Below are 57671 nucleotides of genomic sequence, written 5' to 3'. Positions count from 1 at the left end.
GGTTCTCTGTGCCGTCCTCGGCTATGCCGACGGGACCGGACTGTTCGCCCCGGAGAACTGGTTCGACGCGGGCTTCCTGCCCGGCGACGCCACCAGCCCCGCCTGGGCCACGGTCGTGTTCCTGCCCCTGCTGACCGGTGGCAGCGCGGTCGCCGTCCACCGGTTGGTGCGTGCCGCGGCCCCCGGAGCGAGGGCGCGATGGGTCTTCGGCGCCGTCTGGTCGAGTCTGATCCTGGTGGCGTTCCTGGCCAAACTGGCCTACAGCGTGCTGCTGCTGGCGATCGCCGGAACTGCCGGGCTGCACCTGCTGCCGACGGCCGGATCGCTTCTCGCGGAGTGCGGTCTGACCGGCGCGAAGTACGCCGTGTTCGGGCCGCTGGTCGCCGGACCGGCGGCGTCGGCGTACCGGATCGGCGTACGGCACCTGCGCGCCGAGCGCGTCGCACGGGACTCGGCTGCCGACCTCGACCGGGTCGCCGGGTTCGCGTGGCTGCCGGCCGGCGCCGCCGTGGCGCTCCAAGCCGGTACCGGCGTGTTCGCCTGGGCCGCCGGCCCCACGCCAGGCCTCGGCGTCGCGGCACTCGTCGCCGGAGGCGCGGCGGCGTTCGCGGGCGTCCTGCTCTGGCGCCGAGTGGTGTCGCCGGACCTGACCGGCGCGGGCGCCGGGGTGACGCTGTGGTCCCTCGCGGCCACGCTCACCTCGGCCGGAGCCCTCGGCTTCTCACTGCTGTGGGTGCTGGACGGATGCCTGGACGGCTTCGGCGGGGCTCTGTTCCCGGTCGCGTCCGTTCTGGCGCGGGCCGCGGAGGGCGTCACCGCGGGCGTGTGCACATGTCTCGTGGCCCTGCCCTGGACCGCGGTACGGGCGCGGACGCGCCGGACGCCCCCGGCCGAACGAGGAGGCGTCGCCCTCGCGGTCCGCTGGGCGCCCGTCGCGGTGGCCGCCGTGCTGGCGCTCGCCGCCGGCACCCTGGCACCGGGAACGACCGGAAGAGCCGCGGCCTCCGGCGGCGCGCCGCGGCAGGCCGCGGGCCGCGACCGGGCCGGACTGCTGCCGCTGACCGTGCTGCGCCGCAGCGGACAGTCTCCGGTGATCGGCGACAGCGCCGGGCGCCAGGTGCTGCTCCGCGGCGTGAACGTCAATCAGCTCGTCGACTACGGGCAGCCCGATCCGGCCAAGCCCACCGTGTGGCCGCTGGAGGACTCCGACTACGCCCTGATGGCCCGGTACGGGTTCGACGTCCAGCGGCTGGCCCTGTCGTGGTCGGCCCTGGAGCCGAAGCGCGGCGTCTTCGACGAGACGTATCTGGCGCGGATACGCACGGCGGTCGACCAGGCCGCCGCGCACGGGATCCACACCGTCCTCGACATGCACCAGGACACCTTCTCCAAATACGTCAGCGCGGCTGCCGGGACCCACTGCCGCCCCGGGGCGACACCCGAGTTCGGCAACGACGGCGCCCCGGACTGGGCGACGCTCACCGACGGCGCCCGGGCCTGCGGCTTCCTCGGCCGTGACCTCTCGCCCAACGTGCAGCAGGCGTTCACCAACCTCTACGACGACACCGACGGCATCGGCACCGAACTGGCCCACGCCTGGGGCCGCCTCGCCGCGGACTTCGCGGACGATCCCGCCGTCGCCGGCTACGACCTCCTCAACGAGCCCGGCCCGGGCGGCGCCCCCGGCCTCACCTCCTCCCTCCTGCTCGGACGCCTCTACCAGCAGGCGATCACCTCGATCCGGGCAGCGGAGTCACGGGATTCCGGCGGCTTCCACCACCTGGTGTTCTTCGAGCCCTCGATCCTGTGGTCGGGGCTCGGCTTCGACACCACCCCACCGGTCGGGTTCGCCGATGACCCACTGCTCGTCTTCTCGCCTCACCTGTACAGCGAGTCCATCAGCATGGACCAGGGCCTGGGCGTCACCCTGACCTCGATCGAACAGGGCTACACCACCGCCGAACGCACCGCCCGGGCGTACGGGGCACCACTGTGGTCGGGTGAGTGGGGATGGTTCGGCGACCCGGACGACTTCCACCCCCGTTTCGACCGCTTCCTGGAGCGGCAGAACACCGACCTGCTCGGCTCGGCGATCTGGGTGTGGAAGAAGGCCTGCGGTGATCCACAGAACGACCCCGCGGCCACCACCTCGGGCGGCGGCGTCGTCCTGTACACCTGCCCCGACGGCAAGCCCCTGCCGAGCCCGGCTTTCGAGACCACGGCGCTGTCCCAGGCGTACCCGCGCAGCGCCCCCGGTCGTCTGAGCGCCCTGCGGTCCTCCGTCACCACGCGGGACCTGCGGCTGTCGGGCACCGGGACGGGCACCCTGGACGTCTGGGTCCCCGGCCCGAACCGCCCGGAGGCCACGGGGAGCGGCCTGACCGACATCAAGTCGGCGGAACAGCCCGGCGGCTGGCGGCTCACCGCGCACACCTCCCACCGGTACACCCTCCACGTGGGGTAGTGGCCGCCGTCGGCCGGCCCGCCTCGGGGGCGGGCCGGCCGACGGCACAGGGCATCGCGGCCTCGTCGCACCGGCGTCCGGGACGGCGCGAAGGGGCGTTGAGGAGCGCGCCGAGGCGCGGCGCATCGGACCGGCATCCTCGTCCCGCGGGACGTCGGCCGTAGGTGTCGGCGAAGAAGGGTCCGTGTCCCGGGCGGACGGCGGCGGACGCGCGCCACCGGACGGTGAGTACACGTCGCAACGGCAACGGCAACGGCAACGGCAACGGCAACGGCAACGGCCGTCGAGCCGTAGTGCGCTGCGGCCGGACCGGCCTGGCGCCTGCCGAACCCGTCGCCGCCGGTTCAGGACCCGGCGGGCCAGAACCGCACGAGGTAGCGCTCCACACCATGGCCGGTGCCTTCGCCCTCCGACAGGGCCGCGGCCTCGGCCCGGCCTGCGCAGTGGACACGGACGTGCCACGAACCGCCGGAATCCGCCAGCGTGATCAGGTCGTCCGTCCGGCCCGTGTACATGGACCACACGGCTACCTGACCACTGGTCGACGTGAACTCGGCTTCGGCCGTCTCGTCCCAGCCGGCCCGGTTCTGCTCGGGCGGTGGCCCGTCCCACACCTCGACGCTGACCGCGGCGGTGTGGGTATGGCCACCGCTGGTGATGTCCAGGCGCCCCGGGTGAGCGCTGAGGAACACGTGCCGGTCGTGGTCGTCCGGGAAGGGAACAGGCAGGTCCGCGTCGTCGGACTCCTGCAACCCGAAGGCGTGAAAGCCGACGTCCGCATTCACGTTCTGCTGCCGCACAAGCTCTGCCATGAGTGCCCCCTTCGGCCTCACGCACGACCGGCCGTCACCGGGATCGTATGCGTATGCGCAGGCGCGGTCGGTGCCGGGTGCGGGTGCCGGTTGTTGCGTAACGGGCCGTGCGCGCCGATGTGCGCCGCCACTCGGCCGACTCGCGTCCGGCCGGTGTGCGGTGGGGCGGATGGACCTTGAAGCGCTCCCGGTGAGGTCCGTTCCGCCGTCGCCTGACGGCCTCTCCCGCACGGCTTCGGAATCGGGCATGATGGGCCATCTGTACCGGTCAAGCGACGCTACGGCGTCGTCAAACTGATCCATTCCCCTTCGGATGCATCGAGCGGACACCTCTTCGTCCCAACCGTCGTACGCTGCCCGATCTCGCCCGCGCAGCGGCCATGTCGTCGATCCCGGAAGGAAGTGCCGTGGCACCGGTGCTTGTTGGACACGAAGGACTGCTGGCCGGAGAGCGCATACCGGTGATAGGCACGAGGGTGACCTTCGGACGTAATCCGGAAAACACCATTGTCATCTCCAGCTTGAACGTTTCGCGCTTCCACGCGGAGATCGTCCTCGACGACACCCAGGGCTACGTGCTGCGCGACTGCGGCAGCAGCAACGGAACGCTGGTGAACGGCGAGGAGATCGATGTCCGGCTTCTCGAGCCCGGGGACGACATCACCATCGGTGACCAGGAGTTCCGCTTCGAGGTCGCCGATGCCATGGAGACCATCATGGCGCTCTCCCTGCCGAGGTCGCTGACCCACGGCGACGAGGAGGTCGAACGCGGGCCGGTGCTGCGGGTCACCATCGCGGGCGGGGGCCCCGTGGGCCTGTCGCTCGCCCTGCTGCTGGAGCGCTTCCTCGGTGCCCAGGTGAACATCACCGTCTACGACGGCCGTTGGCGCAAGCAGGGCCGCAAGGTCGTCTGGAAGGACGAGAGTCAGGGCAATGTGCGGCGCCAGCAGGTGGTTACCGTCCAGAGCCGCCAGTACCTCAGCCTGCCCGAGGAGGTGCAGACCCGGCTCTTCGATCCGGACAGCTACACCGAGATGTGGCCCTCCGGCCCCGACTCGATCGGCGATCACCACCCGCGCAACATGCGCATCGCCTATATCGAGGACCGGCTGTTGGAGGTGGCGAACGACAAACCGGGCCGGATCCGGCTCGTGCCCGCCCGGTTCAGCATCGATGAGCGCCGGGAGGACCTGGCGACCCAGCACGTGCTGGCGATCTGCGACGGCGGACGGTCGCACACCCGCGAGCACTTCGCCGCCAAGTTCGGCAGGGCGGACGAGTCCATCTACTCGCTGAACGGCCGTCATCTCCAGGACGTGGTGCTCGGCCTGCGCGTGAAATCGGGTCTGAGCGACCCCATGGCGGTACTGCTGACCGTCGGACAGAACCGGTTCCTGCTGAACTCCCTGCGTGGGGAGGGCTTCCTCAACATGCGCCTGACGGACGCGGAGGCCGCGGAGGTCGTCGGCATCGATCCGGTGCGGCGCGTCTTCGAGGAGTGCATCGCCTCACGCCCCTGTCTGATGGGGCGCGACGAGTACGGCGACTTCCAGTGCTCCACGCACAGCACCCTGTTCCTGCCGGCTCTCGTCAAGGGCTCGGCCCTGTGGAAGCGGGTGGGCGAGGGGCTGCGCCTGTTCGGCGTCGAGCCGGACGACCTGAGCGCGGTCACCTCCTTCCGTCTGGACATGGTCCAACGTCCCCGATTCACCGCCGAGTTGCTGCCGCCCACGGCCAACTCCACGGGTACGTACGGCTTTCTTCTGGGCGACGCAGCCAACGCCATCCACTTCTGGCCGGGCCGGGGGCTCAACAGCGGCCTGGCCTCCGCGATCTCGCTCGCGCGCTCGCTCAACGGGGCATGGAACGGCAAGCCCTTCCGGGACGCGGACTTCCTGCGCCACGAGGCAGCCATGTCCATGCTCCAGTACCGCCACAAGAGCCGCGCCTGGAAGGCGATGGTGACCACCGACGATCAGGGCGCCACCTGGGCCATCAAGGACATCATCGCGCACGGCATCGACGGAACGGCCGAGGAGCCGGATCGCGAGGCCGACACCGCGACGCTGCTGGAGCGGCTGCGCCAGATCCGTACCCGGCTGGCGACGCGCATGCCCGGACTGCCGGACGACGAGGCGATCCTGGAACGGCTGGGGACCCTGGAGGGCAGCACGCTGCGCATGCTCGTGCTCAGCGGCGCCTGGGACACACTCACCATGGGCGGCGAGGAGGTCGACATCGACATCTTCTACGGACGGGACTCCGCCGCCGCGGCGGCCGCAGTCGAGGCCCTGGAGCCGGCCGCTCCCCTCTGAGAAGGGCCGGCCCCCTCCGCCCGCGTGAGCCCGCGGCCGAGCGGGACCGGCGGCTCGCGCACCTGTGGTCGGGCCCTGGTGAGTTCGTCGCGCCGGTCGAACGCCTCGATGCGCCGGGGGAGTTGCGGCCGACGTGCCCGCGAGCCGGACCGCTGGGCGCCCTTGAACGCCGGGACCTGACACCGAGTGGGCGGCGTGGCCTGGACGATCTCGCGCCGCCGACGCTCCATCGGGCATGCGAAGTTGTCAGGGCCGAGGGCAGACGGCCGATGGTGGTGGGCGCAATGGGCGAGGGGGTCGGGCACGAGGAACAGGGGCGGGTTCCGCGGCCGTTCGGGAGCGCTCCGGCGGCTCCCCACCGGTCGTCCGATCCCCGATGCGCCCAACTGGGTTCGAACGCAAGAACGAAAGCCGCTATGATCTCCACGGCGAGGCTGTAGCGCAGAGGTCGTCGCGCCCAAGCATCGAGCTGGAGGACGTCGGTTCGAATCCGACCAGCCTTGCCACCCTTGTCGTGGAGGAAAGTCGATTGGCGTCGGTTCGTCCCGGACGGTCGAAGGGCGATGCCGCCCTCGGCGAGCCGGGCACCGGCATGGACCGGTGGAGTGGTGATGACGCAGCCGACACCCGTACGCTGCCCCGCGATCGAGCACCCGGACATCCCGCTCAGTGACCCCGCCGCTCTGCAACCTCTGCTGGACCGGTTGCGGTCCGCGCAGCCGGTCGCGGCCGACGAGGTCCTTCCGCTCGGCACCGTGCGGGCGGACGGGCGCATCGACCTGTGCAAGCAGGGACTCGGAGCGGTCGGCGCCGCGCGGCTGATGCCCGTCGCCGCCGCCTCCGCGCACGCCGCGCACGTCCTGCTCGGCACGAACGCCATCGGGAACGACGGAGCCCGTACAATCGCCGACGCGCTCCTCGACGGTCATGGCCTGCGCACGCTCTACCTCGGCTGCAACCGCATCGGCCCCGAGGGTGTCACCGCACTCGCCGACGCGCTGACGACCGACGGCACCGTCCGCGCCCTGTGGCTCAAGCGCAACCCGGTCGGTGACGACGGCGCCCGAGCGCTCGCCGCGATGCTGCGCCGCAACACCACGCTGCGCACGCTCGACCTGGTCAACACCGGTCTGAGCACCGACGGTCTGCGGGCCCTGTTCGACGCCCTCACCGTCCGGACCAGCCCGGTGGAACGTCTCTTCCTCGGCGGCAACGGCCTGACCGCCGACGCCGCCCCCCTGCTGGCCGCGCTGATCCGCGAGGCGGGTGTGCGCGAGCTGTATCTCCCCGCCAACCACCTCGGAGACGAAGGCGCCGCGATCCTCGCCGCCGCGGCCGACCCCGTACGGCCCGTGCGTCTGGGCCTGGGCGGCAACGGGATCGGTCCCGCCGGTGTCGTGGCCCTCGCCGACCACCTCGACGCGATCGAAGCACTCGACCTGGGCCGGCCGTTGTCGGCACGCAGCCTCGGCGCCCCCGAGAACACCACCGGTGACGAAGGCGCCCACGTGCTGGCCGCCGCCCTGCCGGGCAGCCCGCTGCGCCGGCTGGACCTGTGCCACACCGGCCTGACCGGGCGGGGCGCGAAGACACTGCTGGCGGCCGTGTCCGACAACTCGCCCCTGGAATACGTCGGTCTGGGACCGGGCCTGCCCCGCAAGGTGAAGCGGTCCTTCACCCGGCGTCTGCGGCCCGCCGCCGGGGCGCATCCCGACCTGCGCGCGATAGGGAGCGTCTACCGTTGAGTTCCCGTGGTGACCTGCGCTGCTTCCGCCCGGACGAGATGTCGAGCCGGCGCCGGATCCGCCGGTACGCGGTGCCCCGCTGGATGATCGAGCGCGCGAGGGAATACCGTCTGGCCGGAGACTGGCGAGGCGCCTGCGCGGCGGCCGACGTCGACGTCGCCTTCGACCTGTCCGATGTCGCCGGCCACTGGGGCGAGGACGTCGCGACCGGGCTGGAGGACGACCTGCGCCACTTCGTCCCGGACCTGCTGCGCTGGCACCTGCCACGGGTACTCGGCGGGCGGACCACACTCGCCAAGGACACGACCGTCGTCCTCGCGGGCTACCGCCCGAGGAAGCGTGACGCGGGCCGCCCGGTCACGCCGTACCTGCACGTCACCACTCCCGCGATGATCGACGGACCGCAGCGGATCACCCTGCGGTTCGCGGCCGTCAAGGACGTCGGGGCAGGGGGTGTCTTCGGACAGACCCTTCAGGACTGGCGCGACGCACGGCACCTGTGGGACGACCGGCACACCGCCGAACTGCGCGAACGGTGCGGTGGCGGCACGGACCGGCCGCCGTTCTTCCACGCCGACGCCACCGCGCGCGACACGGACGAACTGCCGACGGCCGATCCCGGCGACGGCGACCCGGCGGCGCGTGCCGAGTGGGCCACGCTGCTGCATCAGAGGGGCGAGACCCGGGCCGCGTTCGCCGCCGTCGGCATCGAGCTGGACCTTTCCTCCAAGCGGTCGCGGTACCGCGAGGAGCCGGAGCGGCTCCTGGACGGGATCGCACTCAACCACACCCGCCTGGAGCCGGAGATCCGCCGGCAGGCGGCCGCGGGCGTCTCCGATCGCTTCCTCGTTCCCACCCCGCACTGGCGGACCTTCATCCTGCTGCAGCCCGCGGACGCCGGCGGGCTGCTGGCGCGCCTGGTCGACTGGGAGGACGCCGCCAAGGGCGAACCCGCCCTCGCCGAGGCCCTGTGGCGCAGACTCCCCGACCTCGACCTGATGCGCGCCGGAGCCGTTGCACCGGAGCATCTGCATCCGCTCGTCCGGGAGGCCTTGTTTCCCTCTCTCCAGGTCCCGCAAGGCCCGGTCGGCCCGTCGGGGCCGTCGGCGCCCGCACCCGTAAGGGTCAGATGCGGCGGGCAATGGCACGAGGTGGGCTTCCGGCCGGGATCCCTGCTGCGCATGCCGCACAGCGACGAGGAGCAGCGGCGCGAGCGCGCCCTGCGCGCGTTCGGCGGTGCCGTCGCGGGATGCTTCGCGGTGGAGCAGACGTGGACATCCGGAGCCGGCCGCCTGCCGAAGGCGCTGCGGGCACAGCGCAACGAACTGTTCCAGCGCGCCCAGCACGGTGACACCCCAGGCGTGCTGGAGCTCCTGGACCTCGGTGTGGACCCCCGGGTGCGGGACGCCGGCGGCCGTACCCTGCTCCACGTGCTGAACCTGCTCGACCACGAGACGCTGCTGCCGCGGCTGCTCGCGGAGGGACTGGACCTCGAAGCCCGCGACAGGCGGGAGCGCACGCCGCTGTTCGTGGCCGTCAACGACCTCGGCACGACGGCGCTGGTGGAGGCGCTCGTCGCCGCCGGGGCCCGGCTCGACGTGACCGACGAGTCGGAGCTGTCGCTCGCCCAGCTCGTCCGCCGGTACAAGCGGCCCGACCTCGCCTTCCTCCACGACCGCGTACGTGAGGAGCATCCGGGCGCCGGTGCCGAGTGGTGGGACGAATGGATGGAGGAGCAGGCGGAGGACCTCGCGGACGAGTCCGACGAGACAGAAGAGTCCTTCTGGGGGGACGAGCCGACGGAGGAGCCGGAACCGGAGCCGCGACATGCGGACGATCCCGACGGGGCGGCAGAGCTCTTCTCCGGGGACGAGCCGATGACCGAGCCGCCACACGCGGATGAGCCCGATGACGAGGAGGAACCCGCGTGAGCACCGACCGCGCAGCCGCCCCCACCGCACCGTCCGGCCCGCTGGAGGCCGCGGACGACCTCAACGGCAGGCTGCGCACCCGACGGACCGAGCCCGCCGCGAACCCGCAGCTGGAGGCACTGGCCCTCGCCGTGACGGCCAATCAGCCCGTGCTGCTGTGGGGGGAGCCCGGTATCGGCAAGTCGGCCGCCCTGGAGCAGCTCGCCGCCGGGCTCGGCCTGCCGCTGGAGACCGTCATCGCCAGCGTGCACGAACCCTCCGACTTCGCCGGACTGCCGATCGTCGGTGACGACCCGGCCGTGACCGGAGTCCCGATGGCTCCGCCGGACTGGGCGGTGCGCCTCGCTCGCGCCGGACAGGGCCTGCTCTTCTTCGACGAACTGTCCTCCGCACCGCCGGCCGTGCAGGCGGCGCTGTTGAGGGTGGTGCTCGAACGACGGGTCGGCAGCCTGGTCCTGCCGGAGGCGGTGCGGATCGTCGCGGCCGCCAACCCGCCGTCCAGCGCGGCGGACGGCTGGCATCTCAGCCCGCCGCTCGCCAACCGGTTCGTCCATCTGCAATGGACCCACGACCCGCGCACGGTCGCCCGCGGCATGGCCGGCACCTGGCCCGAGGTGACCGTGCCCGTCGTCGGTGCAGCCAGGGTGCCCGGCGCGGTCGCACGGGCCCGCGGCGCGATCTCCGGCTTCCTCACGGCCCGGCCCGGCCTGGTCCACCACCTCCCCGCCGATGCCGAGAGCCGAGGCCGGTCCTGGCCGTCCCCCCGGACCTGGGAGATGGCCCTCAAGCTGCTCGCCACCGGGTACGCGGCCGGGACCGGCCGCGAGGCACTGGCCGCCGCGCTCACCGGCGCCGTCGGCGACGGCGCCGGCCTGGAGCTCCTGTCCTACCTCGAACACCTCGACCTGCCCGACCCCGACCGGGTCCTCGCCGACCCGGACGCCTTCGCCCTGCCCGACCGCGGCGACCGGCAACTGGCGTTCCTCATCGCGGTCGTCGCCGCCATCCAGAGCGACCTCACCCGGCCCCGCTGGGAGGCCGGCTGGACGGTGCTGGCCAAGGCGGTCGACGCGGGCGTACCGGACGTGGCCGCCCGCGCCGCCACCGACCTCGCCGCGATGCGGCACCTCGACTGGCCCGTACCGCCCGGCATCGACGGGTTCCTGGACCTGCTGCAGATGTCGGGGGCGCTGCCCGGCGGCAGCCGGTGAGCCGCGCGGGGAGTACGGGAGACGCCCGCAACGCCCTGGACATGACCAAACTGCTCGCCGCCCGCTACCGGGCGGCCGGCGACCGGCCCTATCTGGCGTCGGCGTTGTACTCCCTGACCGTCGTGCCGAGTACCGAGGTGCCGACGATGGGCGTGGACCGGCACTGGCGCTGCTATGTGTCTCCTGCCTTCGTCGAGGCGACGGCGGTGCCCGAGCTCGCGGGCGTGTGGGTGCACGAGGTGGCGCATCTGCTGCGCGACCACCACGGCCGGGCCGAACGGCTGCCGGCCGCCGCCCAGCGTGACTGGCACCGCGTCAACGTCGCCCAGGACTGCGAGATCAACGACGATCTGCTCGCCGACGGCCTGCGGCTGCCCGAGGGGCGCGTGGAACCCCGTCGGTTCGGCCTTCCCGAGGGGCAGTTGTTCGAGGTGTACGTCGACCTGCTGCCGCCGCAGGTGCGTACGCCGGACTGTGGATCGGGTGCCCACGGCCGGCCCTCGCCCTGGGACCTGCCGGGGTCTGCCGGGACCGCACGGATCGGCGAGGTCGAGGCTCAGGCGCTGCGACGGCAGACCGCCGAGGCGATGCGCGCCCATCAGCGCAGCCGCGGCTCCCTGCCCGGTGGCTGGCAACGCTGGGCCCAGGAGATCCTGGAACCCACCGTGGACTGGCGGCAGGCGCTGTCGGGCGCGGTCCGGGAAGCCGCCGCATGGGCGGGCGGAGCCGTCGACTACACCTACCGCCGCCCCTCGCGCCGCACCCCGGCGCTGCGCGGCGTCGTCCTGCCGAGCCTGCGCCGGCCGCTGCCGCGGGTGGCCGTGGTCATCGACACCTCCGGCTCGATGGGCGACGGCGAACTGGCCGCCGCCCTCGCGGAGGTGACCGGAGTTCTGCGCGAGGTGGGTGTCCGGGGCAATCGCGTGACCGTGCTCGCGTGCGACGCCGATGTGCAGGCGGTGTCCCGGGTGACGGCCACCGAGCAGATCACCCTGGGCGGCGGGGGCGGCACGGACATGCGCGTCGGTATCGAGGCGGCGCTCGCGGCCCCGGACCGCCCGAACATCGTCGTGGTGCTCACCGACGGGATCACCCCCTGGCCCGACGAGAACCCGCCCTGCCGCGTCGTCGCTGCTCTGATCGGCTCCACCGCGCCGCAGCCCCCGAGCTGGGTGGAGACGGTGCGCATCCCGCACCCCGACCCGACGCCGTGAGTCCGGTGCCCTGACGTATCCGCGCCTGCGTCACCGGCCGCGGAGTCCCCTCGGCCGGTGCGGAGGACTGCCCGGACAGCCTCGCCGGTGGCCGTATCCGATCGGTGCTCGTTCGGGACGGCCGACCCTTCCGGAGGCATATTCGCGCAGGGTGCCCTGCTACCGGCCTTGCGCGGGCCATGCCATGCCCCCTATAACCATCCGTGCAGGCATCGGTGGGGATGGCCGGAAATGGCAGTTGCCGCCGGTCAGGGGGGATCCTCAGCTCCGCCGGGATCAGACAGCAGCGCACGCAGACCCACGGAGACCCGAGGACATGACCGACAACGCCTTTCGCGATGCCATGACCCGCCTTGCCGTCGACCCGGCCTTCAGGGCCGAACTCGACGGTGACACCGGGGAGGTGGCCCGAAGACTCGGCCTGACACCCGCGCAGGTCGGCGAGCTCCGCGCCCTGCGCGTCGAGTCCGGCACCGCCGGGGGACCGGCAGCACTCGACCCGCGGCTCTCCAAGTCGTCCCTGTTCTTCGGGAGCGCGGCACACGCGCTGGCGCACCATGACGCTCCGGACGTCCTGGCCGACCACGTGTCCGGTGACCACGCCTCCGTCGACCACGCGCCGGACCTGCCCTCTCCCGCTGAGGGCCATGAGGGCGTCGGCGGTCTGGACGTCTCGGACACCGGCGCTCAGAGCCTGCTCGGCGGGGGGCTGGTCCAGGAGTCGCCCGTCGACGCGAGCGGCGGACTCGGTGACTTCGGAGGGTTCGGAGGGTTCGGGAACGAGGACGGGACGGACCTCGGCGGGCTCGGGGAGCATGTCGGTGGAGGTGCCGAGGGCGGCTCCGACAGCGGCCTGGGTGGCTTCGGCGGATTCGGCGGCGGCGGTGCAGACGGCGGGTTCGGCGGGTTCGGTGCCGGCGGTGCCGACGGCGGTCCGGGCGGCGGGTTCGGTGACGGCGGGTTCGGTGAAGGCGGTGCCGATGGGGGACCGGGCGGGTTCGGTGACGGCGGCGGTTCCGGGTTCGGTGGCGGCGGTGCCGGATCCGATGGCGGCCTCGGCGGGTTCGGCGACCTCGGGGGTCACGGCGGTGGCTTCGGTGGCGAGGGCGGCGACGCCGGTCACTTCGGGCACGGTGGCATCTACGACCGCGGCGAGGACGGTGACGGCGGCGGGGACAGCGGTGGCGGTGACGGCGGCGGGGACAGCGGCGGCGGAGACAGTGGCAGCGGCGGTGGCGACCAGGAGAACACCGGACGCCGACCCGGCGGCGGTGAGGGCGGCGGTGGCGGCGGCGAAGGTGGTGGTGGCGGTGAGGACGGCGGCGGAACCGGTGGCGGTGGTTCCTCCGGCGGCGAGGGCGGTGGCCACGGCGGTTCCGGCGGCGGTGATGGTGGCGGCGACGGCGGTGGCGGCGAAGAGGGCGGCGGCCACGGTCACGACGGCGGCTCCGGGGGCGGCGGGGGCGAAGGCGGCAGCGGCGGTGGCGACCAGGAGAACACCGGCCGACGCCCCGGAGGCGGCGGTGAACCCGGTGGCGGCGACGACGGCGGCGGTGGCGGCAGCCAGGAGAACACGGGACGCCGGCCCGGCGGCGGCGGAGAACCCGGCGGTGGCGACGGCGGCGGTGGCGAGGGCGGCGGTGGTGGCCGCGCGGGCATCCTCGGTGGCGCCGAGAGCGTGCGCGGCGGCGTGAGCACCCCCGGCCTCGGCGGCGCGGCCACCCACCTCTCGCCCTCCGCGCCCGGCACCGACACCGACGGGGGCTTCTCCGGCGGAACGTCTCTCAGCGGCTCCGGCGCGGGCTGAGCCGACACATGCTCTGCCACGCCTGCCGCGTCCACGTGCGGCGCGACTTCCCGTACTGCCTGTACTGCGGCACGCTCCGCCGCGGCGCGGCACCGACGTCGTACGCCGCGCCGCACCTGCGCGGCCTCGACGACCCCACCCTGCTCGTCCCGCTCACCGGCCCGGTCACCACACTGGGCCGGGGCTCGGACAGCGACGTCGTCCTGCCCGACGCCAGTGTGTCGCGCCGCCACGCCCGGATCGTCCGCACGGAGTCGGGCTTCCGAATGGAGGACCTGGACTCGTTCAACGGCACGACCGTCGCGGGCGTCGACCTGCACGGCGGCGCCGCCCACCTCGCGGACGGCACCGAGCTGTCCGTCGGCGACGTACGCCTGGTGTTCGAACAGCCCCGCGACGCCCACATCGGCCAGCGCACCCAGGTCGTCGGCACCCAGCTCACCCAACTCCCCACCGCGGTGCGGGAGGCGGCACCGGAGGCGAACGGCCCGCTCACCGCACGTCCCCGCCGCCGCTCCGGCTGGGCGCTCAAGCAGATGCCCACCGACCTCGGCGAACCCCGTTGGGTGCTGAACAACACCCGCACCGGCGTGTATCTGGAGCTGGACGAGCGCGAGGTCTTCCTCTGGCACGCCGTCGACGGCGAGAACACCGTACGGGACCTGCTGTTCGCGTACGCCGACCGCTTCGGCGAGCTCGCCCTCCCGCGCATCGAGGCGGCGCTCGCCGCGTTCGCGAACGCGGGACTCCTGCGCGGCCTGCCCGGCCGCACCGAGGAGACGGAACGAAAGGGCTGGCGCCGCGCGGGACGGGCCGTGTACCGGGCGCTGCTGAAACTGGAGATATCGGTCCCCGGCCTCGACCGGACCGTCAGCCGCCTCTACGAGGCCTTCGGCTGGCGCTTCTTCACCCGGACCGGTGTGACCCTGGTCTGGCTGTCGCTGATCGGCGGCCTCGCCGCCTTCTTCGTCGCGCAGGACCGGCAGCACCTGCTGGACTTCGGCGGGGCGGGCGTCCGGGGTCCGGTGCTCCTGGCCGCCGGATACGTGTCCGCCCTGGTCGTCCACGAGCTGACGCACGCGCTGGCCGTGAAGTCGTACGGCCGCAAGGTCAGGCGCGGCGGGTTCCTGCTCATGATGGGCATGCCGTTCGCGTTCGTGGACACCAGCGACATGTGGTTCGGCACCCGTTGGTCGCGGGTCGTCGTGGCGCTGTCCGGGCCGCTGTCGACGGCGGCGCTGGCCGGCTGGTGCGCGGCCGGCGCGGCCTTCCTGCCCGCCGGGCCGGCCTCGGCCGTTCTCTTCCAGCTGGCCTTCGGCCTCTACCTGAACACGCTCTACAACTTCAACCCCCTGATGCCGCTGGACGGTTACCAGGCCCTGACCGACGCGCTGCGCGTGCCGAGGCTGCGCGAGGAGGCGAGCGCGTACTTCCGGAAGGGGCTCTGGCAGGACCTGCGCGCGGGCAGCCGGCCCGGCCCACGGCAGGCGGGCATGGCCGCGTACGGCCTCGCGGTCGTCGTCGGCACGTACGGCTTCCTCGTCCTCGCCCTGCTGGCCTGGCGCTCCCGGATCGGCGACCTGCTGGACGGGTGGCTGTCCCCGCCGTGGACCACGGTGACCGAGGCGGTAGTGGTCGCCCTGGTCGCCTTCCCCGTGTGGTCCGCGCCGCTGCGGTGGCTGACGCGACGTGCGCGCCACCGCCGTGACGCGAAGGCTGCGGCGCCGGCGCTGGGCGTGGCCGTGGAGGGGGCGGCATGACGCAGGACCAGGGAAGGGCCGAGGGCTGCGACTGGGCTGTCCCCGGCTACGAACCCGTACGCATGCTCGGCGAGGGCGCCGGAGGACGGGTCGTACTGGCTCGGCACACCGCGACCGGCGTGCCTGTCGCGATCAAGTATCTGAGCGGGCGCCTGCGCGGTGACCGGGAGTTCCTCACCCGTTTCCGCGCGGAGGCCCGGCTGCTCGGCGGGCTGCGGCACCCGTGCGTGGTGCGGCTGTACGAGTACGTCGAGGCGCGCGGCGGTGCCGCCATCGTCATGGAGGCGGTGGACGGCGTCAGCCTCCGCCAACTGCTGCGCCGGCACGGGGCGACCGGCCCCGAGGCCGCCCTGGTCCTGCTCAAGGGCTCGCTGCTGGGCCTCGCCGCGGCCCACGCGGCCGGGGTGGTGCACCGCGACTACAAGCCGGAGAACGTGCTGGTCCGCGCCGACGGCACGAGCGCGCTCGCCGACTTCGGCATCGCCGTACGCACCGGACGCGAGACCGAGGCCGCCGGCACGCCCGCCTACATGGCGCCCGAGCAGTGGCAGGGCGAACCGGCGGGACCGGCCGGCGACGTGTACGCCGCGGCGGCCGTGTTCCACGAGTGCCTGACCGGGCGCCGCCCGTTCGCCGGCGACGACGTGACCGCGCTGCGTCTGCAGCACCTGCGGGCACCCGTCCCCCTGGACGACGTACCCGACCCGGTGCGCGGGCTGCTGCGCAGGGGACTGGCCAAGGACCCGGCGGACAGGCCGGGCATCGAGGCGTTCCTCGCCGACCTGGAACGGTCGGCCACCGAGGGGTACGGCGCCGGCTGGGAGGAGCGCGGCCGCCGCAGACTAGCCGAACTCGCCGCGCTGTTGGCCTTGTTGTTCCCGTTCACCGCGACGGTGACGCTCGATGCCCCGGCCCGCGCCCTGACCCTGCTGGGGCGGGTGAAGCGCAGCGGCTGGAAGGCCGCCGCCGGGGCGGCCGCGCTGGCGGTCGTGGCGGGCGGGGTGACGTCCGTGGCGGCCCGTCCGCGCGACACGGCGACGACGGTGGCCAGTTCGGTGCCGTCGGGGACCAGCTCGACGACCCCACCCGCCTCTTCGTCCTCCGATTCTCCCACTGCCGTTCCCACCACGGCCGACGTCACGCCCTCGGCCACCCCATCGGCCACCCCGGAGAGCCCGTCGGCCTCGCCCACGACCTCCGTGAGTACGGCCCCGTCGGCTGAACCGCCCGCGCCGACGACCGTGCCCCCGGCCTCGCCCACGCCCGGCACGGTCACGATCGCCATCGGTTCCTGGCGGCGGGGACAGACCCCGGGCACGCTGATCGCCGACGTCACCGTCGACACCACCGGGACCGGGCCCCTGACCGTCACGGCGGACTACTACGTCGACACGCCCGCCGATCCCTATGGAAACCGGACCAAGGTGCTGTCCGGCGGCACGCACTACGCCGTGACCTTCGAGGCGGACTTCTCCAACCACCCGTGCCGGGGCACCTGGACGGTCACGCTCACCAGCACTCCGGCCGCCGCGAACGGACCGCGGACAGCCTCCCTGGACGCTCCGCCGTGCTGAGCGACGACGAGCGACGGCGAGAACGGATCGACATGACGACAACCACCACGGTCGCCGGGCGCCCCCTGTCGGGCTGGACGCGGGACGCGCGCCACGGCACCTGGCACGCGCTGCTCCCGGGCCGGTCCGGCGAGTCCGAGCTCGGCGCGCTGCGCATCGACCGTGCCCTGCTCGCGCCGGAGGGCACGCGTGAGCGGCTCGCGGCGGTTGTGCTCGCCGTCGCGAAACTCCGGCTGCCCGGGGTGCTCGGCACGGTCGACCTCGTCGCGGAGGCCGGGGAGGTGTGGCTGATCACCGTCCGGCCACCGGCTCCAACCCTCACGGACCTGCTGGCCCGCGGGGGTTCGGGCCCCGACGCGGGCAGCGCGGCCAGTGTCCTGAACGAGACAGCGCAGAGCCTGCTCGCCCTGCACGCGGCCGGCCTCGCCCACGGGGCGCTGGACGCGGACACCGTCGTCCTCGCCCCGGACGGCGTCGCCCTGCTCGCCGAGGCCGCGCTGGGCACGGTGCTGGGCGACGCGCCGGACTCCGGGCGCCGCGAGGCCGACATCGCAGCCTGGGCCGGACTGTCCCGCACCCTCGGCGAGGCCTGGGCGGCCACCGGCGCCCCCGCGGCCGCTCTGTTCGCGCACTGCTCCGCCACCGCCCGTTCCGAGGGGCTCGCGGCCGCCCGAGCGGCACTGGTCGCCGGGCGCGCGGCACTCCCGGCGGGTTTCCTGCGGCGTACGGAGCTCCGCGCGGCGGTGGCCGGGGCGACCCCGGAGATCACCACGGGACCAACGGTGGAAGAGACGGGGGGCGGCGCCCAGAGCGCGCGCCACCCGGACGGGGCATGCGAAGCCGCCGGTTCCGACGCGGCCGGTTTTGAAGCCGCGGAGTCCGAGGGCGCCAAGTCCGATGCTGCGAAGTCCGATGCCGCGGAGTCCGAGGGCGCCAAGTCCGATGCCGCGGAGTCCGAGGGCGCGGAGTCCCAAGGCGCGGAGTCCGAGGGCGCAGGTCCCGGGGACATGGGCTTCGAGGGCGCGGGTGCCGGGGACATGGGTTCCGGAGGCGCAGGCCCCGGGGACGTGGTCCCGGACGTGGACAGGCCCAGGTACGCCGTGCGGGACGAGCAGCTCACCATGCCCAGCCGTACCCGCTCCGCCCCGCACCGGCCCCACCCCACCCCCTCCTACGACCAGGTCGCTGCCTCGGACGACCAGGCCACCCTCCTCGGCAACCGCAACCGCAATCGCAACCCCGCCGGACCCCCGACAGCGACACCCACCGAGGCAACGACGCCACCCCCGACCGATGAAGACGACGGCGAGATCCTCCTGCGCTTCGGCCCCGGCATCCCCGTCGAGGCCCAGGACGTCCTCCGCGCCCAGTGGCGCACCGCACCCGTACCACCTGACAGCCGCCCACACCGTCGAAGACGGCGGGCCTGGATCGCCACGACCGCCTTCCTGACCGCCGCGGCCGTCCTCGTCTGGCTGCTGCTGCGCCCGTCCCCCGCCCCGATGGTCACCGCCCTGGAAGTCCGGGCGCCCGACGGGCGGTTGCACTGCGGACAGACCGCCGATCTGGTCGGCGTCGTCACCACCGACGGCCGCGGCGGCCCGGTGACGTACCACTGGCTGCGCAGTGACGGCCAGGACTCCGGCGAGCTGGTGCACATGGCCCGCCGGGGCGAGCGCAGGGTCACCGTGCACCTCCGCTGGACGGTCCGCGGCCCCGGCCGCTTCCGGGGAACCGCCCGCCTGCGGATCGAGCACCAGGACAAGCCGCCCGAGGCGGAGGCGACCTTCGACTACGCCTGCTCCTGACGGACCCCTGCCGCGTGCGCGGGGAGCAGACACACGCGGCCGGACGGATCGCCGTCCGGCCGGAACCATCCCCGCGTGCGCGGAGAGCACGCTTGACCTGCTGATTCTTCAGTAGGGTCAGGGCGCGACCGACCCGAACAACCCCGGTTCGGCAGGCTCCAATTGGCCCCGCAACACTCGCTGGGGACGGCCGCGTCGGATGGGTCCTAGCCGGCCAGCAGTACGGCGATTGCCACAGCCGTCGCAGCGGCGAAGACCCGCGGTTTCCGCCAGCCCGGTCCAGAAGCCTGGCGGTCCATCTCCCACGCGGACACCAGAGCGCCTCCAAGGCCCAGCGTGCTCCGCAGCAGAAAGACGGTGGTGTGCAAGGGGGCCTCCAGAGACCTTCGAATGGACGGGAAGGCTACCCCCGGCGGCCGTCTGGTCTGCGTGTGGGGGCGCTCAGCCGGGGCGCGACTGGTACAGCGCGACTGCCTCCGCCTTGAACGCGCCGCTGCAGTGCTTCGTGACCACGAGAGCACTCGACGATCGCCCGGATCTCCAGGGCGTGAACGGGTCGGTGGTTGAGACGGCGAAGAAGGGTGTGTGGTCGGTTCGGGCGCGGGGTTGCGTACCTTCCGTCGACCGTTGGCGGGGCCCGGCGCCGTGGCGTCGGGCCCCGCACAAGGGTTGATGTCAGGCGTGGGCGTTGAGCATGGCGGCGGTCAGGACGTTGCCGGCGACGCCCCAGCCCCCGTCGGCCACCTCGTCGATCAGTACGACGGTGGTGGGGCGCGCCCGCTCGCCGTAGATCTCCGCGTACAGGTCGGTGGTGCGCTCGACGAGCTTCTTCTTGTCCTCGGCGGTGATGGTGCCCGCAGGGACCTTGAAGTTGGCGAAAGGCATGCGTGTGTCTCCTTGAGTGGGTTCTTCCATGGTGCGGAAGTCTGGTGCCGGCATGGGCGAAGTGGCTGGTGCCGCGCGTGCAGGCCCCAGGGAGGACGGAGGCGGTCTCGGTGCGCCCTCGCCGCCGAGAGCTACGCCGCCGAGCTGGTCGGGTTCGGCCTCACACCATGCCCCCATTGGCCCGCAGGACCTGGCCGTTCACCCAGTGTCCCGCCGGGCTCGTGAGGAAGGCGACCACCTGGGCGATGTCCTTCGGGGTGCCCAGCCGCTCCAGTGGCGGGGTCTTGGCGAGCTGGTCGATCTGCTCGGGAGTCTTGCCGTCCAGGAACAGGTCCGTGGCCGTGGGGCCGGGGGCGACGGTGTTCACGGTGATGTCCCGCCCGCGCAGCTCGCGGGCGAGGATCAGCGTGATCGTCTCGATGGCTGCCTTGCTCGCCGCGTACGCGCCGTAGGCGGGGAACCGGGTGCCGACCACGGAGGTCGAGAACCCCACGAACGAGCCGCCCGCGCGCAGTCGCCGGGCGGCCTGCTGGGCGACGACGAAGGCGCCGCGGATGTTGGTGCGGTGCATGGCGTCGAGCACCGCCAGGTCGAGGTCGGCGATGGGCGACAGAGCGAGTCGGCCGGCGCAGTTCACCACGACGTCCACGCCGCCGAACTCCTCCTCCGTCCGGTCGAACACGGCGGCGATCGCGTGCTCGTCCGCCACGTCCGCCTGCGCGGAGACGGCCCGCCCGCCGGTGGCGGTGATCGCCGCCACCGTCTCCTCGGCGGCAGCCGCGTCGCGGGCGTAGTTCACCACCACGGCGAGGCCGGCCTGGGCGAGTTCGAGGGAGACCGCCCGGCCGATGCCGCGTGATCCGCCGGTGACGACGGCTACCCGCGGGGCCACCGCAGGGGGAACGCTCGGGGGATGGTTCGTAGTCATGTCCTCCACCATGCGCCGCACGGGCCGGGGGAACCAGGGGATGTCATCCCCTGTGTCGGTGGCCCGGCCGGACGCAGAATGGCAGGTATGGGTTCTGTGAGATACACCGAGCTGGGAGCCTTCCTGCGCTCGCGGCGTGAACGCATCCGCCCGGCGGACGTGGGACTGCCCCACGGGCCCCGCCGCCGGGTGTCCGGGCTGCGCCGCGACGAGGTCGCCCAGCTCGCCGGCGCGTCGGTGGACTACTACAACGAACTCGAACGCGGCGCCGGATCCCAGCCCTCCGAGCAGATGATCGCCGCGCTGGCGAGAGCCCTGCGCCTGAGCGCTGACGAGCGCGACTACCTCTACCACCTGGCCGACCGACCGGTGCCCTCACAGGGCGGACCGGCCTCGCACGTCCACCCCGGCATGCTCGACCTGCTCACCCGTCTGACTTCGACACCCGCACAGGTCATCACCGACCTGCACGTCACGCTCGTACAGAACCCGCTGGCGGTGGCGCTGCTCGGGGACCAGTCCGGCCTTCGGGGCGCGCGGGCAAGCTTCGTCCACCGGTGGTTCACCGAGCCCGACGCCCGGCTGCTGTATCCCGAAGCCGACCATGCGGCACAGTCCCGGGCCTTCGTCGCAGACCTGCGGGCAGCCGCCGCCAGAAGAGATGGCAAGGACACCGAAGCCGGCTCGATGATCAGCTCGCTGCTCGACACCTCCCCCGAATTCGCCGCTCTGTGGGCCGACCACGACGTGGCGTTCCGGCGCGACGACCGCAAACGGCTCAACCACCCGACACTCGGCCTGATCGAGGTCAACTGCCTCAACCTGTTCAGCGAGGACGGCCGACAGCGGCTGCTCTGGTTCACCCCCGCGGTCGGCACCGACAACGCCGACCGCCTGGACCTGCTCGCTGTCCTCGGCACCCAGGAAGTCATGGGCCCGACGCGCTGACAGCCTCCCCGCCACGGCGTCGGCCCCAGCGCTCCGGGTTCCGACGTCTGTGTCGACGGGGCGACGAGCCCGGAAAGCGCACGGCCCACCGGCCGCCCGCCTGTCACGCGAAGGGAGCGCGTGGCAGGCGGGCGGTGGGCCATGTCGGGAGCCGGGAACGGAGCCGGCGATGCGGCCGTGTGTCAAGCGGAGGCAGACTGCCCGGGGACGTGGGTCCTAGCGGGCGAGGGCGGCCTCGCTCGGTGCCTGGGCGCGGGGGTCGGAGGTGAGGGCGCGAAGGATCTCCTCGACGCTCTGCTTCGCGTCGCCGAAGAGCATGCCGCTGTTCTCGCGGAAGAACAGCGGGTTCTGCACGCCCGCGTAGCCGGAGGCCATCGAGCGCTTGAAGACGACGACCTGCTCCGCCTCCCACACCCGCAGCACCGGCATGCCCGCGATCGGGCTGGTGGGATCGTCCGTCGCGGCCGGGTTCACGGTGTCGTTGGCGCCGATGACCAGGACGACGGAGGTGTCGGCGAGGTCGTCGTTGATCTCGTCCATCTCCAGCACGATGTCGTACGGCACCTTGGCCTCGGCCAGCAGCACGTTCATGTGCCCGGGCAGACGGCCCGCCACGGGATGGACGCCGAAGCGGACCTCCACGCCGCGCTCCCGCAGGTGACGCGTGAGCTCGGCGACCGGGTGCTGCGCCTGTGCCACGGCCATGCCGTAGCCGGGGGTGATGACGACCGACCGGGCCTGTGCCAGAAGCTCGGCCACCTCCTGGGCGTGGATCTCGCGGTGCTCGCCCTGTTCCTCGTCCCCGGTCGTGGGGGCCTCGATGCCGAATCCGCCCGCGATGACGGAGAGGAAGGACCGGTTCATCGCCTTGCACATGATGAAGGACAGGTAGGCACCCGAGGATCCGACCAGCGCGCCCGTGACGATCAGCAGGTTGTTGTCGAGCAGGAATCCCGCCGCCGCCGCGGCCCAGCCGGAGTAGCTGTTGAGCATGGAGACGACGACGGGCATGTCGCCGCCGCCGATCGAGGCGACGAGATGCCAGCCGAGGACGAGCGCGAGCACTGTCACGGCGATCATCAGGCCGAGGCTCGGGCTGATCGTGAACCAGACCGTCAGCGCCGCGAACGCCACCAGCGCCGCGACGTTGAGCGCGTTCTTGCCCGGCAGAACCAGCGGACGGGACTTGACGCGCGCCGACAGCTTGAGGAACGCGACGATCGAGCCGGTGAAGGTGACCGCGCCGATGAAGATGCCGATGAACACCTCCGCGTGATGGATCTCCAGCAGGTCGGCCGTGACGTGTGTCTGCGCGGCTCCGTGCGCCTCGACCTCCAGGTAGCTGTTCCAGCCGACCAGCACCGCGGCGAGACCGACGAAGCTGTGCAGTACGGCGATGAGCTCGGGCATCTGGGTCATCTCGACCTGCCGCGCCCGCCAGATGCCGATCGCGGCGCCGAGCACCATCGCGACGACGATCAGCGCGACCGCGCCCGCAGTGATGCTCTGTGCCGCGAGCACGACGGTGGCGACCAGGGCGAGGGCCATGCCGGCGATGCCGTACACGACACCGGCACGGGAGGTGCGGTGCTGGGACAGCCCTGCCAGGCTGAGGATGAACAGCAGGGCGGCGACCAGGTCCGCAGCGTGGGACGCCGTAGTTGTAGTCATTGCGGCTCAGCCCTTCGAGAACATGGACAGCATGCGGCGGGTGACGGCGAAGCCGCCGAAGATGTTCACGCTCGTCAGCAGGATCGCCACGAACGAGAGCGTGGTGACGACCGCGCTCTCGTGCCCGATCTGCAGCAGCGCTCCGATCACCACGATCCCGGAGATCGCGTTGGTGACGGACATCAGCGGCGTGTGCAACGCGTGGTGCACCTTGCCGATCACGTAGTAGCCGATCACCACCGCCAGCGTGAAGACCGTGAAGTTCGCCGCGAGTTGCGCCGGTGCGAAGGCGACCAGGGCGAACATCGCCAGCATGCCGGCGCCGATCAGCCCGAACCGGGCCGCCGGGGTGAGCCGTGACTCCTTCGGCTGCGCGGCGGCCGGCGCGGGGGCGGGCTGCGCGGCGGGCGAGGCCGAGACGGCCACGGGCGGGGGAGGCCAGGTGATCTCGCCCTCGCGTACCACGGTCACCGCCCGCTGGACCACGTCGTCGAAGTCGATGACCAGCCGGCCGTCCTTACCGGGCGTCAGCAGCTTGAGCAGGTTCACCAGGTTGGTGCCGAACAGCTGTGAGGCCTGGGTGGGCAGCCGGGACGCGAGATCGGTGTACCCGATGATGGTGACGTCGTTGTCGGTGACCACGGTGCGGCCCGCGACGGTTCCCGCGACGTTGCCGCCCTGGGCCGCGGCCATGTCGACGATGACGCTGCCGGGCTTCATCGCCGCCACGTCCTCGGCGGTGAGCAGGCGCGGGGCGGGGCGGCCCGGGATCAGCGCGGTCGTGATGACGATGTCCACGTCCTTGGCCTGCGCGTGGTACAGCTCGGCCGCGGCGCGGTCGTAGTCGGCGGAGGTCGCCTTGGCGTAGCCGTCGGTGCTCTCCTCCTGCGCGACGTTCACCGCGAGGTACTCGCCGCCCAACGACCGGACCTGGTCGGCCACTTCCGGTCGCGGATCGGTCGCCCGGACGATCGCGCCGAGACTGGAGGCGGCTCCGATGGCGGCCAGCCCGGCCACACCGACGCCGGCCACCAGCACCTTCGCGGGCGGGACCTTGCCCGCGGCCGTCACCTGGCCCGTGAAGAAGCGCCCGAACACGTGCGCCGCCTCGATCACGGCTCGGTAGCCCGCGATGTTGGCCATGGAACTGAGCACGTCCATCGACTGCGCCCGCGAGATCCGCGGTACCGCGTCCAGGGCCAGTACGGTGATGGGGCGGCTCGCGAGCTCCGCGAGGAGGTCCGACTGCTGGGCCGGGCTGATCAGACCGATCAGCGTCGCGCCGTCCGGCACGCGCGCGATCTCGCCCGACGAAGGGGAGTTGACCTTCAGCACGACGTCCGCCTGCCAGGCGTCGCCTATCTGTGCCCCCGCGTCACAGTAGGTGTCGTCCGCGAAGCCTGACGCGGTGCCGGCGTCCGACTCGACGACGACGTCGTAGCCCAGCCCCACCAACTGGCGCACTGTGGCGGGCGTCGCCGCGACACGGGTCTCCCCGGGGGTGGACTCGGCCACCACTCCGATGCGCTGGGGCGGATGGTGGGCCGATTCTTCTGCGGGCATGGCGATGTCTCCCTCAGGGGACGCAGATGTGCTGGCACGAATGTGAATCAGGGGGAGTCCGCACCCCTTGGACGCAGGAACTTACATGGTGGAACAGGGTGTTCGGCACAGCGCGCAACCGTGACTTGTTTCACGCGGGGTCCGTCGCCATCGCCGACGGCAGGGCGCCGTGATCGGGCATTTCGGAAACCTGACCCGGGCCGGGCTCGCGCCCGGCGAGAACCGGGGCTTGCGCACAGCGAGACGGGGCGGCACGGCTGACGGGATATCGAGGATGTCTGTGGCTGGGGAGGGCATCGACATGGGTTGGGGCCGATGACACCATCTGACGGATGGTCGCCGACGACGGAAAACGCGCCTCGGTCTGGCACAGCCGCGAATTCCTGTTGCTGTGGGGCGGCCAGACGGTCAGCGAGATGGGGTCGCAGATCACCGTTCTGGCCCTGCCGCTGGTCGCCGTCGTGTTGCTGGACGCCTCCGCGTTCCAGGTCGGGCTGTTGGCCGCGGCGGAGACGAGTGCGTACCTCCTGGTGGCTCTGCCGGCCGGGGCCGTGGTGGACCGGGTCGCCAAACGACGGCTGATGATCTGGTGCGACGTCGCACTGTTCCTGGTGATCGGCTCGGTGCCGCTCGCCCACGCGCTCGGAGCCCTGACGCTCGCCCAGCTCTACGCCGTCGCGCTGGTCTCCAGCGTGCTCTCCGTGTTCTTCGCGGTCGCCTACCAGGCCTACCTGCCCGCGGTCCTCGAACGCCGTCAACTGCTGGACGGCAACGGTAAGCTCGCCGCCTCCCGGTCGGTCGCGCAGGTCGTGGGGCCCAGCGCGGGTGCGGGACTGGTGGCGTTGGTCGGCGCCGCGGGGGCCATGACGGCGGATGCGGTCTCCTTCGCGTTCTCGGCGAGCGCGCTGACGGCGATCCGTACCCCCGAACCCCGTCGGCCGCGGAGCGAAACCGGTCCCCGGCCCACGCTGCGGTCGCAGATCCGGCAGGGGCTCGACTACGTCGTCCGCGATCCCATCCTGCGGAACTCGGTGGCGTTCAACGGCACCGCCAACTTCTTCGTCATCATGGTGGAGACCCTCGGCCCGGTGTTCCTGATCCGCTCGCTGCACCTGCGCCCCGGCCTGGTCGGGCTGCTCCTCGCGCTGGGGGCCGTCGGTGGCGTGGCGGGCGGCGTGGCGGCGCGGCATCTCGCGCGGAGGTTCGGCTCAGCGCGGATCAGCTGGATCTCGATGACCGTGCTGTCGCTGCCCGGCCTGCTGATCCCGATGGCCGGATCCGGCTGGTGGGTGCTGTTGTTCGGGTTCGGCTGGATCTCGTGGACGTTCTCCTCCACTGTCGCGGGCATCTCGCTGACCAGTTACCGTCAGGCCGCCTGCCCACCGGAGATGCTCGGCCGGGTCAGCGCCGCGGCACGCTGGATCACGTGGGGCACCCTTCCGCTGGGCGGCCTGGTCGGCGGCGGGCTGGCCACCGCCTTCGGCGTCCGGACCACCTTGTGGATCGCCGTCATCGGTGGTTGCTGTGCCGGCCTGTGGCTGTTCTTCTCACCCTTGCGGGGCTTGCGCGACATCCCTCTCAGGGAGCCCGAGCCCGAGCCCGACCCCGAGCGTGCGCCCACACTCGAAACCGTGGCCGAGAGGACAGGTCCGTCGGCGCCTTGATGTGCCTCGCCCCTGTCCGGCGAGGGCGTCCGGTGTGTACCGTCCGATTCTCAGCGGCCGTGGTAGGTGTGCCGTCCCGGGCCGGTTCGGAAGGGCGGACGTCCTCGCAGGTCGATCTGGGCGGACGTGCCGCTGGGCACGTGGACCCTGTGGGCCCCGTGGACCCCGTTTAGACACGCGAGGGCTTGCCGGCGACTGCTGAATCGCCTGCCGCACGGGCCTGGAGTCGTGCGGACCGGTTCAGCAGACCGTCACGGATCCCACCAGGTAGTGGGGGTGGGCCCCCGCGGTCGACCATCTCCTCGACGGTGAAGCCGAGAGCGGTTTCGACGAGGCCACCGGTTGAGTTCCGGACGGCACCGAGCGGGACGTCGTCGTGCGGTCGGTGCCGGTGTGGCAGGGAACCGGCTCAGTCCAGGTCCAGCGTGCCCACCGTCTGGTCTCCGCTCGTCTCCCCGGTCGGTCGGAAGCCGAGCGCCAGATAGAAGCCCGCAGGGCCATCCGGTCCGGGATGCCAGGTGGTGGTCAGGCGTGTGCCACCCCGGCGCCGGATCTCAGCGGCTACGGACTCGACCGCGAAGCGTCCGTAGCCCCGGCCCTGTTTTCCATCCGCGATGTTGAGACGCCAGAGTCCGGAGCGGAAGTCGGTCCCTTCGCCGGTCCAGTCGATGTGGAAGAAGGCCATCAGGAACCCGACGATCTCGTCGTCCTCGCGGATGAGCCGGGGCCAGGCGATGCCGGGGTGGACGTATGCCTCGGCGAGCGACTTCACCACGGGGGCCACCAGGTGTTCCTGGTCGGGGCGAACCTTCAGGCTGATGGCGGCCTCGAAATTGTCAGCGGTGATCTCTTGCAGGCTCGGCGAATTTGGCATGTCCGCACTCTAAGGGGGCGTCGCAAGTGATTTTCGCGGCGCGTTGCCCCTGGTCAGCCGACGGGCCGCTGCTTCCGGGCAGCGGTCACGCTCGATCAAGCTGGAGGCCTCCGTAACCTGCCGCGGCGGAGCACGGTCCGGCTCTACCTCAACGGGCCCGTCCGGCACCGCTGGGCCGGTCGCACCGATACGGCCACCTGCGGGAAGGTCGGCGCGCCCGCGCGCGGACAGGACGCGACGCCGGAGCGGCTCCGCGTCCCGGCGGCTCGAAGAGGCCCTCACCCATGGGCCCGACCCCCTCCACCTCGCCCAGGTGTTCGGGCTCGACGAGAAGACCGCCATGCTGTGCGCGGACTCCGCACGAGCTCTGCTGGAGCAGAGCGCCCGACAAAGACGTCGGTGAAACCGGCTCGACCGGGACGGGCCATGAAGGGAATCATCGGCGGGTGACGTCGACCGAAGCAGCAGCGCTCGCCCTACAGGACCATGCCGCGCTCTGGAGCATGGGCGAGATCCGTGCAACCGATGTCGTCGCCGGCGCCTGTAGCGCGCTCGTCGCCGGCCTCGACAGTCCAGCCCTGCGGATGCTGGCCGCGTGCACACGCGCGGAGGCGGATTACGACGTCCCCGACCTGCTTCCCCCGGCCCTCGACGAACTGGGCCTCACTTTCCACCCAGTGGGCAGCGTTGCCGGACAGGAAGCCGGCGCACGAGCACTCGCCGCCCGGATGCTGGCCGGCGAACTGACGCCACGCGAGCTGGTCTTTCGGATCCACCAGCGCTTCGGGCACGAACTGCCCCTGGTCGAAGGACTCGCCGACCTGGACGACGAGTACGACATGCTCGAATACGGCGACAGGACATCGGCACAGGTCGACGCCGACGTTGTGGTCGAAGCCCTTCGGCTCGCTCAGCATCCTCGTGCTGCACCCGAGGCCACGAGCCACTGAGCACAGATGTCTTATGAGAGACCGTCATGGAGGCCGCGACGAGCTACCGGGACCTCGCCTCCGGAGGCACGCTCACACGTCGCGGCGCCTCACGACGAGTAGCGCGAGTGCGATCGTGATCAGCGGCCAGAGCGCGTACACGATCCAGGAGCCGGGGACCGTGGCGGTGTACCCCAGGGATCCGGGACCCGGCTCCCAGTTCTGGACCAGGCGCTTCCAGGCGGCCGACACCATCGCGTGGTTGATGTCGGCCGACCAGCGATCGCCCTCCGAGAACATGGGAGGCAGCATCAGCAGGGTGAAGACGCTGGTGACCATGGTCGCGGCGCCGTGCCGGAGCAGAACGCCGAGGCCCAGGCCGATCAGTGCGCAGACCGGGGCCAGCAGCGCGGATGCCACCAGTGCCCGGAGCACCCCGGGGTGGGTGATCGGGACCCCGGCGTGCCGCTCGTTGAGGATGGCCTGGGAGACCAGGAAGGAACCGGTGGAGGCGGCGGTGCCGACCGCGGTCCACAGTGCGGCGGTGACGGCCGCCTTGGCCAGCACGACCGAGCCGCGGGCCGGGACGGCCACGGTGGTGGTGCGGATCAGCCCGCTGCTGTACTCGCTCACGACGGTGAGGGCGCCCATGCTGCCGGCGACGAGCATCAGCGTCCAGAAGCCGGCCGCCGGGTAGGCGTCGAAGGGGCGGAAATCAGCGTGGCCGGAGCCTGCGGCCTTGTCCGCAGACGTGGCCACGGCGGCGGACCCGACGACGAACAGGACGGTGAGTCCGATCGTCCACGGGGTGGAGCGCAGGGACCGTGTCTTGATCCACTCGGAGGCGAACAGGTCGCGGAAGCGGGCGGGTGACTCGGTGAGGGGGATGATCCCGGAGCCGGAACCGAGTGTGGTCATCGGGGCTCTCCCGCCAGGTACTCGGTGCTGTCGGCGGTGAGTTCCATGAAGGCCGTCTCCAGCGAGGCGGTGCGCGTGGTCAGCTCGTCCAGCCGGATGCGGTTCTCGAACGCGAGCGCTCCGATCCGGTGCGCCGGGAGCCCGGTCACGGCGAGTCTCCCGGCGCCGGCCGAGCCCTCCGGCTCGACCGAGGCGCCCGCCGCGGTCAGCAAGGCTGCCAGCTCGACGGCCTGCGCTGTCCCCACCACGACGCTGCCACGGGTGCCGCGGGCCGCGAAGTCCCGTACCGACTCGGCGGCGATGAGGCGGCCCCGGCCGATGACTACGAGCTGGTCGGCGGTGTGCTCCATCTCCGACATCAGGTGGCTGGAGAGGAAGACGGTGCGCCCCTCGGCGGCCAGTCGCCGGAAGAGCCGGCGTACCCAGCGGACCCCCTCCGGGTCCATGCCGTTGATCGGCTCGTCGAAAATGAGTACGGGCGGGTCGCCGAGCAGAGCGGTGGCGATGCCGAGGCGCTGCTTCATGCCGAGGGAGAATCCGCCGATGCGGCGGTTCGCCGCCTCGGCCAGCCCTAGCCCCACCTCCTGAAGCACCTCGTCCACCCGGTTCCGCGGGATGCCGTTGCTGCGGGCCAGAGCGGACAGGTGGGCCTCGGCGCTGCGTCCGCCGTGGATCTGTCCGGCGTCGAGGAGAGCACCCACGTGCCGCAGTCCGCGCGGGTGGCGGTGGAATGGGACGCCGTTGACGGTGGCGGTGCCGTTGGTGGGTGCGTCCAGGCCGAGGATCATCCGCAGGGTGGTGGATTTGCCGGCGCCGTTGGGGCCGAGGAATCCGGTGACCTGGCCCGGCCGCACGGTGAAGGACAGATGGTTGACGGCCGCCTTGCCGCCGTAACGTTTGGTGAGTTCGCTGACTTCGATCACGGTACCCACACTGCCGAGTGGGCCCCGTCCGGACATGGGGCCGTGGGCGGCAATCGTGCGGCCGCACTGTCCCGTGGGCGTACGTCCCCGGACTGATGCCGCGTCGGCGGTGGCCGGTTAGTCTCGCGGCGTGAATTGCATGACGATCACTCCGTTGTCCGAGCGCGTCGCGCATCACGGTGTTGTGCCTGGGAGGGAATGCCGCCGATGACCAGAACCAAGGCCGTGGCCTGGGCGGGAGGTGCCTCCTACCTCCTTGTGGTGGGTCTGCTGGTGGGGGCGGCGCCGCGGGCGTCGGGCACGGTCCACGGTGTCGGGGCACTGCTGGCTGTGAGCCTGCTCGCCGACGTGGTGCGACGGATGCCGCTGTTGGCTCTGGCCATGACGCTCTTCGGATCCACCGCTGTGGTGACGGGCCCTCCGAGTTCCGGCCATGAGAGCCTGGCGGCGTCGTACCAGGGCCAGTTCCTGTCGTATCTGGCGGTGGACCTCGTGCTGGGTTTCATCGTCGCCACGTGTGTAAGGCGCGCTTCGATTGTCGCCGTGGCCGTGTCTGTCGCCGTGCAGTTCCTGGTGATCGGCGTCTTCGCACACGGGGACGGCCTGGCCGTCAACGAGGTGATCGCCCTCCTGGCGTCGGCCGCGTCCTGCATGGCCGGTCTGCTGAGTCGCGAGCGTCGCGAGCACGCGGTGGCGCTGCGTGCGCAGGAGGTGGCCGAGGCCGTGACCGCCGAACGGCTGCGGATCGCGCGGGAGCTGCACGACATGGTCGCGCACAGCATCGGCATCGTCGCCATTCAGGCCGGTGTGGGCAGCCGGGTCATCCAGACCCAGCCGGCGGAGGCGCGCGAGGCCCTGCGCGCCATCGAGGCCACGAGCAGGGAGACTCTGTCGGGCCTTCGGCGCACGTTGGTGTCGCTCCGTCAGGCCGACCGGGGCGCAACCGCCTCGGAGCAGTCGGAGCAGTCACCGCTCGCACCGTCGCCGGGGCTGGCGGACGTCGAACGGCTGGCGGCAGCGACGGCGGGCGCGGGGGTGCGCGTCGACGTGCGCTGTGGTGGGGAGCAGCGTCCTGTGCCGGCCGACATCGACCTGTCCGCCTACCGCATCGTGCAGGAGGCGCTGACCAACGTGGTCCGGCACGCGGGCACCGGACGTTGCCGGGTGGTCATCGACTACGGAGAAGAGGAACTGTCCGTGGAGGTCGTCGACGAGGGGCGCGGCGCCACCGGGAACGGCTCGGCCCACGGCTTCGGCATCATCGGGATGCGGGAGCGGGTCGGTCTGCTGGGCGGCCACCTAAGTGCCGGGCCGCGCCCTGAGGGCGGTTTCCGGGTGGCGGCCCGGCTGCCGCTGCCCGCACCCGTCGGAGTTCCGCTGGAGGCACGATGACCGTCCGGGTGGTGCTCGCCGACGACCAGCCGCTGGTCCGGTCCGGTCTACGCGTGATCATGGCCGATTACCCCGATCTGGAGGTCGTCGGTGAAGCCGCCACCGGCGCCGAGGCCGTCCAGCTGGTCAGGGATGTCAGCCCCGACGTCGTGGTCATGGACATCCGGATGCCCGGCATGGACGGGATCGAGGCCACCCGCCTGATCACGGCCGGTCCGGCAACCACTCGCGTTCTCGTCCTGACCACGTTCGACGAGGACGACCATGTCTACGGCGCGCTCCGGGCCGGCGCGAGCGGTTTCCTGGTCAAGGACATGGCGCTGGACGACATCCTCGCGGCGATCCACGTCGTCGCCGCCGGCGACGCACTGATCGCGCCGGGTGTGACGCGCCGTCTGATCGCCGACTTCATCGGGCGACGTCCCGCGGCGCCTCCCGAGCGTTCCCCACGGCCGGTCGAGGGCATCACCGAGCGGGAACGGGAAGTGCTGACCCTGGTCGGACGTGGCCGGTCGAACACGGAGATCGCCGGGGACCTCTTCATCACGGTGGCCACCGCCAAGTCGCACGTGTCACGGCTCCTCACCAAACTGGGCGCCCGGGACCGGGTCCAACTGGTCATCACCGCCTATGAGATGGGGCTCGTCACGCTGCCTGGCTGACGGGTCCCCGGGCCCCGTGGTCATGGTTGAATGCCTCGTCGCGGCGCTCGGGGTGCTGACGCCGCGCGCCCCCCGGTGGCCGGATCCTCGAACACGCCTCCGGTGGGAACGGGTTGCGAGAGTGGAGGACCTCAGGGGACTCTCGCCGCCATCGCCATCGCCATCGCCATCGCCATCGCCACGGCCCTGGCCGGAAGCTGCGGACGGGGTTCCTCGGCGTGGTCGGTCAAGACAGGATCTCGACGTACCCGTCGGTTCCGTGCACGCGGATCCGCTGCCCGTCCCGGATCAGCCGGGTGGCCTGTTCCACGCCCACGACGGCCGGCAGGCCGTACTCCCGGGCGATGACCGCGCCATGGGTCATCTGGCCGCCCACCTCCGTCACCAGTCCCGCGATTCCGACGAACAGCGGTGACCAGCTCGGGTCCGTGAAGGTCGTGACCAGGATGTCGCCCGCTTCGAGATCGGCGTCCGCCATGTCAAGGATGACGCGGGCCCTTCCCTCGATGGTCCCGGCGGAAACCGCCAGGCCGATCAGGGAACCGGCCGGCACGTCGTCACGCCGGTACGCTCCGGTGACGGCCTCACCGTCCGAGGTGAGCACCCTGGGCGGCGTGAGCGCGTGCTGCGACCGGAACTCCTCCTTGCGCCGCTGGATGAGCCGGTCGTCCACCTGGTGCGAGCTCACGACGTCGTGGAGTTCCTGGAACGTGAGATAGAAGATGTCCTCCTTCTCGGCGAGCACCTCGGCCTGTACGAGGCGCCCGGCCTCCTCCAGCAGCGCCCGCTTGTAGACGAAGTAGCGGCTGACGATGCCGTACTTCGGGTATTCCCGGTACCCGATGAAGGTTCTGACCCGGTCGATCATCCGCTTGGTCTCGTCGGCCTTCCGGTCGCCGTCCGGCAGGGCCCGCAGCCGGGACAGCACGTCCTGTTCCTTCTTCTGAGCCTTCCGCCGCCCTTGCTCGAAGCGCCGCTCGGCGGCGCCCGGCTCGAAGTTCCTGACGTTGTCCAGGATCACGGGCACGAGCGTGCTGGGTCGCTCGCGCCAGCGTGGCCTCGTGATGTCGATCTCGCCGACGCAGCGCATGCCGTACCGGTCGAGGTAGGTCTCGATGGCGTCGCGCGCTTCGGTCCCGCCCGCGACCTTCGCCAACTCGTCCAGGAAGCCCTCGTCCTCGACGCCCTGCAGGAACGCCACCACCTCCGGACGAGGGCGGATCACGTCCGCGACGTCGAGCAGTGCCAGCCCCATCTCGGACGTGATGTTGTCGGGGGCGGACAGCGTGAGCGTGTCAGCGGCGTTCTTCTCGCCCAGCCACTCCCGCAGCTTGTCGTTGAGCCACCACGTGGCTTCCATCCCCGCCATGATCGCCTGCATGCTCAGCGGATCGCTGAGGACTCGCTTGTGCTCCGCGAAGGCCTCCAGCAGGAAGTCGAACAGCGCCGGTCCGCTCTTCGTCCGGATGTCGCGCTCCAGGGCGGCGATGGACACCCGGCTGCGCTCGATCAGCTCGGTGACGACGGCCGGATCGGCCTCGATCGATGCGGAGGCGACGCCCGCCGACGGCCCGACGGGACCCGCGTCCGGGAGCGAGGGGACGAAATCGTCGCGGTCGAGGACTGTCTCCAGAGCGTCCCTGATCAGTGGATCGCCTTTCCCCATGGCGTCCAGGAGAGCGGCACGGCTGGTGGGAGAGGCCAGGCGCCGGGTGACGTCCACGAACAGCCTTCCGCCGGCCTCGTGCATCGGCACCATGGCCGTCAGCCGCCACATCGAGAACCCCAGCGGCTTCATGGGGTCGGTCATCATCTGCCCATGACCGACGGAGACGTAGACGTGATTCTCCTGGTCGCCGGTCTCGGGGATGGGGATGGGGAACAGCGTCGTGATCGGCCGGCTCTGGACGATCTGGAAGCCGTCATCGACCAGGCACCATTCGATGTCCTGCGGGCGGCCGAAGTGCGCTTCGATCCGGCGCCCGAGCTGCACGAGCCGTACGACCTGCGCATCCGTCAGCGCAGGCTGGTCCTGCCGCGACGAGTCGATCGCCACTTCCCGCGTCCCGCCCGTCGGCAGGGCCTGAACGGCACGTTGTTCGGCGGCGATCGCCTTGGCGACGACTTCGCCGTGTCGCACCTTGAAGACGTCCGGGTTCACCAGGCCGGAGACCAGGGCCTCACCGAGGCCGAAGCCGGCGTCCACCGTGGCGACCTTCCGGTCGCCCGTGACGGGATCGGCCGTGAACAGGATGCCGGACGCGTGCGGGAAGACCATCAGCTGCACGACCACGGCCATGTGGACCGTACGGTGGTCGATGCCGTTCCGCCGGCGGTAGGTCACGGCCCGCTCGGTGAACAGCGAGGCCCAGCACCGGCTGACGTGCCGGAGGATCGCCGTCGGCCCCACGACGTTCAGGTACGTGTCCTGCTGGCCGGCGAAGGAGGCGGTCGGCAGGTCCTCTGCCGTCGCGCTGGACCGGACGGCGCAGGCGGCCCGCTCGCCGAGCCGGGTGAGGGCACGGGTGATCGTCTCCGCGAGATCGCCCGGGATGGCGATGCCTTCGATGGTCCGACGGATCTGCGCGCTGAGCGTGCGGATCGTCTCCCGGTCGTCCGGGTCCAGGGCCGACAACCGATCGAGCAGATCGTCGATCGACGGCGCTTCCGCCATGATCCGCCGGAAGGCGTCCGTCGTCACGCAAAAGCCTCCCGGCACGCGGATGCCTTCGATCCGCGACAGCCCGCCAAGGTGCGCGCCCTTGCCGCCGACGACCGGCACGTGAGTCTCGTCGACCTCGTGAAGATCCAGCACATACGGCTCGATCATCGCGACACCTCCGAGGCTGCCGCGCTCCGTTGCAATGCGGTGGTCCGTCGAATCACCGGCGCCTCCAACTCCGTCGAACCTCTTGCCGAGCATGTCCTCATCCCTGGTTGCCCTTCCCGTCGACGCCTCGGCCGGCCGCTCCGCGCGGTCTGTCGGCGCGCATCTCCGTACCTCCGCGCCGAGCGCCCTCGACCGCACCTTCCGGTCTCACCACTGGTGCGACGTCACCGCGTCCCCCTGATACGTCGACAGCCACGCGCGCACGTGGCGTCAGCATTTCCGCAGTTTGTGGCATCGGCCGACGATTCTGCGTCGTGACCAGGGTCTTGCGGCAAGTCCCCCAGTGCGTTATACGTTGAGAGTGGCAAGGAGAGGAGATCTCCTTGCCTTTCCTTTTTTGCCGTCCAAGGGAGTCGGCGGGTTTCCCGCGAAGCGATGGCGCGCCGCGTACGGGCAGGCGTCGTCGGCCCGGGCGGATCTCCCATCTTGTTTACGGACGCAGCCGCGGAACCGGATGGTCTTTCCCCTGTCTGCGATACCTGAACGTCGGGCGTGCCGCCATTTCCGACGACCGCAGCGCCACGCGAGTGACGGACCGAGTGCGCCGAACGGACGCTCCAAGATGGTCGTGGCTCGAACGGGCCGGCACCCGAGGACCACGCTCCAACCCGCCGTTGCTGTCAGGCCGTGCTTGGGGTCCTGAGCAGGGAGTTCATGTTTCCGCATATGCCGGGGGCCAGGGCGTGTCTCCTTGATCGCTGGTTCGTTGTTCCGTGGACGGGCCGTCGGGCCCGCCCCACTCTGCCTTCCGGTACGACGCCGTGGCCCGGCGTTGCGGAGCTCTCACCGCACGTCGAGCCGGCGCTGTCTGGTCGGCAGGGGGATTCAGCCGCCGGAGAGGATGTCATGAGCGACAATCGCGATCGGTTCGCGGAGTTGACGACGGTGAGGATGTGCTTCCGTGACGAGGGGGACCCGGACGGGGAGCCGCTGCTGCTGATCATGGGACTCAGCTCGCAGCTGATCCACTGGCCGCAGGAGATCGTCGACGCGCTCGGCGAGCGGGGCTACCGGGTGATCCGTCCCGACAACCGCGACAGCGGGCTGACGGAATGGAAGACCACACCGAGCCAGTACTACCTGAGGGCGCTTGCGCGTGACACGGTCGAACTGCTCGACCATCTCGGCATCGAGCAGGCGCACGTCGTCGGCGCCTCGATGGGCGGGATGATCGCCCAGCTGCTGGCGATCGAGCACACGGACCGCGTGATCAGCCTGTGCTCGATCATGAGCACGCCGCACATCAGCATCGGCATGGCCGACGGCAATGTGCTGGAGGAGCTGACCAAACCGCTGCCGCCCGGTCGCGACGACGCGATCAAGCAGATCGCCGGCCTGTACGCGACCATCGGCTCGAAGACCTACGCCGACAGTGAGCGCGAGCGCCGCCTCGCCATGGCGACGCAGGCATACGACCGCGCGCAGCACCCCGAAGGCGGTACACGTCAGGTGACCGCGGCCTTGATCGCGCCGAACCGCACGAAGAGCCTCAAGCAGTTGAGGCTCCCGGCGCTGGTGATCCACGGTGCCGAAGATCCGCTGATCAAAATCGCCGGCGGCGAGGCCACCCATGCCGCGCTCGCCGACTCGACCTATCTGCCGCTCGACACGATGGGCCATGACCTGCCCGCGCCGCTGCACGACCAGATCGTCGCGAGCATCGCCAAGAACGCCGCGCGGGTGACGAGCGGCTTCTGATCGTCAGGCCTTGGCAGGACGCCGCCCCATGGGCGTCTTCCTCGCCGCCGGGACTCGGGATCCGAGTCCCGGCGGGGCGGCGTCCAGGGCCCGGTCGAAGATCGGCGAAACGAAGACCGGCGAAACGAAGGAGTACGGGTGCCGACCGGTTCGTGCCGCCAGGCGGTGCCCGTCGTCTCAAACGATGTGGTCCGCCCGTGGTGCATCGAATGTGACACCGAGGCCGGATGCTGAGTCAGGACTGGCTACCCGCCCGCAAGACGTGCCGTCAGGTCCATCGCCTCTTGGGTGAGTTTGATGTGCAGGCCGGCGCTGTCCTGTGTGGCGACCGGGGTGAAACTGCCCTCATGCCACCAGAACACCGAGGGGCTCAGCGCGCCCGGTGACTCCTCGAAGCCCACTGCGGCGAACCGGGCCATGATGTGGAGCGAGGGGGCCACGCCCATGTCGCGGATGACGTGGAAGGCGAGTTGGTGCCGGTGCGGCACCGCGACCAGGATTCCGTCCGGGGCCGGCGCGTTCTTGGTGTAGCGGCGTACGACCTCGTCGAGGACGAGGGCGAGACTCGCGATGAAGTACGAGCCGCCCATCAGCACCTCGAAGTGGGTGCCGTCCTTGTCCCTGACCACCTTGTGCTTGTCGACGCGGACGGTCCGGAGGTTCTGGAACGCGCGCTCCCGCAGGCCGTGATCTCGCCCAGATCGGCGAGAGAGTCCGCGTTCAGCATGTCGACGGTTTCGGGGAGGTCGAGCGCCAGCACCTCAAGCAGCCCCGGCACCGATTGGGGAGCGTACCCGAAGACCTTCCGGCTTTGGGGATCGCTGGGAATGAAGCGGGGGTAGAGCCTGGACAGGAGCTGTTCGCGCGGCATTGCCTTGAGAGCCTGCCGCCCCTGCATCGAACGCATGACCCGGTCGACATGTTCGTCTACCAGCGTCCGCCAGCGCCGTGGGCCCCGGCTGTCGTTGTGGCACACCGCCGCGAGATTGCTGAGGCCGAAACGCCAGCCCGCGTCCGTGGTCACGCGTCCCGGCTCGACCGTCACCTCGATGCCGCGCTCCGCGAAGGCCTCGCGGACAAAGGTGCGCAACCGGGCAGCCTCCGCCTCGGACAGGAACGCGAACTCCCCGTCGCGAGGTGTGTCCACCCCATCACGACGCTCTCCGCGCCGAAATATTCCCACCGGACCCCAATCGTTCGAATGCCTGCAGGATAGCCGTTGCGGACCCGCCGTCGTCTTCGGATGGTCACGTCTGACAGGGCCAACTACCTGAGATGACAAGCGAATCGGACCAGATCGTCCGAGACCGGGGGCACGTCACGTCCGGGTGGACGCGGTGAGGCGATACCGAGCATGACCCGTTCCAGGCCGGAGGCCGTGCTCCTCAGCCGCCACGCCGGACCACTTCCTCGGCGCCGCCCTCCTCGGAACCCCGTCGGACGGTCTCCGCGGCCCGCTCAGGCTCGGGGTGTGCTTGGCGGACCCGTAGGTCCGCGACGGCCAGCAGCAGTGCGATCACGCTCATGCCGACGGCGGTGAGCAACCCGAGCTGAATGGCCGTGACAGAGCGACCGTGCTCGGCCAGATGCGCGAAGTACACCGCGCCCACCACGGCGATTCCGGCCGCCGAGCCGATGCGCTGACCCGTCTGCAGCACCCCACCGGCCGCACCGGCACGGTGTACGGGCACGCGGGTGAGGGTGAGCGTCGTGTTGGGGGAGACCGTGAGGCCCGAGCCGATCCCGGCGACGACCATGGGCAGGGCCGTGGCCCAGCCGACACTCTGCAGCGGCGCCAGCTGTACCGCCACGATCACACCGAGCAGTCCGACCACGACCGCGGCGAGGCCGAAGACGACCAGCTTGCGTCCGTGGCGCATCACGAGCCGGCCCCCGATGGCGGCGCCGACCGCGGAGGCCGCCGCGAAGGGAAGCACCGAGACACCGGCTGCCAGCGCGCTGTACCCGGCCGTGTTCTGCAGAAACAGGGAGTAGACGAAGAAGACGGTGGTGAAGCCCGCGAAGTAGGTCAGGCTGATCAGGGAGCCGAGTGTGAACGAGCGCAGGGAGAACAGGTTCAGGTCGACCAGAGGAGCCCGTCCGTTCCGTCCCTGGCGCCGCTCCCACGCCCAGAACGCGGCCAGCAGCAGCGCGGCCACCGGCAGCAAGGCCCACTTCAGCCGCCCGGTCCACTGCTGCATCTGCACCAGCGGCAGCATGAGCGCGAGCACGGCGCCGCCGAGGAGCAGTACGCCGAACGGGTCGAACTCCTCCCGCCTGCCCGTCGCCACCGGGAACCGGGGGAGCAGCCGCAGCCCCGCGGCGAACGCGGCCACCCCGATGGGCAGGTTGACGAAGAACACCCAGCGCCAGCCGTCATCGGTGCCTACGGAGTCGATCAGCAGACCGCCCGCCAGCGGGCCTGCCGCCGTCGAGATCCCGATGACGCTGCCGAGCAGGCCGAAGGCCTTGGCCCGCTCGGCGCCCTGGAACATCTGCTGGATCAGCCCCGAGGTCTGCGGGGCGACCATGCCCGCCGCCGCGCCCTGGATCAGGCGGAACAACACCAGCCAGGAGGCGCTGGGAGCGAGACCGCACGCCCCCGAGGCCAGCGTGAACAGCGCCAGCCCCAGCAGGAAGGACTGGCGCCGCCCACGCATGTCGCCCAGCCGGCCCGCAGGGACGAGCACCAGCCCGAAGGTCAGGGCATACCCGGAGACCACCCAGGACTGGGCGGCCTCCGAGGCGGCCAGCCCGTGCTCCATCGAGGGCAGCGCCACGTTCACGATCGAGGTGTCGAGCAGCGAGATGAAGCCCGCCGTCAGACAGACGGCGAGCGCCTTCCACCGCCGGGTGTCGGGGGCGGGCCGGGCTTGGACAGTGGTCATGGGGTCACGCTAAGCAGCCACCCCGCCCAACGCATGCAAGGAGCCCATCCGCGCGCGTCGCAGCCGTCAGGCCTGGCCTCCTGTGACACCTCTTTCCCACGCAGCCCGCAGCCCGCAGCCCGGCACCTCCGCACCGTTCTCCGGCCCAAGTGCTTCTCGCACCACCCGCGGTGCCCGCCGCGGCGGGTGAGGACGGGGCGAGGACGGGGATGGGGGCGGGGGCGGGGCCGTGGATGTCAGCGAGCTTCTGGCGCCGGCCGCGGTCAAACCGGGCCAGAAGCCCCGGCGTGTGCTGTGCGATGGCCGCTCGCGGCGCCCTGGGGCGCGGCCTTGTGTGAGGGCACCGGTCCCCGCTCCGGTCGCATCGTCACGTCAGATCCCCGCACGTCTCATCCTCTTCTCGGCTTCGTCGCGCTCCAACGCGTCGAAGTTGTCCAGGTGAAACTTCTTGGCGTTGAAGGCACGCACCCACAGACCCGCGGCCCAGCACAGCTGCAGTTCGTCGTCGCTCAGTGCTCGTCCACGCGCGATCTGGTACTCCTCCAGGAAGGCCTCGGTCCGTTCGACCGACGCGCCCGCACCGGTGGGACCGCATTCGAACATGGCGGCGGCCTGGCCGATGATCACCACCTCGGGCTCGTAGACCACGCTGTCCCAGTCGTGGACCGCGAGCGGCCGGCCGTCGCGAAACTTCACGTTGCGGCCGTCCCAGTCCCCGTGCCCGATGACACAGACGGCGTCGCGGACCTCCTCCAGCCGCTCGCGCACGGCGCCGCCCAGTTCATCGACCCACGCTGTGGCAGAGCACCGCTCAGCGTTGAGGTCGACATCCCGGTCATCCGGTACCGGCCAGACGCCGTCCTCCTTGTGGTACCAGTGGACCCAGGCGGGGGCGGGCCGCAGCAACGGCTGCGGACCCAAACCCTCCGCGCAGGTCACGAAGTCGCTCAGCAGGCCGGCGAACAGCCTGGGAGCGTCCAGGGGTTCGGGCGCTTCACCGCCTGGCAGGGGAGTCTCGGCGCTGGCGGCCTGCCACCCCAGCGGCAACGGTCCTGTCAACGGCTCCGGGCATGGGAAGCCCGCCTGCCGCATCCGGCGCTGCACCCAGGTGCAGGACTCCAGCCGCGTACCGTCGTCGCGGATCTTCAGCACCACCTCGCGGTCGTCTGCCAGCCGCAGGCCGTACACCGCGGACAGGTTCCCCGCCGTGAAAGTGCGCTCGGTGACCGGGCAGCCCAGGTGCTGGAGGCACCAGTCACTCACTGCTCGATCGTCGATGTCTGCAGGCATTGCTCTCCCGTCGATGGCCGTTCGGTGGCCCCCCGTCCAGGGCCGGACGGCGACCGGGAGGCCTTCGGGACCCCGATTCGGCGCGCACGGGTGCGTACGTCATGGCGCATGACCACGGCCTCGTACGGCCACCGGTCCATGCCGTCGTACCGGACAACGACGCCGGCACCACGACGAGTTCCTTCGGACCGGTCGAGACGAGCGCGCCGTCGGGGCGGGCGACTCTCGCGGGCTGATCAGGACGTTGGTGGAACCGGCGGGGCGGCCGGTACGCCGGGCGCCGCCGGGTGTCCCGGGGCTGGGGGCGCCCAGGAGGGCACGGTCCAGGGAGGCGGCAGGGCAACCCAGTCGGCGCCGCGGTGAGTCAGCCACCACTGGCCGATGACGTGGAACTTCTCCTCGAAGCGCTGGTCCCGTTGGAGGAATGCGGTGAACGGTGCCCGGAGCCGGGTGCGGCGGCCGCTGGCCTCGTACAGCACGACGACCCGGCCGCCCGTGACCCGCTCGACGCCGACTCCCTGCACGGACGCCCACGGGATGGTGCGGCGGCGGAGGTTGTGCACCCGGGCGGCCGACGGGGTCAACGTGATCCCGAATCGCGAAGTCGCCACCACCAGCGTCGACACACACGCGATCCACAGGGCAAGGAACCTTGCGTCGAACGTCGGCCTGGGGAGGTGGGTGACCGCCCGCAGGACGGCGTCGGACCCCAGGACCACGGTCAGCGGGAGCAAGGGCAGCACGCGCTGCCAGACGCCGGGCCGGAAGCGGATCTCCTTTGGGGCCGCGGCCCCGCTCACCTGGGATTCCGTCATGTCCGTCCCGCCCTCCCCGGCCTTACGCGGCCGGTCTGCGCATGATTGCCCGCGCAGCATGGCAGACGGTCACGGCCCGGTCAGAGGCACCCCCGGCGGGCTCCGTCTTCCCTCGACTCTCCAGGACGGCCAGGGTCACCTTCCGCCGCCTGCGCCAGGCACTGCCTTTTGGATCACCCGGCTGAGGAGCATGGCCTACGAGGCGTCGCACCCGGTCAAGTTCGATGCCCTCATGGAGCACTCCTTGATGTGGGCGGTCATGGAAAGTAGCCTCAGCCCATCGCTCTCGAACGCTTCATGACTCTTACGCAACTTGCCCTGCATACAGCTGACTTGGCGCGCCGCACGGGGGTGCTCTCCCCGGCCGCCGGACGGCGGGAGGAGGTGCCGGCCGCCGACCCGGGGCCGCACGGAGCCGCCGAACCGGCCGCCGCGACAGGCGAGTCGTACGCCGCCCGGTCGGCCCACTGGCTCACCCGGCCCGCGTCCTCGGGCATGTCGCGGCGCCTGGCCACCCCGACTCGCTGCCGGCGCGGGTGGAGGAGCTGTCCGCGGGGGAAGGCGGGCTCCCGCTGTGGGACCGCGTCGTGACCGCCGCGGAACTCGTGGCGGGTCCGCCCTACGAAGTCCGGCCGCCGACAGGCCCACCGCCCGGCAAGCGACTCACCCACCGTCGCGCGGTCCGCCCTGCCGGGCTGCCGCGACCGGACCCCAGGCCGTCGCCGTCGGCGGGCCGCAGAACGCGCCCGCCCCGCTCGACCGATGAAGCCCCAACCACCAGGAGGAATCGCGCCGATGCCCGACCGCGACGTCGAAATGCACGGTCCGGCGAGCTGGGAGGGACCGCCACGCCGGTACGGTCCCGTCGCCCGGGTCGCCGTGCTCTCCGATGTGCACGCCAACATCCCAGCCCTCGACGCGGTGCTCGCCGAACCGGACGTCGCCGCGGCCGACCTCGTCGTCCTCTGCGGCGATCTGACCTGGGGGCCGCAGCCGCAGGAGACGTACGAACGGATCGTCGCGCTGGGCGGGCGCGCCCTGTGCGTCCGCGGCAACGCCGACCGCTACGCCGCCCAGATCGGCACGGCCGCGCGGGTCGCCGACACCCCGCGTCAGTCGTGGATCGCCGCACAGCACTCGCCCGAGGCGATCGCCTTCCTCGCCCGCCTTCCCTTCGGGGTGGTCGTGGAGATCGACGGGCTGGGACCGGCGCACTTCTGCCACGGTTCGCCGCGCAGTGACCACGAACTGGTCACGCCGGGGACACCTCCCGAACGGTTCGCGGAACTGTCCGGGGCCATCGACGCGCGGGTCCTGGTCACCGGACACGCGCACCTCCAGTTCGACCGCGCCGTGGCGGGTCTGCGCAGCGTGAACCCGGGTAGCGTCGGGCTGCCGTACCACACGGGTGAACCGGGCACCGCCTACTGGGCGTTGCTGGGTCCCGATGTCCGGCTCAGGACCACCCGCTACGACGTCGCGGACGCTGTCGCGCGCGCTCACCGCGCCGCCGACCCGGACGCGGAGCGCTACGCGGACACCCTGTCGAACGCGCCCGATCCGGAACAGATCGTCGTGGAGGCGGAGACCCGGATCTTCGTGAATTGACCGCGCGCCGACGTCTCCCGACAGGGCCGGCGTGTACCCCGAGCGTGCCTTCAGCGAGACCTTCAGCGAGACGGATGGTGGTCCGCTCGTGAGCGAGGCCCGGCTCCGGCCGGTCGAGCTGAGGGACGACCAACTGCTCGCGAGCGGGGCACGGGCGGGCGGTCAGTTCCTGCACGGAGTGGCGGAGCCGGCGAGCCGGGCGACCACCGGCGTCGGCCCGACGGTGAACACGGCCGGGGTTCGCCCCCTGCCATGCGACCCGTCAACCGCGTCGACATCCCTGCAGGTCGATACACCCAGGGCGTACGGGTCAGCCGCCCTGGCCGGCGTTTCCGACCGGGCCGACCTTCACCGGGGAGCCGGTGCCGTCCGTGACCGGCAGCGTGGCTGCGCCCGGCCAGGTGAGGGTGACCGTCTTCGTCTCGTTCGGCGGGGTCACCAGCAGTCCCGTGATGCGGACACCGGAGCCGCCCGACTTGTTGATCGGGTAGTTGACGCCGAAGGCCGTCGACTCGCCGTCCTTGAGGACGACATGGTTGGCCTGCTCGCCCGTTCGCTTCGCGGACAGTGACCCCGCGCTGGTCTTCAGGTCGACGCCCGCGTACCCGAAGATCGCGCAGTCCCGGCCGCCGCGGTTCTTCAGCCGCACCGCGACGGTGCCGTCGGGGTCGCCGTCGATGGTGTTGTCCTTCGCCGTGATCTCGAGCTCGTCGGTGCGGCACTTGCCGACCGCGCCGCTCTTGTCGGACCCGGTCCCGGCGGTGGTGCCCTTCCCGCCCGAGCTCGTCCCGCCGGAGTTCTTTCCGGCGGACTCCTTCCCTCCGCCCTGATCCGAACTGCCCGGGTTCGAACTGTCCGAGCCCGAGCCGCCGCCCGAGGTCGACGCCGACGACGCGGTGGACACGGGCGACGGGCTGCTCGAACCCGTGCCGCCATCGCCGTTCTGGCAGGCGGTGAGCGAGAGACCCGCGGCAACGGCCAGGGCCGCGACGGTGAGCTTGTGGACGCGCATCGTTTCTTCCTCAGTATCGGTTGGCAGGGCCGACCGCTCGGCACGAGGGGGTACAACTCGGTACGAGCGGACGTTTCTGACCACCAAGAGCCGCCCGGCCGGCGCACCGTTCCGCCCGACTACTCCCCAATACAGTCCTGTTACGCACGGCTCGGAGCAACGCGCACCACCACCGGGCGCAGCGTGCCGGAACAAGCCGTCTGCCAGCGGAAACGACGGCTCCGGCCGGCAGGACGGCGGTTCCCGCCGGTGACTCGCACCGGGCCGCCGCAGCCGTCCGCCGGGACGGACCCGTAGCCCTGCGGACCTTGACCGCAGCTGGTGGCATGCGCTGCTCAACCCGCCCGGCCCGACCGCCGGTGGCGATCACCCGATCGAGACCCCCGTTCGACGCGCATCCCGCAGGACGGACCGGTATCAACCGCTGAGCAGTGGGTCGCCATGCTTGAGGTGGCCGACTCGGCCCGTCCAGTTCCTACTGGACCGTTGCGCGAGGATCCCACCTGCTCCAGCCGGGGATGTCTTCGCGGGCTTGCCGCCAGGCGCCCGGGACGCCACCGGTGCCGGTGCGGGCCGCGACGACGCCTCCCGCGATGGCGCAGGTCGTGTCGCGGTCGCCCCACCCGGCGACGGTCTGCCAGAGAGCCTCGGACAGGTCGTCCGGCTGCCCAGCGGCAGACCACAAAGCGAACGGCACCGTGTCCGGAGCCGAGATCAGGGTCCCCGAGCCCAGCACGGACGCCGCGTGGCGCACCGAAGTGCGCTCGGAGAAGTTCGCGGCCACCAGCAGCCCGGAGCGGACATCGCTCTCGGGCGCGTGCGAGGCGACTTCTCGCAGGAACTCGGCGCGCGGCGGGGCGTCCTGACCCTCGCCGGCGGCTGCCAGGGCGGCGGCGACGGCCACGGCCACTGCCCCCGCGACAGCCTCCCCGTGAGCGTGGGTGGTCAGCGCCGACAGCCGGGCCTGCTCGCGGGCAGCCGTCAGGTCGTTCCGGAACCAGGCACCCAGCGGGGCGACTCTCATCGCGGCGCCGTTGCCGTAGGAGCCCTGTCCGCCGAACTGGCCCGTGGTGACGGCCTGCCAGTCCGCGCCCTCGCCGATGCGTCGTAGAACACCATGCATGGACGGGCCGTACTTGCGCGCCGGGTCGCGGGCGTACTCGGCGGCGAACTCCTGTGCCAGGCCGTCCGGACGGATCTCCCCATGTGTCATCAGATGGGCGAACAGGACGAACGCCATGGCCGAATCGTCCGTCCACAGCCACGGCACGGGACGCAGGTTCCGCGCAGCCCACAGTTCCTCGGCGCACTCATCGGAGCGCGTGAACCAGCTGTCACCGAACGCGTCGCCCATCACGAGCCCGTCCAGGCTGGCGTGGGCGTGCTGGGGACTGCTCATGGCAAGGCTCCTCTAGTGGATCGGTGGCCAAGTCATTCTCGCCGTAGGCAGGTTGAGCGCGCGAACGGATTGCCGGACAGCAGGGAAGGCACGGGGTGGCGGTCGACGGGCCGCACTCGGATGAGGTCAGCCCTCGTACAGGCCGAGGCCCTCGCCGGCCGCCGCGCGCACCAGGACGTCGGCCAGTTCCACCGGGGTGGACAGCATCGGGTAGTGGCCGGTGGCCAGTTCGAAGAAGGTGACTCCGGGCTCGGCGAGCTTGGCGAACCGAGGCAGGCCGGTGCCGTGCAGCGTGCGGGCGAACTCCAGGCTGAGGCCGTTGGCGAGGCAGAACACCCCGGTGGTCGGGAGCTTGAGCCAGGCGCCGGTCAGCTCGATCGGATCGGTCACGGTCCGGACCGGCTGCGGGGTGGCCAGGTGGTGGTAGCGCTCCCGCTCCGACGGAGGCACGGCGTGCGACGCCGGGATCTCTTCGGGCACCGGGATGACGCCGTCGACGGCGCGCTCCAGCAGGCCGAGCTGCGGCATCTGCGCCACCAACGACTCACCCGGCTCCGGGAAGCCGGTGTCCACGAACACCACCCGGGCGACCTGTCCGGGCCGCCGGTCGGCAGCCGAGAGGGCGGGGAAGATGCCGTAGCTGTGCGCCACCAGCACGATCCCGGGGCCCTCCGCGTCGAGCAGTGCCACCACGGCGTCGGTGTGCTCGCGCAGCCCGACGTCGGCGGAGTCCTCCCCGGCCGGTTCGGCCATGCCGGGCAAGGTGACGGGAAGCGCCCGGTGACCTTGCGCGGTCAGCTCGGCGGCCACGGTCTCCCAGGCCCAGCCACCCATGAAAAGCCCCGGGATCAGCAGAAACGTCGTCATGACAGACCTCTTTCGAAACATCGCCTGTGCGGTCGGTCAGGACGGTAGGACCTCCCCCTGGGGGAGGTTCCAGCCGCTTCTGGCGCGCGTGCCCGGCAGCTCCGCCGGAAGGGTCCGGCCGCGCCGGGGTGGAGCCCTATTCCGGGGAAGCGGCCAGGCGTCTCAGCGCCTGCCGCAGTCGGCTCGGGCGTCGGACGGTGTGGGCGTCGGGTTCTGGCCGAGTGAGCCCCGGTAACGCGGCGACGACGAAGGTCTCCCCCATGACAGCGAGCACAAGTCCGTGCGGGGGGCGGCGATCCGGCTCGGGCGCATAGCAATCTGACATGGAGCCAGCCTCGTCAACGAAGCGCTGGGGCGTCCAACACCTGTTATTCCTGCATCCAGGCAATTCCGTTGTGAATCAAGGTCGGTTGGGGAGAATGGAGGCGTGCGACATGACATCAACCCTCGCCTGCTCCGCGCTTTCGTGGCCGTCGCGGAGGAACTGCACTTCACCCGGGCCGCCGCTCGGCTGTTCGTCGCGCAGCAGGCGCTCAGCCGGGACATCCGGAACTTGGAGCAGTTGTGGGGCAGGACGCTCTTCGACCGGGACACCCGGCGCGTCGCCCTCACGTTCGAGGGGAACCGTCTGCTGCCTGTCGCACGTCACGTCCTGTCCGCCCATGCACAGTTGAGCGAGGAGCTGGAGCAGTCCCAGACTTCCGGGAGCGGTCGGCCCCTGGTCGTGGATGTCGTCGCCCGCAACGGATCGACCGGCCCTCCCGTGCTGGAGGCGGCCCGTGCGGCGGCTCCGGGCCTGGAGTTCGTCCCACGGTTCCACGGCGGCCTGGCGCGGGCAGCGTCCGAGATGGCGGGCGGCCGACTGGATGTCTCTTTCGGCCGCGTCGCGGGGCTGCCGCCGGCTGTCCGCGAGGGTCTGGAACACCGACTGATCCGCTACGACCAGCTGGCAGTCCATCTGCCTCCTGGTCACCCGCTGACTGCTTTGCCACGGGTGCCGCTGGCCGCACTGGCCGGCGAGACCGTCTACGCCGCCGCGGGCAACGAGGACACCACCGAGTGGACGGACTACGCGCGCACCCTCTTCGCAGGCCGTGGAGTGAAGCTGGCACCGCCCTTCCCGAAGATCGAGGGCAAGGTCGAGTTCAGACGAGTCATGCACAAACACGGCTGGACGGTTCTGGCCAACATCGACTTTACGGACGTGCCGGAGATGGCCCTGCGCCCGTTGACCGACCCGGTGCCGCTCGCTCCCGTCTCCATGGTCTGGCGCCGCGGCCTGCGTCACCCGGGGCTGAGAGCTCTTGTCGACGCCGCGCAAACGCTCGGCGTGACCGAGGGCTGGCTCGAACGCCCACCGGATTCCTGGCTCCCCGACGCTGACATCGCCATCACAGCAGACCGCAACGACCACCTCTGACACCTCACGCGAACCAGCGGCGCCCCACTCCTGGTTCCCGAATCGCCATCCCTGCGACGGGAGGCGCGCGCGGGGACCCGGCTCCGCCGGCCGCATCGGATTCCCCTGATCCTGTTCGAGGGGGTGTCAGTGGCGCACGGCATGATCGGGTGAATGAGATACACACGGTGGACCTCGGATCGCATGCACGTCTCGTACTGCCAGTACTACTTGCAGGGCGACGACTTCCTGACCGTCTACGACGACGCGGACACGGTCGGGCGCATATACGGGGGCAACAGCCTGGCGGCTGGAGGCCCGGAACACCTCACGGTCCTCGCCGGCACGCACACCGGCTGGATACGCCTCACCACCGAGCAGTGCGCGCAGGAACCTCCTCCGCCGGGGCCGGAGTGGGAGACCGCGGTGGACGTGAGCATCTACAGCACAAGCGGAAACCTGCGACTGTTCCAGTGGGGTGGTGATGTGCAGGAGGGGGCGGGGAACTTCGCGACCGTCGGCGAGGGCTGGTATCGCGTTCGGGTTCTGGCACGCGGACGAGACGAGGGCGAGGGAAACGAGGGCGACGACCCGGTCGAGGAGCATTCCCTGAGCGTGTGGCCGGCACCCCCGGAACCCGACGTCGTCCACCGTGCCGACGACGCCTTCGCCCGCACTCACCATGACCCCGCCCGGCCCCCGGCGGAGCCCGTTCAACCGTGAGCGCGTTCGCCGGATGCCCGGCACAGCCCCTCCGCCGCACGTGCTGACGCCCGCACCGGCCGCCTGCGCGAGACGTCATGTCAGGCGCGGGGCGTTGAACGTACGGGCAGTTCCTATGAGTTCGCCTGGCACTGTGTCACCGGCGTTCGTCGCTCCGCCGCGTTCTGGGGCGGTTGAGGACGCGGGACGCCACCGCAGAACGTGAACCTCGACTGCGATGGGTTGTCCGCGGGCCGGGCCTGGGGGAGTGTCAGGTCCATCATGCCTGCTCGAAGGCCGTTTGCGGTAGGACGGAGCGCACGTCCCATCGGGCTTGTCGCAGGTGGTGGTCCGCCCGCAGACTCGTCGTCATCCACTCTCCGGCGTTCGTGCCGGCATCCGTTCTCGGCTGTCGGCGCGTTCGCTGTGCTGTCTCGTCGTGGGGCGGGCGCGGGTCGGGAGAGTAGGGGAACGAAGGGGGAACGGTGGATCAGGACATGGTCGTACGGGCGAGGGTCAAGCTGCTCAGCGCCAACCGACGAGTGGTGCGGGGTGTGGAGGGGCTGTGGATCTACCGCCTGCTGACACAGGTCGAGCCGGAGGTGTACGGGTCGAAGTTGGCGTACGTACTCGTGGAAGCCAGCACCTCGCCCCTGGTACGGGAGTTGCCCGAGCGGCGGCTGGCTCTGTTGGACGAAGCGGTGACGGTGGCGACGGCCCTCGGTGCAGCGAACCCCTACCGGGCGAAGGTGCTGGCGAGGGCACTGGCCGCCAGACGGCGGGAGTCGCAGGGCCGCACGGCCAAGTAGCGGCTCGCGACTCCGGGCGGCCGAGTCCCTCACCTGGCAACCGATTTGAATGCGGTTCACCGAGGGGCCATCGTGGTCAAGCGGTCAAGCGGTCATGAGATCCATGTTGTAGAGCCGGTTGGTCAGGCCCTGTCCGAGATGCCGGGCAGGGGGCGTGAGAGACCGTCTTCTCTCACCCGCTCGATGAGGGTGCCCCGGCCCGTCGGGTGAGGGCCGGGGCACGGTGGGCTGGAGGTGGTCAGCCGGTGGATTCGGCGGCGTCTTCGAAGAGACGGGCGGTGATGCCTGGTTGGCTGATCGTGGAGACGTGGAAGGTCGCAGCAGCAGCACTGCGGCCTTTTCGCCCGGACCGGTCCTAGGACTGGCCGTTGAGCCCCTGAGCGGCCTGGGCGATGACGGCGGCCACGACCGCGGGGCGGGAGACGTAGACGGCGTGGCTGCCGGGCGTCTCGGAGACGATCGCCCCGGCCCGCTCGGACATGGCGCGCTGGGCGGGCGGGGGGATCATGTGGTCGTCGGTGGCGACCAGGTACCACGACGGCTTGGTCTGCCAGGCCGGTTCGGAGACCGCCCCTTCGAGGGCTTCGACGCCCCAGGGCACCTGGGAGTCGGCCATGAACGCCGCCAGCTTCTCGGGGACGTCGGCGGCGAAGGCGGCCGCGAACTTGCCCCGGTCCAGGAACAGGAACCCGTCCTTGGGCGGCAGGATCGGCGGAACCGGCGCGCCGGGCGGCGGGTCGGCGATCAGGGAACTGACCGACTCGCCCTTGTCCGGCGCGAACGCGGCGATGTAGGCGAGCGCCGCGACCGCGGGGTGGCTGCCGGCCTCGGTGACGACGACACCGCCGTAGGAGTGGCCGACCAGCACGGCCGGGCCGTCGAGGCTGTCGAGGACCTGGTGGGTGGCGGCGACGTCGCCGGCCAGCGACAGGGTCGGGTTCTGTACGACGGCCACCCGGTAGCCGTCGGCGGTCAGGTGGTCGTAGACCCCCTGCCAGCCCGATCCGTCCACGAAGCCGCCGTGTACGAGCACGATGTTCCTGATGGTTGCCATGGCCGCGTCCGATCTGGTGGGGCAGGCCTCATGCCTGTCCGGTGTGCTCCATCCAAACCGTGCGAAGGGACGGAGAACACGCAGAGCAGCACGCAGAGTTCTGCGGACATCCGCCGGTTCCGCGGGAGTCAGGGCGCGGCGGAGGCCAAGGCGTGGCAGCGGTTGCCCGCCTGGGCGTCACCGATCGACTCGAACACCCGTGCCGCCAGCGCGTAGGTACGGCGGCTCTCGCCGGTCCGGCCTTCCTCGGACAGCAGGACGGCCAGTGTCTCCAGGGCCCCGGCGTGCCGGAAGTCGGACACCTGGAGCGTGTCCAGGAGGGCGATGCCCTCGCTGAGTGTGGTGATCGCTTCGCCGCGGCGGCCCAGGTGCCCCAGGCACTGCCCGATGCGGATCAGCGCGAAGGGCCGGCTGTGAGTGGCCACGCTCGGTGTCATTCCCGAGGCCTCGCCGTCCATCAGAGCGAGCGCTGTGCGGAATTGCCGCAGCGCCTCTGCGTATCGTCCTTCGTCACGAAGGCAGTTGGCGACATTGGCCAGTGTCTGGACGTAGCTGTCCATGTCGCCGAGGGCCTTGAACGTCTCCGCCGCACGTAACGAGAGCGGTATGGCCTCGTCGGCTCGTCCGAGCAGGAGCAGCGCTCCCGCGGTGTACTCGTGTGACCAGGCGATCTGCGCCTTGGCGCCGCCTTGAGCGGCCAACTCCAAGGCTTCGGCCGCGTACCGCAGCATGGCCTGCGGATCTGCCGGCGGCACCGAGTGGACCCAGGCCAGGTAGTTCAGCTGGGTGGCCTGCTGCTCCAGGTCGCCGAGGGCGGCGGCGGACTCCGCTCCGAGCGTGAAGACCTCGTGCCAGTGCGGGCTGTGCACCCACCGTTCGGAGAACCAGTGCATCGACTCGGCACAGTCGAGGACGAGGGAGTGCCGGCCCCCGTCGGCCGCGGCCCGCATCGCGCCAAGCCAGTTGTCCGCGTTCACCCGAAGCCACCCGTCGGCCTCCTCCTCGCTGGACGGGACGGACAGGCCGGGATCGGCCCGGTCCGGGATGCCGTACCCGGGTTCGAACCACCGCCCGGACATCGTGGCCATCCTCAGCAGCCACGGCGTCACCCGCTCCGTCACCGCCTCCCGCCCGCCCGGGGGCTCCTCCTCCTGGAGGCGCTCACGGGCGAACAGGCGGACCAGGTCGTGGAAGCGGTACCGGCCCGCGGAACTGTCCTGCAGCAGACCGAGATCGACGAGGTCGTCCAGGGCGTCCCAGGCGTCCTCGATCGGCACTCCGCCGGCGACGGCCGTCAGCACGGCGTCGAAGTCCCGGCCAGGTGTGACGGCGAGACGCCGGAACAGCCGTCTTGCGGAGTCCGCGAGTTGCTCGTACGACATGCCGAACGCATTGGCGATCTTGAGATCGCCGGCCGTGAACTGCTCCAGCCTGCGCTCCTCGTTCGCCAGCCGGGCGGCGAGTTCGGCGGCATCCCACTCGGGCCGGCTCACCAGCCGGTTCGCGATGATCCGCAGGGCCAGAGGCAGACCACCGCACAACTCGGCAAGCCGGGCGAGAGCCGACTCCTCGTCGGACGCGGCACGTTCGCCCAGAATCCCGGTCAGCAGTTCCAGGGACTCCGGCGTCGGCAGGGGTCCGAGGACGAGTCTGCGGACACCCTCAAGCCCTGCGAGCAACCGCCGGGTGGTGATCAGCGTCCTGCTCGCGCCTCCCCCCGACAGCAGCGGGCGCACCTGCTCCTCCGACGCGGCGTTGTCGAGAAGTACCAGTACCCGCTTGTCCCGCAGCAGCGACCGGTACAAGGAGGCACGCTCCTGGATGTCGCCCGGGACGTGCTGGTCCGTGACACCGAGAGCGCGGAGCAGGAACCGCAGGGCGTCACCGGCGCCCAGCGGCTGTTGGGACATGCCGAACAGGTCGAGGAAGAGCACCCCGTCGGGAAAACTCGCCCGCACGGAATGAGCGGCTCGGACGGCGAACGTGGTCTTCCCCAGGCCGGCGGAGCCGGTGATGAGGCCCACCACGCCGACTCCCGGCGAACTCTCGGCGTGCAACAGGTCGCCCATCCAGGCCAGTTCCGCGGCGTGGCCGGTGAAGTCCTCGACCGACCTGGGCAGTTCGCACAGACCACTCGGACGCGTCCAGTGATCCCGCAGACGGCCGTCGCGCGCCAGCTCGACCAACTCCGCGCGAGCCTCGCCGTCAAGCGAGAGCGCGTCCGCCAATGCGGTCACGGTCCGGTGCTGGGGCCCCTTGCTCCGTCCCCGCTCCATGTCCGACAGAGTCCGAGCGCTGACCCCCGACGCCTCGGCCAACCGCTCCAACGTCAAACGTGCCGCGCGCCGATGGCCGCGAAGCACCTCCCCGAAACCGGGACGCCCAGTGATGGATCCCCACTCCCTCTCAGCCGCGGGGGGCCGCCGACCGAGCCGGTGAACCCCCTCAGACCGTCCCTGACCGCCTGGTTCTATCACGTTCATCTCCGTCGGGGAACATATCGGCAGTCCCGGTAGAAATGGACGGGATGACCGTGCCGAATCCCTGATGTCCTGTCTCCGCGATGTGTAGGCAGTCGCGGTCTGGCCCACCGCCACAACCAGCTCGTCCACCGCGCCGAACTCCTCCACGGCCTGGTCCGGGTCAAGGGGCCGACAGCGGAACCGGACAAAGCTGCACCCTGGCTGATCGCAGCCGGATTCCCCGAGCACATCACGCTGGTCGGCCTGTTCGCGTCTGCCACATGGAGACAGGCGGCCATCAGTGACGACCTCCTCCTTGTCACGCAGGCCATCGCCGAATTCCACCGCCGCTTCCCGATGCAGACACCCCTTCGAGGCACCAGCCGCACATGGCTCAGCATCACCATCGAGGCCACAGCCAGACAGATCGAAGCCCTCCTGAACCCTTGATCTTGCTCCGAAGGCCGTTCTGTTGGAGGCTGAGGCATGCAGAATCTGCCGACATTCGTTTTTGTTCATGGGGCCTTCGCGAATTCGTTCTCGTTCGCGCCGCTACAGGCCGAGCTCGCCTTACTCGGGCACCGCTCGGTCGCGGTCGACCTTCCGGGGCACGGATTCGAGGCGACCTTCCCCGCGACATACCAGGCTCCCCAGGATCTCGACGCACTCGCCGCAGAACCGGGGAACATCAAGGGCGTCACGCTCGCCGACAACGCCGCCCGCGTGATCGAAGTCCTCGAACGGGCCAAGCGGAACGGGCCCACCATCCTCGTCGCCCACAGCAGGGGCGGCATCACGACCACTGCCGTCGCCAACGCCCGGCCCGAGCTGATCGACCGGATCGCTTACGTCTCCGCCTGGTGCCCCGTCGATCTGGACGTGAGCGACTACTACGCCCAGCCGGAGATGGCGGACGTCGACGCGGGAGCCTTCGCTGCCACACTCGTCGGGAACCCGGCCGAACTCGGTCTGCTCCGGACCAACTTCCGCACCGCCGACCCGGCGGCACTCGCCGCGTTCAAGCGAGCGTTCGCCGCCGACCTCACCGATGACGAGTTCCGGACCTTCCTGAACACCTTCCAGCCCGATGAAAACCTAGATGTCGGTACATCCACCGACCGGGCACAAGCCACGACCTGGGGCCGGATTCCCAAGACCTATGTGCGCCTGGCCAACGATGCCAGCCTTCCACTCGCCGTGCAGGACCGCATGATTCGCGAAGCCGACGCGCTCACACCCGACAACCTCTTCGACGTCCGGACACTCGAGGGCAGTCACCTGCGCTGGCTCGTCCATCCGAAGTCCGCCGCCGAGCTGCTCGCAAACCTCGCAGCGCGCTGACACTCCACCAGGCAATCGGTCGGTGCTGCAGGGGCAGTGATGCCAGTCTTCGCGTCATCGCATGAGCAGGCATAGGCCGGCGCACAGCACGCCGAAGCCCAATGGGGTCCCGTCAGGCTCACCCCACCGGGAGCGCCAGGCCGATCGGTGGACTTTCGCGATGCACACCTCCCGGGGGGCGACTGCTGAAGCAGGTACGCCGCGGTCGGCGCAACGGCACGGTCCTGGTCATGCGACAGCTCTACGAGGGCTCGTGAGGCCGTTGGCCCCGGGATGTCCGCCAGCGCCTGGGTCAGCCGCCCCCCCCGTGCGGGCCCTCCAGCGGGGTCTTGGGTGAGGCGGTCGACCGAGCCTGGCCGCGATCTGATCCGCCGCCCCTTTGCCGCCCGCCAGCACACTCAGCGCATCGGCTGCGCCGGTGTCGTTCTTTCCCTCCACGATCATGTCGATGAGCGTCGGGACCGCATCGGCCACGCCACGTGCCCCGAGAGCCAGAGCCGCATGCTCGCGGACCACGATGTCGGGGTTCAGGAGGGCGTCCCGGAGCCGCGCGACCGCCTCACCGCAGGGCATCTCGGCCAGGGACCGGACGGCACGTTCCCGAACCGCGGCCACCGGTGAGTCGAGCCCTTCCGTCAGCGGCTCCAGGCCGCCGTCGCCCGATCGCGTCAGTGCCCATCGAAGGGCTCCGGCGACGTTCCCATACATTGCGGACGGGCTCGCCATCACCAGCGGTGGCGCCAGCCAGGCCGTCGACCGGATCGAGAAGGCGGGTCACGTCCAGCGCCGACCCCACCCCGCCAACCGGCGCTCCTCCATCGTGGAGTTGACCGCGCAGGACGCGCGCTCCTGGAGTCTGCCGCCACCACCCTCGGCCACGAGATCGAACACCGTTTGGCCTCACTGCCGCCGACTGCCCGCGATCAGGTCTCCGACAGTCTCGCCGCGCTGCTCGCCCCGCATCGCTGAAGCGGCCCCGGGGCGGACGGAGCGGAGGCAGTCGGCGGCGGCCGGGCGACGGGGACGAGAGCCGCGTTGTTCCGACCGTTCGGCGCTGGAGGGCCGGAACCGGATCAACGGGCCCTGCGTCGTCGTCTCGTGTGACGTCGTGCGGGTGGCCACGATGCGAGGAGATGCCGACTGGAGCATGAGCGGACGATGAGGCCGGACAGCATTGCAGTACTCGCGAAGCAGGACGAGAAATCTCGGCGGTTGCCTCACGGGTGGGTGACGCCAAGGACAGAGACCCCAGGAAAGTCAGGTTGGAGGGAAGGGCGCATTCTGGCGCTGCTTTCCATACTGGTCACGTTTCTGCTGGTCTTTCATGCCGCTGTCCCCAATACGCTCGGCCGTCTGGGCAGCCTTCTCGAGACATTTCTTCCCTGGCTCGGTTTGACCGTCCCGGGGCTGCTGGCCTTGGCATTCCTGCGACGCTCCTTCGTCGCATTGATCGCGTTGCTGCTGCCCGTTGTCGCCTGGATGAGTCTTTTCGGCGGCCTCCTGCTTCCCAGCCACGACCCGGCAGGCGAGTTGACTGCGCTTCAGCACAATGTCAGCGATGAGAATCCGGACCCGGCAGCCACCGCGAGGGTCCTGATCAGGGCTCAAGCCGACCTCGTCGCCCTGGAGGAGCTGACGCCTTCTGCTTTGCCGGCCTTCGCGGCGGCCATGGCGTCGGACTATCCCCACCATGCGACAAGGGGCACGGTCGGACTCTGGTCCAAGTACCCGCTCTCCGACGTGCGGCTGGTGGACATCAGGCCGGAGGGAGTCGGGGATGGCTGGAACCGCGGACTGAGGGCGACGGCCACGACGGCACAGGGCGATGTCGCTGTCTATGTGGCTCACCTGCCCTCAGTGCGCCTCGGCCTGGGGAACGGATTCAGTTCCGAACGGCGGGACGAGAGCGCAGTTCTCCTGGGTGAAGCGATCGCCGCTGAGCGGCTGGAAAAGGTGATTCTGCTCGGGGACCTCAACAGCACCGTGGACGACCGCGGGCTGGCACCGGTCAGCTCGCAGATGAACGCAGCCGGCTCGGGGTTCGCGTTCAGCTGGCCCGCAGCCCTGCCTATGGCTCGGATCGACCAGATCATGGCCCGCTCGGCTGAAGTCACCGATGTGTGGTCGTTGCCTGCGACAGGGAGCGACCACTTGCCGATAGCGGCTCACGTCAGGCTGTGAATCACATGGGGAGAGCGTGCGGTTCTTCTTCCACACCTTCAGGTCCGCGCGCGGCATCGCGTCTCGCGGGTGGGCCGCCGATCACCGTCACTCGCTGCTGGCGCGCAGGGCGAGGTCTCGTAGCACCTGGGCGGAGGGGACTTCGGGATCGCCGCGATCGTGTTCTTCGGCGAGCTGGTGGAAGGCGGCGACGAACGCCCCGAAGGCGGTGAAGATCGGGCCGCTCATCGCTTGGGCGATGGCGTTGGCGACCTCCTGCGGGGCGGCGTCGTCGTCGATGTCCACGCTCCTCGGGAAGATGTCCTTCACCAGTTCGTTGAGCAGGACGTCGCTTTCGTCGTCGGGTTCGGGTGCGTCGTCCCCGACGTACTCACGTGTCTTGGTGAGGATCGCGACGACGCGGGTCATCACTTCTTCGTCGTTCATGGGAGGAGCCTAGATCCTGGAGACGTGGACCGACCGACCGGCTGTTCGGCCGGCCGGTGAACCGGGTCCACAGGCGGGCCGAACCCGCGGCCTCGTCCGTCAGCCTTCTTCGGCGAGCACGTCGTCGAGCGGAAAGGGCGGGGACGGGTGCCATTCGCGATCAGCCGGCGGTCCCGGGTGCGGCACCACGAAGCGATGCCTGCCGGACTCGATCTCCCTGGCTTGCCGACCCGGCAGGACGACTGTCGCGACCGACCCGGTCGGCACGGTGACGTCGACGCGGAGTTCGCCGTCGGCCCTCTCCCACGCGACCTCGGCCAGGCCGTAGGGAGTGCGGTGCGCCGTGCGTGCCCACGAGATCCTTCCCCCGGGCCGCGGCTCGACCCACAGCGACCGGTACCCCGGCGAGCCGGGCCCGAGCCCGGCGACCACCCGATGCATCCAGTCGGCCACCGCGCCGAGGGCGTAGTGGTTGAAGGAGGTCATCTCCCCGGGGTTGACCGAACCGTCGGGGAGCATGGAGTCCCAGCGTTCCCAGATCGTGGTGGCTCCCATCGTCACCGGATACAGCCAGGAGGGGCACTCGGTCTGGAGCAGCATCTGGTACGCGTCGTCGATCGCTCCCGCGGACGTGAGGGCGTCGCAGATCAGCGGGGTACCGAGGAAGCCGGTGGCGACCTTGTGGCCCTTCTCCCGCACCAGCCGGACCAGTTGGCGGGCGGCACGCGCGCGCTGTTCGGGGTCGGGGAGCAAAGCGAACTCGAGGGCCAGGGCGTAACCCGTCTGTCCGGAGCTCGCGATCCGGCCGCCCTGCGTCACGAACTCGTCGTGG

44 protein-coding genes, 1 tRNA gene and 1 pseudogene (2 of these 46 cut by a window edge) are annotated in these 57671 nt (G+C 71.1%); 24 read left to right on the top strand and 22 right to left on the bottom strand.

Annotation, left to right across the window (positions count from 1 at the left end; all coding sequences use genetic code 11):
* Positions 1–2464 carry the 3' portion of a glycoside hydrolase family 5 protein gene (locus ACFYW8_RS31005; RefSeq protein WP_389084340.1) on the top strand. The gene continues 77 nt to the left of window position 1, outside the view, so 2464 of the gene's 2541 nt are visible here — the last part of the coding sequence; the start codon falls outside the window, past its left edge; the stop codon is at positions 2462–2464.
* A gap of 344 nt (positions 2465–2808) precedes the next feature.
* On the opposite strand, the gene ACFYW8_RS31000 is transcribed toward ACFYW8_RS31005, so the two are convergent.
* On the bottom strand, positions 2809–3276 hold the full coding sequence (locus ACFYW8_RS31000) for a hypothetical protein (RefSeq protein ID WP_365879618.1): 468 nt from the start codon (positions 3274–3276) through the stop codon (positions 2809–2811).
* Between the two features lie 380 nt (positions 3277–3656).
* Here ACFYW8_RS31000 and ACFYW8_RS30995 point away from each other — a divergent pair, with 380 nt between their 5' ends.
* The 10 genes from ACFYW8_RS30995 to ACFYW8_RS30950 all read left to right on the top strand — a co-directional run bounded on the left by ACFYW8_RS30995 (position 3657) and on the right by ACFYW8_RS30950 (position 18641).
* Entirely contained in the window at positions 3657–5591 is a 1935-nt protein-coding gene (locus ACFYW8_RS30995; protein WP_389084333.1) for an FHA domain-containing protein, read from the top strand.
* A 430-nt stretch (positions 5592–6021) separates the two neighbouring features.
* A tRNA-Arg gene (locus ACFYW8_RS30990) sits at positions 6022–6097 on the top strand.
* Positions 6098–6202: 105 nt separating this feature from the next.
* Entirely contained in the window at positions 6203–7336 is a 1134-nt protein-coding gene (locus ACFYW8_RS30985; protein WP_389084327.1) for a gala protein, read from the top strand.
* Positions 7333–9267 (top strand): ankyrin repeat domain-containing protein, encoded by a 1935-nt coding sequence (locus ACFYW8_RS30980; protein WP_389084322.1) that lies wholly within the window; start codon positions 7333–7335, stop codon positions 9265–9267. Before ACFYW8_RS30985 ends, ACFYW8_RS30980 begins: the two co-directional genes overlap by 4 nt.
* A complete protein-coding gene (locus tag ACFYW8_RS30975) occupies positions 9264–10478 on the top strand; it encodes an AAA family ATPase (RefSeq protein ID WP_365879626.1) in 1215 nt (404 codons plus the stop codon). The genes ACFYW8_RS30980 and ACFYW8_RS30975 overlap by 4 nt, the downstream gene beginning before the upstream one ends.
* A gap of 41 nt (positions 10479–10519) precedes the next feature.
* Entirely contained in the window at positions 10520–11692 is a 1173-nt protein-coding gene (locus tag ACFYW8_RS30970; protein WP_389084316.1) for a VWA-like domain-containing protein, read from the top strand.
* Between the two features lie 316 nt (positions 11693–12008).
* A complete protein-coding gene (locus ACFYW8_RS30965; protein ID WP_389084312.1) occupies positions 12009–13499 on the top strand; it encodes a hypothetical protein in 1491 nt (496 codons plus the stop codon).
* A gap of 8 nt (positions 13500–13507) precedes the next feature.
* Positions 13508–15259: an FHA domain-containing protein gene (locus ACFYW8_RS30960; protein ID WP_389084307.1), complete on the top strand. Its 1752-nt coding sequence runs from the start codon at positions 13508–13510 to the stop codon at positions 15257–15259.
* Positions 15256–16833, top strand: coding sequence for a serine/threonine-protein kinase (locus ACFYW8_RS30955; RefSeq protein ID WP_389084302.1), 1578 nt, complete (start codon positions 15256–15258; stop codon positions 16831–16833). Before ACFYW8_RS30960 ends, ACFYW8_RS30955 begins: the two co-directional genes overlap by 4 nt.
* Before the next feature lie 32 nt (positions 16834–16865).
* The gene (locus ACFYW8_RS30950; RefSeq protein ID WP_389084297.1) at positions 16866–18641 is read left to right on the top strand and encodes a hypothetical protein; all 1776 of its coding nucleotides are present in this window, start codon (positions 16866–16868) and stop codon (positions 18639–18641) included.
* Between the two features lie 675 nt (positions 18642–19316).
* Here the strand turns inward: ACFYW8_RS30950 and ACFYW8_RS30945 are convergent.
* A complete protein-coding gene (locus tag ACFYW8_RS30945) occupies positions 19317–19526 on the bottom strand; it encodes a 4-oxalocrotonate tautomerase family protein (RefSeq protein ID WP_365879640.1) in 210 nt (69 codons plus the stop codon).
* A 160-nt stretch (positions 19527–19686) separates the two neighbouring features.
* Complete coding sequence (locus tag ACFYW8_RS30940) at positions 19687–20454, bottom strand: SDR family oxidoreductase (RefSeq protein WP_389084291.1); 768 nt, start codon at positions 20452–20454, stop codon at positions 19687–19689.
* Positions 20455–20532: 78 nt separating this feature from the next.
* On the opposite strand from ACFYW8_RS30940, the gene ACFYW8_RS30935 reads away from it, so the two are divergent.
* On the top strand, positions 20533–21402 hold the full coding sequence (locus ACFYW8_RS30935; RefSeq protein WP_389084287.1) for a helix-turn-helix transcriptional regulator: 870 nt from the start codon (positions 20533–20535) through the stop codon (positions 21400–21402).
* A gap of 216 nt (positions 21403–21618) precedes the next feature.
* On the opposite strand, the gene pntB is transcribed toward ACFYW8_RS30935, so the two are convergent.
* Together pntB and ACFYW8_RS30925 are read right to left on the bottom strand one after the other, a co-directional pair.
* Positions 21619–23073, bottom strand: coding sequence for a Re/Si-specific NAD(P)(+) transhydrogenase subunit beta (gene pntB / locus ACFYW8_RS30930; RefSeq protein WP_365879646.1), 1455 nt, complete (start codon positions 23071–23073; stop codon positions 21619–21621).
* A gap of 6 nt (positions 23074–23079) precedes the next feature.
* Complete coding sequence (locus tag ACFYW8_RS30925) at positions 23080–24636, bottom strand: Re/Si-specific NAD(P)(+) transhydrogenase subunit alpha (RefSeq protein WP_389084283.1); 1557 nt, start codon at positions 24634–24636, stop codon at positions 23080–23082.
* Between the two features lie 332 nt (positions 24637–24968).
* Between ACFYW8_RS30925 and ACFYW8_RS30920 the strand changes: the two genes are divergently transcribed.
* On the top strand, positions 24969–26300 hold the full coding sequence (locus tag ACFYW8_RS30920; protein WP_389084280.1) for an MFS transporter: 1332 nt from the start codon (positions 24969–24971) through the stop codon (positions 26298–26300).
* Positions 26301–26709: 409 nt separating this feature from the next.
* Here the strand turns inward: ACFYW8_RS30920 and ACFYW8_RS30915 are convergent, their stop codons facing one another.
* Positions 26710–27174: a GNAT family N-acetyltransferase gene (locus tag ACFYW8_RS30915; RefSeq protein ID WP_389084275.1), complete on the bottom strand. Its 465-nt coding sequence runs from the start codon at positions 27172–27174 to the stop codon at positions 26710–26712.
* Positions 27175–27620: 446 nt separating this feature from the next.
* Here ACFYW8_RS30915 and ACFYW8_RS30910 point away from each other — a divergent pair, with 446 nt between their 5' ends.
* Positions 27621–28124 (top strand): hypothetical protein, encoded by a 504-nt coding sequence (locus tag ACFYW8_RS30910; RefSeq protein WP_389084272.1) that lies wholly within the window; start codon positions 27621–27623, stop codon positions 28122–28124.
* A gap of 72 nt (positions 28125–28196) precedes the next feature.
* On the opposite strand, the gene ACFYW8_RS30905 is transcribed toward ACFYW8_RS30910, so the two are convergent.
* Both ACFYW8_RS30905 and ACFYW8_RS30900 read right to left on the bottom strand, forming a co-directional pair.
* Positions 28197–29021, bottom strand: a complete 825-nt coding sequence (locus tag ACFYW8_RS30905) for an ABC transporter permease (RefSeq protein ID WP_389084269.1) — start codon at positions 29019–29021, stop codon at positions 28197–28199.
* The gene (locus ACFYW8_RS30900; RefSeq protein WP_389084266.1) at positions 29018–29944 is read right to left on the bottom strand and encodes an ABC transporter ATP-binding protein; all 927 of its coding nucleotides are present in this window, start codon (positions 29942–29944) and stop codon (positions 29018–29020) included. The genes ACFYW8_RS30905 and ACFYW8_RS30900 overlap by 4 nt, the downstream gene beginning before the upstream one ends.
* 207 nt (positions 29945–30151) lie before the next feature.
* Here ACFYW8_RS30900 and ACFYW8_RS30895 point away from each other — a divergent pair, with 207 nt between their 5' ends.
* Both ACFYW8_RS30895 and ACFYW8_RS30890 read left to right on the top strand, forming a co-directional pair.
* Positions 30152–31336: a sensor histidine kinase gene (locus tag ACFYW8_RS30895; protein ID WP_389084263.1), complete on the top strand. Its 1185-nt coding sequence runs from the start codon at positions 30152–30154 to the stop codon at positions 31334–31336.
* Positions 31333–31998 (top strand): response regulator, encoded by a 666-nt coding sequence (locus ACFYW8_RS30890; protein WP_389084258.1) that lies wholly within the window; start codon positions 31333–31335, stop codon positions 31996–31998. The genes ACFYW8_RS30895 and ACFYW8_RS30890 overlap by 4 nt, the downstream gene beginning before the upstream one ends.
* Positions 31999–32224: 226 nt before the next feature.
* Here the strand turns inward: ACFYW8_RS30890 and rph are convergent, their stop codons facing one another.
* The gene (rph, locus tag ACFYW8_RS30885; protein WP_389084255.1) at positions 32225–34828 is read right to left on the bottom strand and encodes a rifamycin-inactivating phosphotransferase; all 2604 of its coding nucleotides are present in this window, start codon (positions 34826–34828) and stop codon (positions 32225–32227) included.
* Positions 34829–35542: 714 nt separating this feature from the next.
* Between rph and ACFYW8_RS30880 the strand changes: the two genes are divergently transcribed.
* Complete coding sequence (locus ACFYW8_RS30880) at positions 35543–36586, top strand: alpha/beta fold hydrolase (protein WP_389084251.1); 1044 nt, start codon at positions 35543–35545, stop codon at positions 36584–36586.
* 245 nt (positions 36587–36831) lie between these two features.
* Here ACFYW8_RS30880 and ACFYW8_RS30875 read toward each other — a convergent pair whose 3' ends face one another.
* From ACFYW8_RS30875 to ACFYW8_RS30860, 4 genes are all read right to left on the bottom strand, one after another.
* Positions 36832–37215 carry a hypothetical protein gene (locus tag ACFYW8_RS30875; RefSeq protein ID WP_389084248.1) on the bottom strand — a complete coding sequence of 128 codons (384 nt, stop codon included), beginning with the start codon at positions 37213–37215 and terminating at the stop codon, positions 36832–36834.
* Entirely contained in the window at positions 37176–37733 is a 558-nt protein-coding gene (locus ACFYW8_RS30870) for a hypothetical protein (protein WP_389084244.1), read from the bottom strand. The genes ACFYW8_RS30875 and ACFYW8_RS30870 overlap by 40 nt, the downstream gene beginning before the upstream one ends.
* A gap of 238 nt (positions 37734–37971) precedes the next feature.
* Positions 37972–39474 carry an MFS transporter gene (locus ACFYW8_RS30865; protein ID WP_389084240.1) on the bottom strand — a complete coding sequence of 501 codons (1503 nt, stop codon included), beginning with the start codon at positions 39472–39474 and terminating at the stop codon, positions 37972–37974.
* Between the two features lie 372 nt (positions 39475–39846).
* Entirely contained in the window at positions 39847–40737 is an 891-nt protein-coding gene (locus ACFYW8_RS30860) for a hypothetical protein (protein ID WP_389084236.1), read from the bottom strand.
* 128 nt (positions 40738–40865) lie between these two features.
* Between ACFYW8_RS30860 and ACFYW8_RS30855 the strand changes: the two genes are divergently transcribed.
* Entirely contained in the window at positions 40866–41000 is a 135-nt protein-coding gene (locus tag ACFYW8_RS30855) for a hypothetical protein (RefSeq protein WP_389084232.1), read from the top strand.
* Here the strand turns inward: ACFYW8_RS30855 and ACFYW8_RS30850 are convergent, their stop codons facing one another.
* The gene (locus ACFYW8_RS30850) at positions 41001–41579 is read right to left on the bottom strand and encodes a hypothetical protein (RefSeq protein WP_389084227.1); all 579 of its coding nucleotides are present in this window, start codon (positions 41577–41579) and stop codon (positions 41001–41003) included.
* Positions 41580–42374: 795 nt separating this feature from the next.
* Between ACFYW8_RS30850 and ACFYW8_RS30845 the strand changes: the two genes are divergently transcribed.
* Complete coding sequence (locus ACFYW8_RS30845; RefSeq protein WP_389084223.1) at positions 42375–43187, top strand: metallophosphoesterase family protein; 813 nt, start codon at positions 42375–42377, stop codon at positions 43185–43187.
* Positions 43188–43497: 310 nt separating this feature from the next.
* Here ACFYW8_RS30845 and ACFYW8_RS30840 read toward each other — a convergent pair whose 3' ends face one another.
* From ACFYW8_RS30840 to ACFYW8_RS30830, 3 genes are all read right to left on the bottom strand, one after another.
* Positions 43498–44199 (bottom strand): DUF4232 domain-containing protein, encoded by a 702-nt coding sequence (locus ACFYW8_RS30840; protein ID WP_389084218.1) that lies wholly within the window; start codon positions 44197–44199, stop codon positions 43498–43500.
* Between the two features lie 475 nt (positions 44200–44674).
* Positions 44675–45598: an ADP-ribosylglycohydrolase family protein gene (locus ACFYW8_RS30835; protein WP_389084213.1), complete on the bottom strand. Its 924-nt coding sequence runs from the start codon at positions 45596–45598 to the stop codon at positions 44675–44677.
* Between the two features lie 126 nt (positions 45599–45724).
* Positions 45725–46465, bottom strand: coding sequence for an alpha/beta fold hydrolase (locus ACFYW8_RS30830; RefSeq protein WP_389084209.1), 741 nt, complete (start codon positions 46463–46465; stop codon positions 45725–45727).
* Positions 46466–46892: 427 nt separating this feature from the next.
* Between ACFYW8_RS30830 and ACFYW8_RS30825 the strand changes: the two genes are divergently transcribed.
* The 3 genes from ACFYW8_RS30825 (at position 46893) to ACFYW8_RS30815 (ending at position 49375) form a co-directional block, all read left to right on the top strand.
* A complete protein-coding gene (locus ACFYW8_RS30825) occupies positions 46893–47885 on the top strand; it encodes a LysR family transcriptional regulator (protein WP_389084205.1) in 993 nt (330 codons plus the stop codon).
* A 153-nt stretch (positions 47886–48038) separates the two neighbouring features.
* Entirely contained in the window at positions 48039–48587 is a 549-nt protein-coding gene (locus tag ACFYW8_RS30820) for a hypothetical protein (protein ID WP_389084200.1), read from the top strand.
* Positions 48588–49051: 464 nt separating this feature from the next.
* Positions 49052–49375, top strand: coding sequence for a hypothetical protein (locus tag ACFYW8_RS30815; RefSeq protein ID WP_365879683.1), 324 nt, complete (start codon positions 49052–49054; stop codon positions 49373–49375).
* Between the two features lie 355 nt (positions 49376–49730).
* Here the strand turns inward: ACFYW8_RS30815 and ACFYW8_RS30810 are convergent, their stop codons facing one another.
* Complete coding sequence (locus ACFYW8_RS30810; RefSeq protein WP_389084193.1) at positions 49731–50429, bottom strand: alpha/beta fold hydrolase; 699 nt, start codon at positions 50427–50429, stop codon at positions 49731–49733.
* A gap of 128 nt (positions 50430–50557) precedes the next feature.
* On the bottom strand, positions 50558–52912 hold the full coding sequence (locus tag ACFYW8_RS30805; protein ID WP_389084188.1) for a helix-turn-helix domain-containing protein: 2355 nt from the start codon (positions 52910–52912) through the stop codon (positions 50558–50560).
* Positions 52913–53377: 465 nt separating this feature from the next.
* On the opposite strand from ACFYW8_RS30805, the gene ACFYW8_RS30800 reads away from it, so the two are divergent.
* Positions 53378–54232 carry an alpha/beta fold hydrolase gene (locus tag ACFYW8_RS30800; RefSeq protein ID WP_389084183.1) on the top strand — a complete coding sequence of 285 codons (855 nt, stop codon included), beginning with the start codon at positions 53378–53380 and terminating at the stop codon, positions 54230–54232.
* Positions 54233–54417: 185 nt separating this feature from the next.
* Here the strand turns inward: ACFYW8_RS30800 and ACFYW8_RS30795 are convergent.
* Positions 54418–54964: pseudogene (locus tag ACFYW8_RS30795) on the bottom strand (HEAT repeat domain-containing protein); the annotation flags it as partial.
* Between the two features lie 426 nt (positions 54965–55390).
* Between ACFYW8_RS30795 and ACFYW8_RS30790 the strand changes: the two are divergent.
* Complete coding sequence (locus ACFYW8_RS30790; RefSeq protein WP_389084178.1) at positions 55391–56413, top strand: endonuclease/exonuclease/phosphatase family protein; 1023 nt, start codon at positions 55391–55393, stop codon at positions 56411–56413.
* Positions 56414–56500: 87 nt separating this feature from the next.
* Here the strand turns inward: ACFYW8_RS30790 and ACFYW8_RS30785 are convergent, their stop codons facing one another.
* Together ACFYW8_RS30785 and ACFYW8_RS30780 are read right to left on the bottom strand one after the other, a co-directional pair.
* Positions 56501–56839: a hypothetical protein gene (locus ACFYW8_RS30785; RefSeq protein WP_365879695.1), complete on the bottom strand. Its 339-nt coding sequence runs from the start codon at positions 56837–56839 to the stop codon at positions 56501–56503.
* Between the two features lie 99 nt (positions 56840–56938).
* Positions 56939–57671: the 3' portion of a glycoside hydrolase family 78 protein gene (locus tag ACFYW8_RS30780; protein ID WP_389084171.1), read on the bottom strand. It continues 1880 nt past the right edge of the window; the window shows 733 of its 2613 coding nt (coding positions 1881–2613); its start codon lies off the right edge, out of view; it ends in the stop codon at positions 56939–56941.

It is taken from the genome of Streptomyces sp. NPDC002742 (assembly GCF_042888885.1).
Taxonomy (GTDB): Bacteria; Actinomycetota; Actinomycetes; order Streptomycetales; family Streptomycetaceae; genus Streptomyces.
Note: the sequence above shows the minus strand (reverse complement) of the source record. Positions and strands in the feature narration are given on the sequence as shown.

Coding starts and splice junctions, on each gene's coding strand:
- ACFYW8_RS31000 (WP_365879618.1), bottom strand. CDS start 3,276: ATGGCAGAGCTTGTGCGGCAGCAGAACGTGAATGCGGACGTCGGCTTT.
- ACFYW8_RS30995 (WP_389084333.1), top strand. CDS start 3,657: ATGTCGTCGATCCCGGAAGGAAGTGCCGTGGCACCGGTGCTTGTTGGA.
- ACFYW8_RS30985 (WP_389084327.1), top strand. CDS start 6,203: ATGACGCAGCCGACACCCGTACGCTGCCCCGCGATCGAGCACCCGGAC.
- ACFYW8_RS30970 (WP_389084316.1), top strand. CDS start 10,520: ATGACCAAACTGCTCGCCGCCCGCTACCGGGCGGCCGGCGACCGGCCC.
- ACFYW8_RS30965 (WP_389084312.1), top strand. CDS start 12,009: ATGACCGACAACGCCTTTCGCGATGCCATGACCCGCCTTGCCGTCGAC.
- ACFYW8_RS30960 (WP_389084307.1), top strand. CDS start 13,508: ATGCTCTGCCACGCCTGCCGCGTCCACGTGCGGCGCGACTTCCCGTAC.
- ACFYW8_RS30955 (WP_389084302.1), top strand. CDS start 15,256: ATGACGCAGGACCAGGGAAGGGCCGAGGGCTGCGACTGGGCTGTCCCC.
- ACFYW8_RS30950 (WP_389084297.1), top strand. CDS start 16,866: ATGACGACAACCACCACGGTCGCCGGGCGCCCCCTGTCGGGCTGGACG.
- ACFYW8_RS30945 (WP_365879640.1), bottom strand. CDS start 19,526: ATGCCTTTCGCCAACTTCAAGGTCCCTGCGGGCACCATCACCGCCGAG.
- ACFYW8_RS30940 (WP_389084291.1), bottom strand. CDS start 20,454: ATGACTACGAACCATCCCCCGAGCGTTCCCCCTGCGGTGGCCCCGCGG.
- ACFYW8_RS30935 (WP_389084287.1), top strand. CDS start 20,533: ATGGCAGGTATGGGTTCTGTGAGATACACCGAGCTGGGAGCCTTCCTG.
- pntB (WP_365879646.1), bottom strand. CDS start 23,073: ATGACTACAACTACGGCGTCCCACGCTGCGGACCTGGTCGCCGCCCTG.
- ACFYW8_RS30925 (WP_389084283.1), bottom strand. CDS start 24,636: ATGCCCGCAGAAGAATCGGCCCACCATCCGCCCCAGCGCATCGGAGTG.
- ACFYW8_RS30920 (WP_389084280.1), top strand. CDS start 24,969: ATGGTCGCCGACGACGGAAAACGCGCCTCGGTCTGGCACAGCCGCGAA.
- ACFYW8_RS30915 (WP_389084275.1), bottom strand. CDS start 27,174: ATGCCAAATTCGCCGAGCCTGCAAGAGATCACCGCTGACAATTTCGAG.
- ACFYW8_RS30905 (WP_389084269.1), bottom strand. CDS start 29,021: ATGACCACACTCGGTTCCGGCTCCGGGATCATCCCCCTCACCGAGTCA.
- ACFYW8_RS30895 (WP_389084263.1), top strand. CDS start 30,152: ATGACCAGAACCAAGGCCGTGGCCTGGGCGGGAGGTGCCTCCTACCTC.
- ACFYW8_RS30890 (WP_389084258.1), top strand. CDS start 31,333: ATGACCGTCCGGGTGGTGCTCGCCGACGACCAGCCGCTGGTCCGGTCC.
- rph (WP_389084255.1), bottom strand. CDS start 34,828: ATGATCGAGCCGTATGTGCTGGATCTTCACGAGGTCGACGAGACTCAC.
- ACFYW8_RS30880 (WP_389084251.1), top strand. CDS start 35,543: ATGTTTCCGCATATGCCGGGGGCCAGGGCGTGTCTCCTTGATCGCTGG.
- ACFYW8_RS30865 (WP_389084240.1), bottom strand. CDS start 39,474: ATGACCACTGTCCAAGCCCGGCCCGCCCCCGACACCCGGCGGTGGAAG.
- ACFYW8_RS30855 (WP_389084232.1), top strand. CDS start 40,866: ATGGCGCATGACCACGGCCTCGTACGGCCACCGGTCCATGCCGTCGTA.
- ACFYW8_RS30850 (WP_389084227.1), bottom strand. CDS start 41,579: ATGACGGAATCCCAGGTGAGCGGGGCCGCGGCCCCAAAGGAGATCCGC.
- ACFYW8_RS30845 (WP_389084223.1), top strand. CDS start 42,375: ATGCCCGACCGCGACGTCGAAATGCACGGTCCGGCGAGCTGGGAGGGA.
- ACFYW8_RS30840 (WP_389084218.1), bottom strand. CDS start 44,199: ATGCGCGTCCACAAGCTCACCGTCGCGGCCCTGGCCGTTGCCGCGGGT.
- ACFYW8_RS30835 (WP_389084213.1), bottom strand. CDS start 45,598: ATGAGCAGTCCCCAGCACGCCCACGCCAGCCTGGACGGGCTCGTGATG.
- ACFYW8_RS30830 (WP_389084209.1), bottom strand. CDS start 46,465: ATGACGACGTTTCTGCTGATCCCGGGGCTTTTCATGGGTGGCTGGGCC.
- ACFYW8_RS30820 (WP_389084200.1), top strand. CDS start 48,039: ATGAGATACACACGGTGGACCTCGGATCGCATGCACGTCTCGTACTGC.
- ACFYW8_RS30810 (WP_389084193.1), bottom strand. CDS start 50,429: ATGGCAACCATCAGGAACATCGTGCTCGTACACGGCGGCTTCGTGGAC.
- ACFYW8_RS30805 (WP_389084188.1), bottom strand. CDS start 52,912: ATGAACGTGATAGAACCAGGCGGTCAGGGACGGTCTGAGGGGGTTCAC.
- ACFYW8_RS30800 (WP_389084183.1), top strand. CDS start 53,378: ATGCAGAATCTGCCGACATTCGTTTTTGTTCATGGGGCCTTCGCGAAT.
- ACFYW8_RS30790 (WP_389084178.1), top strand. CDS start 55,391: ATGAGGCCGGACAGCATTGCAGTACTCGCGAAGCAGGACGAGAAATCT.
- ACFYW8_RS30785 (WP_365879695.1), bottom strand. CDS start 56,839: ATGAACGACGAAGAAGTGATGACCCGCGTCGTCGCGATCCTCACCAAG.